Annotated in this window: 50 protein-coding genes (2 of these 50 running past the window's edge); 32 read left to right on the top strand and 18 right to left on the bottom strand. The window is 59.3% G+C overall.

Annotation, left to right across the window (positions count from 1 at the left end):
• The 13 genes from rnr to BK662_RS14785 form a co-directional block, all read left to right on the top strand.
• A protein-coding gene (rnr, locus tag BK662_RS14845) for a ribonuclease R (RefSeq protein WP_123358680.1) crosses the window boundary here: on the top strand, nt 1-1,280 show its 3' portion. The gene continues 1,360 nt to the left of window position 1, outside the view; 1,280 of the gene's 2,640 nt are visible here — the last part of the coding sequence; its start codon lies beyond the left edge, outside the window; its stop codon occupies nt 1,278-1,280.
• On the top strand, nt 1,277-2,044 hold the full coding sequence (gene rlmB / locus BK662_RS14840) for a 23S rRNA (guanosine(2251)-2'-O)-methyltransferase RlmB (RefSeq protein ID WP_123358679.1): 768 nt from the start codon (nt 1,277-1,279) through the stop codon (nt 2,042-2,044). Before rnr ends, rlmB begins: the two co-directional genes overlap by 4 nt.
• 305 nt (nt 2,045-2,349) lie before the next feature.
• Nucleotides 2,350-2,772 carry a 30S ribosomal protein S6 gene (gene rpsF, locus BK662_RS14835; protein ID WP_095052890.1) on the top strand — a complete coding sequence of 141 codons (423 nt, stop codon included), beginning with the start codon at nt 2,350-2,352 and terminating at the stop codon, nt 2,770-2,772.
• A 28-nt stretch (nt 2,773-2,800) separates the two neighbouring features.
• On the top strand, nt 2,801-3,031 hold the full coding sequence (rpsR, locus tag BK662_RS14830) for a 30S ribosomal protein S18 (RefSeq protein WP_002551829.1): 231 nt from the start codon (nt 2,801-2,803) through the stop codon (nt 3,029-3,031).
• A gap of 36 nt (nt 3,032-3,067) precedes the next feature.
• Nucleotides 3,068-3,961 (top strand): YybS family protein, encoded by an 894-nt coding sequence (locus BK662_RS14825; protein WP_007902692.1) that lies wholly within the window; start codon nt 3,068-3,070, stop codon nt 3,959-3,961.
• Between the two features lie 19 nt (nt 3,962-3,980).
• Nucleotides 3,981-4,427: a 50S ribosomal protein L9 gene (rplI, locus tag BK662_RS14820; RefSeq protein ID WP_003197251.1), complete on the top strand. Its 447-nt coding sequence runs from the start codon at nt 3,981-3,983 to the stop codon at nt 4,425-4,427.
• A 108-nt stretch (nt 4,428-4,535) separates the two neighbouring features.
• A complete protein-coding gene (gene dnaB, locus BK662_RS14815) occupies nt 4,536-5,930 on the top strand; it encodes a replicative DNA helicase (protein WP_007902695.1) in 1,395 nt (464 codons plus the stop codon).
• A 281-nt stretch (nt 5,931-6,211) separates the two neighbouring features.
• The gene (locus BK662_RS14810) at nt 6,212-8,515 is read left to right on the top strand and encodes a YgiQ family radical SAM protein (RefSeq protein ID WP_123358678.1); all 2,304 of its coding nucleotides are present in this window, start codon (nt 6,212-6,214) and stop codon (nt 8,513-8,515) included.
• A gap of 215 nt (nt 8,516-8,730) precedes the next feature.
• The gene (gene ssp4, locus BK662_RS14805) at nt 8,731-9,651 is read left to right on the top strand and encodes an Ssp4 family T6SS effector (RefSeq protein WP_123358677.1); all 921 of its coding nucleotides are present in this window, start codon (nt 8,731-8,733) and stop codon (nt 9,649-9,651) included.
• Nucleotides 9,651-10,109, top strand: coding sequence for a hypothetical protein (locus BK662_RS14800; protein ID WP_123358676.1), 459 nt, complete (start codon nt 9,651-9,653; stop codon nt 10,107-10,109). Before ssp4 ends, BK662_RS14800 begins: the two co-directional genes overlap by 1 nt.
• 175 nt (nt 10,110-10,284) lie before the next feature.
• On the top strand, nt 10,285-13,560 hold the full coding sequence (locus BK662_RS14795; protein WP_123358675.1) for a transglutaminase family protein: 3,276 nt from the start codon (nt 10,285-10,287) through the stop codon (nt 13,558-13,560).
• Nucleotides 13,561-13,648: 88 nt separating this feature from the next.
• Nucleotides 13,649-16,135, top strand: a complete 2,487-nt coding sequence (locus BK662_RS14790) for a circularly permuted type 2 ATP-grasp protein (RefSeq protein ID WP_123358674.1) — start codon at nt 13,649-13,651, stop codon at nt 16,133-16,135.
• Entirely contained in the window at nt 16,135-17,025 is an 891-nt protein-coding gene (locus BK662_RS14785) for a transglutaminase family protein (protein WP_123358673.1), read from the top strand. Before BK662_RS14790 ends, BK662_RS14785 begins: the two co-directional genes overlap by 1 nt.
• Nucleotides 17,026-17,249: 224 nt before the next feature.
• On the opposite strand, the gene BK662_RS14780 is transcribed toward BK662_RS14785, so the two are convergent.
• A complete protein-coding gene (locus BK662_RS14780; protein ID WP_007902706.1) occupies nt 17,250-17,438 on the bottom strand; it encodes a hypothetical protein in 189 nt (62 codons plus the stop codon).
• 68 nt (nt 17,439-17,506) lie between these two features.
• Entirely contained in the window at nt 17,507-18,094 is a 588-nt protein-coding gene (locus tag BK662_RS14775; protein ID WP_123358672.1) for a cytokinin riboside 5'-monophosphate phosphoribohydrolase, read from the bottom strand.
• A 344-nt stretch (nt 18,095-18,438) separates the two neighbouring features.
• Here BK662_RS14775 and azu point away from each other — a divergent pair, with 344 nt between their 5' ends.
• Complete coding sequence (gene azu / locus BK662_RS14770) at nt 18,439-18,885, top strand: azurin (protein ID WP_123358671.1); 447 nt, start codon at nt 18,439-18,441, stop codon at nt 18,883-18,885.
• Between the two features lie 164 nt (nt 18,886-19,049).
• Here azu and nadE read toward each other — a convergent pair whose 3' ends face one another.
• From nadE to BK662_RS14750, 3 genes are all read right to left on the bottom strand, one after another.
• Entirely contained in the window at nt 19,050-19,877 is an 828-nt protein-coding gene (gene nadE / locus BK662_RS14765; protein ID WP_123358670.1) for an NAD(+) synthase, read from the bottom strand.
• A gap of 4 nt (nt 19,878-19,881) precedes the next feature.
• Nucleotides 19,882-21,108, bottom strand: coding sequence for a nicotinate phosphoribosyltransferase (pncB, locus tag BK662_RS14760; RefSeq protein ID WP_123358669.1), 1,227 nt, complete (start codon nt 21,106-21,108; stop codon nt 19,882-19,884).
• Nucleotides 21,109-21,400: 292 nt separating this feature from the next.
• Complete coding sequence (locus BK662_RS14750) at nt 21,401-22,306, bottom strand: LysR family transcriptional regulator (RefSeq protein ID WP_123358667.1); 906 nt, start codon at nt 22,304-22,306, stop codon at nt 21,401-21,403.
• Nucleotides 22,307-22,490: 184 nt separating this feature from the next.
• Here BK662_RS14750 and amaB point away from each other — a divergent pair, with 184 nt between their 5' ends.
• The 8 genes from amaB (at nt 22,491) to BK662_RS14705 (ending at nt 32,494) form a co-directional block, all read left to right on the top strand.
• The gene (gene amaB / locus BK662_RS14745; RefSeq protein ID WP_123358666.1) at nt 22,491-23,981 is read left to right on the top strand and encodes an L-piperidine-6-carboxylate dehydrogenase; all 1,491 of its coding nucleotides are present in this window, start codon (nt 22,491-22,493) and stop codon (nt 23,979-23,981) included.
• A 166-nt stretch (nt 23,982-24,147) separates the two neighbouring features.
• The gene (gene amaA, locus BK662_RS14740) at nt 24,148-25,431 is read left to right on the top strand and encodes an L-pipecolate oxidase (protein WP_123358665.1); all 1,284 of its coding nucleotides are present in this window, start codon (nt 24,148-24,150) and stop codon (nt 25,429-25,431) included.
• 363 nt (nt 25,432-25,794) lie between these two features.
• Nucleotides 25,795-26,928: an ABC transporter substrate-binding protein gene (locus tag BK662_RS14735; protein WP_123358664.1), complete on the top strand. Its 1,134-nt coding sequence runs from the start codon at nt 25,795-25,797 to the stop codon at nt 26,926-26,928.
• Between the two features lie 170 nt (nt 26,929-27,098).
• Nucleotides 27,099-28,013: an ABC transporter permease subunit gene (locus BK662_RS14730; RefSeq protein ID WP_008009775.1), complete on the top strand. Its 915-nt coding sequence runs from the start codon at nt 27,099-27,101 to the stop codon at nt 28,011-28,013.
• A gap of 3 nt (nt 28,014-28,016) precedes the next feature.
• The gene (gene livM / locus BK662_RS14725; protein WP_123358663.1) at nt 28,017-29,300 is read left to right on the top strand and encodes a high-affinity branched-chain amino acid ABC transporter permease LivM; all 1,284 of its coding nucleotides are present in this window, start codon (nt 28,017-28,019) and stop codon (nt 29,298-29,300) included.
• Nucleotides 29,297-30,172, top strand: coding sequence for an ABC transporter ATP-binding protein (locus tag BK662_RS14720; protein ID WP_123358662.1), 876 nt, complete (start codon nt 29,297-29,299; stop codon nt 30,170-30,172). The genes livM and BK662_RS14720 overlap by 4 nt, the downstream gene beginning before the upstream one ends.
• A complete protein-coding gene (locus BK662_RS14715; protein ID WP_030128307.1) occupies nt 30,169-30,885 on the top strand; it encodes an ABC transporter ATP-binding protein in 717 nt (238 codons plus the stop codon). Before BK662_RS14720 ends, BK662_RS14715 begins: the two co-directional genes overlap by 4 nt.
• An 841-nt stretch (nt 30,886-31,726) precedes the next feature.
• Nucleotides 31,727-32,494: an SDR family oxidoreductase gene (locus tag BK662_RS14705; RefSeq protein ID WP_038978733.1), complete on the top strand. Its 768-nt coding sequence runs from the start codon at nt 31,727-31,729 to the stop codon at nt 32,492-32,494.
• 117 nt (nt 32,495-32,611) lie between these two features.
• Here the strand turns inward: BK662_RS14705 and BK662_RS14700 are convergent, their stop codons facing one another.
• From BK662_RS14700 to BK662_RS14670, 7 genes are all read right to left on the bottom strand, one after another.
• A complete protein-coding gene (locus BK662_RS14700) occupies nt 32,612-33,745 on the bottom strand; it encodes an AGE family epimerase/isomerase (RefSeq protein ID WP_123358661.1) in 1,134 nt (377 codons plus the stop codon).
• Nucleotides 33,746-33,939: 194 nt separating this feature from the next.
• Complete coding sequence (locus BK662_RS14695) at nt 33,940-34,512, bottom strand: HupE/UreJ family protein (RefSeq protein WP_123358660.1); 573 nt, start codon at nt 34,510-34,512, stop codon at nt 33,940-33,942.
• Nucleotides 34,513-34,540: 28 nt separating this feature from the next.
• Nucleotides 34,541-35,155, bottom strand: a complete 615-nt coding sequence (gene ureG / locus BK662_RS14690; protein ID WP_123358659.1) for an urease accessory protein UreG — start codon at nt 35,153-35,155, stop codon at nt 34,541-34,543.
• A 23-nt stretch (nt 35,156-35,178) separates the two neighbouring features.
• Entirely contained in the window at nt 35,179-35,853 is a 675-nt protein-coding gene (locus BK662_RS14685) for an urease accessory protein UreF (RefSeq protein ID WP_123358658.1), read from the bottom strand.
• Nucleotides 35,850-36,350, bottom strand: a complete 501-nt coding sequence (gene ureE, locus BK662_RS14680; RefSeq protein ID WP_123358657.1) for an urease accessory protein UreE — start codon at nt 36,348-36,350, stop codon at nt 35,850-35,852. The genes BK662_RS14685 and ureE overlap by 4 nt, the downstream gene beginning before the upstream one ends.
• A gap of 246 nt (nt 36,351-36,596) precedes the next feature.
• The gene (locus BK662_RS14675; RefSeq protein ID WP_123358656.1) at nt 36,597-37,229 is read right to left on the bottom strand and encodes a TetR family transcriptional regulator; all 633 of its coding nucleotides are present in this window, start codon (nt 37,227-37,229) and stop codon (nt 36,597-36,599) included.
• A 157-nt stretch (nt 37,230-37,386) separates the two neighbouring features.
• Nucleotides 37,387-37,857: a hypothetical protein gene (locus BK662_RS14670; RefSeq protein ID WP_123358655.1), complete on the bottom strand. Its 471-nt coding sequence runs from the start codon at nt 37,855-37,857 to the stop codon at nt 37,387-37,389.
• A gap of 386 nt (nt 37,858-38,243) precedes the next feature.
• On the opposite strand from BK662_RS14670, the gene BK662_RS14665 reads away from it, so the two are divergent.
• Nucleotides 38,244-40,313 carry an AsmA family protein gene (locus BK662_RS14665; RefSeq protein WP_123358654.1) on the top strand — a complete coding sequence of 690 codons (2,070 nt, stop codon included), beginning with the start codon at nt 38,244-38,246 and terminating at the stop codon, nt 40,311-40,313.
• A 54-nt stretch (nt 40,314-40,367) separates the two neighbouring features.
• Here BK662_RS14665 and BK662_RS14660 read toward each other — a convergent pair whose 3' ends face one another.
• The 3 genes from BK662_RS14660 to BK662_RS14650 all read right to left on the bottom strand — a co-directional run bounded on the left by BK662_RS14660 (nt 40,368) and on the right by BK662_RS14650 (nt 43,147).
• Nucleotides 40,368-41,057 carry a hypothetical protein gene (locus BK662_RS14660; protein WP_123358653.1) on the bottom strand — a complete coding sequence of 230 codons (690 nt, stop codon included), beginning with the start codon at nt 41,055-41,057 and terminating at the stop codon, nt 40,368-40,370.
• An 83-nt stretch (nt 41,058-41,140) separates the two neighbouring features.
• A complete protein-coding gene (locus tag BK662_RS14655; RefSeq protein ID WP_123358652.1) occupies nt 41,141-41,905 on the bottom strand; it encodes a hypothetical protein in 765 nt (254 codons plus the stop codon).
• A gap of 330 nt (nt 41,906-42,235) precedes the next feature.
• Nucleotides 42,236-43,147, bottom strand: coding sequence for a LysR substrate-binding domain-containing protein (locus BK662_RS14650; RefSeq protein WP_123358651.1), 912 nt, complete (start codon nt 43,145-43,147; stop codon nt 42,236-42,238).
• Nucleotides 43,148-43,269: 122 nt separating this feature from the next.
• On the opposite strand from BK662_RS14650, the gene BK662_RS14645 reads away from it, so the two are divergent.
• The 3 genes from BK662_RS14645 to BK662_RS14635 all read left to right on the top strand — a co-directional run bounded on the left by BK662_RS14645 (nt 43,270) and on the right by BK662_RS14635 (nt 45,213).
• Nucleotides 43,270-43,908, top strand: coding sequence for an FMN-dependent NADH-azoreductase (locus BK662_RS14645; protein ID WP_123358650.1), 639 nt, complete (start codon nt 43,270-43,272; stop codon nt 43,906-43,908).
• The gene (locus tag BK662_RS14640; RefSeq protein WP_123358649.1) at nt 43,909-44,214 is read left to right on the top strand and encodes a DMT family transporter; all 306 of its coding nucleotides are present in this window, start codon (nt 43,909-43,911) and stop codon (nt 44,212-44,214) included.
• Between the two features lie 108 nt (nt 44,215-44,322).
• On the top strand, nt 44,323-45,213 hold the full coding sequence (locus tag BK662_RS14635; RefSeq protein ID WP_123358648.1) for an esterase/lipase family protein: 891 nt from the start codon (nt 44,323-44,325) through the stop codon (nt 45,211-45,213).
• A 105-nt stretch (nt 45,214-45,318) separates the two neighbouring features.
• Here the strand turns inward: BK662_RS14635 and BK662_RS14630 are convergent, their stop codons facing one another.
• Nucleotides 45,319-46,206: a DMT family transporter gene (locus tag BK662_RS14630; RefSeq protein ID WP_123358647.1), complete on the bottom strand. Its 888-nt coding sequence runs from the start codon at nt 46,204-46,206 to the stop codon at nt 45,319-45,321.
• Nucleotides 46,207-46,303: 97 nt separating this feature from the next.
• Between BK662_RS14630 and BK662_RS14625 the strand changes: the two genes are divergently transcribed.
• The 3 genes from BK662_RS14625 to BK662_RS14615 all read left to right on the top strand — a co-directional run bounded on the left by BK662_RS14625 (nt 46,304) and on the right by BK662_RS14615 (nt 48,656).
• A complete protein-coding gene (locus tag BK662_RS14625) occupies nt 46,304-47,092 on the top strand; it encodes an AraC family transcriptional regulator (protein ID WP_123358812.1) in 789 nt (262 codons plus the stop codon).
• Nucleotides 47,093-47,164: 72 nt separating this feature from the next.
• A complete protein-coding gene (locus BK662_RS14620; protein WP_008068943.1) occupies nt 47,165-47,470 on the top strand; it encodes a PsiF family protein in 306 nt (101 codons plus the stop codon).
• A gap of 172 nt (nt 47,471-47,642) precedes the next feature.
• Nucleotides 47,643-48,656: an AI-2E family transporter gene (locus BK662_RS14615; RefSeq protein WP_123358646.1), complete on the top strand. Its 1,014-nt coding sequence runs from the start codon at nt 47,643-47,645 to the stop codon at nt 48,654-48,656.
• A gap of 122 nt (nt 48,657-48,778) precedes the next feature.
• On the opposite strand, the gene BK662_RS14610 is transcribed toward BK662_RS14615, so the two are convergent.
• A complete protein-coding gene (locus BK662_RS14610) occupies nt 48,779-50,053 on the bottom strand; it encodes an Hsp70 family protein (RefSeq protein WP_123358645.1) in 1,275 nt (424 codons plus the stop codon).
• A 297-nt stretch (nt 50,054-50,350) separates the two neighbouring features.
• On the opposite strand from BK662_RS14610, the gene BK662_RS14605 reads away from it, so the two are divergent.
• From BK662_RS14605 to BK662_RS14595, 3 genes are all read left to right on the top strand, one after another.
• A complete protein-coding gene (locus tag BK662_RS14605; RefSeq protein WP_095053018.1) occupies nt 50,351-51,298 on the top strand; it encodes a DnaJ C-terminal domain-containing protein in 948 nt (315 codons plus the stop codon).
• Nucleotides 51,299-51,322: 24 nt separating this feature from the next.
• Nucleotides 51,323-51,628, top strand: a complete 306-nt coding sequence (locus BK662_RS14600) for a chaperone modulator CbpM (protein ID WP_123358644.1) — start codon at nt 51,323-51,325, stop codon at nt 51,626-51,628.
• 183 nt (nt 51,629-51,811) lie between these two features.
• Entirely contained in the window at nt 51,812-56,899 is a 5,088-nt protein-coding gene (locus tag BK662_RS14595) for an NEL-type E3 ubiquitin ligase domain-containing protein (protein WP_123358643.1), read from the top strand.
• A 43-nt stretch (nt 56,900-56,942) separates the two neighbouring features.
• On the opposite strand, the gene ureC is transcribed toward BK662_RS14595, so the two are convergent.
• Nucleotides 56,943-57,671, bottom strand: the end of a protein-coding gene (ureC, locus tag BK662_RS14590; RefSeq protein WP_123358642.1) for an urease subunit alpha. It continues 972 nt past the right edge of the window; the window shows 729 of its 1,701 coding nt (coding positions 973-1,701); its start codon lies off the right edge, out of view; the stop codon is at nt 56,943-56,945.

The raw sequence follows: 57,671 nt of genomic DNA, 5'->3' as shown, positions 1-57,671 counted from the left end.
GTTCCGAGCGCAAGATTGCCGAAATCCGTCCAACCGTTCGCAACGACGCCCACAAGCTGATCGAGGAATGCATGCTGGCGGCCAACGTGGCCACTGCCGAATTCCTGAAAAAGCACGAAATCCCGGCGTTGTATCGCGTCCATGACGGCCCGCCACCGGAGCGTCTGGAAAAACTGCGCGCCTTCCTTGGCGAGCTCGGCCTGTCCCTGCACAAAGGCAAGGATGGTCCGTCGCCGAAGGATTACCAGGCTTTGCTGGCCAGCATCAAGGACCGTCCGGATTTCCACCTGATCCAGACCGTCATGCTGCGTTCGTTGAGCCAGGCGGTGTACAGCGCTGATAACCAGGGCCACTTCGGCCTGAATTACGAAGCCTATACCCACTTCACTTCGCCGATTCGCCGCTACCCGGACTTGCTCACGCACCGGGCGATTCGCAGCGTCATCCATTCGAAAATGGACACCCCGCACGTTCGCCGTGCCGGCGCGATGATCATTCCGAAAGCACGCATCTATCCGTATGACGAAGCGATCCTGGAGCAGCTCGGCGAGCAATGCTCGATGAGCGAACGTCGTGCCGACGAAGCGACCCGCGACGTAGTGAACTGGCTCAAGTGCGAGTTCATGAAAGACCGCGTGGGCGAATCGTTCCCGGGGGTGATCACCGCCGTGACCGGTTTCGGGCTGTTCGTCGAACTGACCGACATTTACGTCGAAGGCCTGGTGCATGTCACCGCGCTGCCGGGTGATTACTACCACTTCGATCCTGTACACCACCGCCTCGCCGGTGAGCGTACCGGTCGCAGCTTCCGCCTTGGCGACACGGTTGAAGTGCGCGTCATGCGCGTCGACCTCGACGAGCGCAAGATCGACTTCGAGATGGCTGAAAAAACCATCAGCGCGCCGATCGGCCGCAAGAAGCGTGGAGCTGAAACTGCTGCGCCTGCTGGCGCTACTACCAAATCGGCTGCAGAGCCTGCACCGGCGAAATCCGGCCGTCGTCCTGCCAAGGAAAAGGCTGTCGAAGCCTATCGTCCGAGCGATGCGGCGGCAAAAAATGCCGAGTTGCGCAAAAGCCGCGAACTGAAACAGGCGTTGTTGTCTGAAGCGAAAAGCGGCGGTAAAGCGGCGTCTGGGGGAAAGACCGGGCGGTCGGCGCCTGACAAGGCCTCCGGCGGCAAGCCAGCAAAACCGAGCAAACACCGTAAAGGCCCGCCAAAAGCGGGTTCCGCTCCAACCGCCAGAAGCGGCGGGGCGCGTAAACCTAAGGCCAAGTCATGAGTCAGTTGGAAAAGATCTATGGCGTGCATGCTGTAGAAGCGTTGCTGCGTCATCACCCAAAACGCGTCAAGCAGATCTGGCTGGCTGAAGGCCGCAGTGATCCGCGGGTACAGACGCTGATCGCACTCGCTGCCGAAAATCGCGTAGCGGTCGGTCAGGCTGAGCGTCGTGAGCTGGATGCGTGGGTAGAAGGCGTGCATCAAGGCGTGGTCGCGGACGTCAGTCCGAGTCAGGTCTGGGGCGAAGCGATGCTCGACGAATTGCTCGATCGCACTGAAGGCGCACCGCTGTTGCTGGTGCTCGACGGCGTGACCGATCCGCACAACCTCGGCGCTTGCCTGCGTTCGGCCGATGCGGCCGGCGCGCTGGCGGTGATCGTGCCAAAGGACAAGTCAGCCACCCTGACCCCGACGGTGCGTAAAGTCGCCTGCGGCGCGGCGGAAGTGATTCCGTTGGTGGCTGTGACCAACCTGGCGCGCACCCTGGAAAAACTCAAGCAGCGTGGCTTGTGGGTCGTCGGTACGGCGGGCGAGGCTGAGCAGGAGTTGTATCAGCAGGACCTGACCGGCCCGACCATCCTGATCATGGGTGCGGAAGGCAGCGGAATGCGCCGTCTGACTCGCGATCTTTGCGACTACCTGGTGCGTCTGCCGATGGCGGGCAGTGTCAGCAGTCTCAACGTTTCCGTGGCGACTGGCGTGTGCCTGTTCGAGGCCCTGCGCCAGCGCGGCGTCAAAGCTGCCGGGACCGCCAAAAAGTCCTGATCCGGTTGTAATCCCTGTGGGAGCGAGCCTGCTCGCGATAGCGGAGTTACATTCAGCACAAATGTTGAATGTTGCACCCCATCGCGAGCAGGCTCGCTCCCACAGTGGTTTTGTGTCTGGGCGAAGATTGGGGGTTGCTCAAATAATCACCAATTGCCTTGCGCCTCTCTTGTCCCTTCTCTACAATTGCGCCCCTTGCTGTGACGGCAGGCACGCATGTGTCTATCGCAAGCAAGTCCATAAGTGTCATTCACTCCTTGTCTGACCGCTTTTGAGCGGCAGGCTACAACCCGTAAGGAGCATTCATGCGTCATTACGAAATCATCTTTTTGGTCCACCCGGATCAAAGCGAGCAAGTCGGCGGCATGGTTGAGCGTTACACCAAGCTGATCGAAGAAGACGGCGGCAAAATCCACCGTCTGGAAGATTGGGGCCGTCGTCAACTGGCCTACGCAATCAACAATGTTCACAAGGCTCACTACGTGATGCTGAACGTTGAATGCACTGGCAAGGCCCTGGCCGAGCTGGAAGACAACTTCCGCTACAACGATGCAGTGATCCGTAACCTGGTCATCCGTCGCGAAGAAGCCGTTACCGGCCAATCCGAGATGCTCAAGGCTGAAGAAAACCGCAGTGAGCGCCGTGAGCGTCGCGACCGTCCTGAGCACTCCGACGCTGATAGCGTTGATGGTGATGACAGCGACGCCAGCGATAACGCTGACGAGTAATCCACGGACCTTTTGAGGAGCCTATTACATGGCACGTTTCTTCCGTCGTCGTAAATTCTGCCGCTTCACCGCTGAAGACGTGAAAGAGATCGATTACAAAGATCTCAACACTCTGAAAGCTTACGTATCCGAGACCGGCAAAATCGTTCCAAGCCGCATCACCGGTACCAAAGCACGTTATCAGCGTCAGCTGGCCACCGCTATCAAGCGCGCCCGCTTCCTGGCCCTGCTGGCCTACACCGACAGCCACGGCCGCTGAGACCGGGCAGTCGACACGTAGCAAAGGATTGAATGCATGCGCGCCTTAGCTGAGTTCATCATGCGCGGCCGTATGCAGGCCACTCTGGTAGTGGCCGGATGCGCAACATTGCCGTTGTTGTATTGGTTGGGTGCTGCCGCCGGATGCCTTGTGCTCCTGCGGCGCGGATTGAAGGACGCCTTGGGCGTTCTTGCCCTGGGACTGCTGCCGGCGTTGATCTGGTGGCTTTACTCCGACGACCCACGGGCACTTCTGGTGCTGCTGGGGTCTTCGAGCCTTGCGTTGGTTTTGCGCGCAAGCGAGTCCTGGAACCGAGTGCTGCTGGTCAGCATAGCGATGGGATTGGTGTTTTCAGTGGTGCTGGGGGCGGCTTTTGCGCCCCAGATCGAGATGCTGGCGCAGGCTTTGATAAAAGTCATGCCGTCGCTACTCGGTGATGTCTACCAGCAATTGTCGGTAGACGAGCAAGCGCGTTTCGCGTCCCTGATTGCACCGGTCCTGACCGGCCTGATTGCGGCCTTGTTGCAAATCGTCAGTGTGCTGAGCCTGATTGTCGGGCGCTACTGGCAGGCGTTGTTGTACAACCCGGGTGGTTTTGGTCGCGAGTTTCGCGCCATCCGAATCCCGCTTTTACCGGCGATGTTGCTGCTGGTGTTGATGCTTCTGGGGCCTAACTTAGGCTCGCAGATGGCCATGTTGACACCGTTGTGCAGCGTACCGCTGGTGTTCGCCGGGCTGGCCCTGATTCACGGGCTGGTGGCGCAGAAGCGACTGGCCAAATTCTGGCTGGTGGGGTTGTACGTCACGCTGTTGCTGTTCATGCAGCTGATCTATCCGTTGCTGGTGGTCTTGGCCATCGTCGACAGCCTGATTGATTTTCGCGGTCGTTCGGCACCGAAAGATGCCGATAACGCGAACGGTGAAGGTTAAAAGTTAAGAGGATTTTCACATGCAACTGATCCTTCTGGAAAAAGTCACCAACCTGGGCAACCTGGGTGACAAAGTGAACGTTAAGGCTGGTTACGGTCGTAACTACCTGCTGCCTTACGGCAAAGCTACCGCTGCGACCGCTGCCAACCTGGCTGCGTTCGAAGAGCGTCGCGCTGAGCTGGAAAAAGCCGCAGCAGACCGTAAAACTTCGGCTGAAAGCCGTGCCGCCCAACTGGCTGAGCTGGAAGTGACTATCACTGCCACCGCTGGTGACGAAGGCAAGCTGTTCGGTTCGATCGGCACCCACGACATCGCTGATGCACTGACCGCCTCTGGCGTTGAAGTTGCAAAAAGCGAAGTTCGTCTGCCGAACGGCACCATCCGCAACGTAGGCGAATTCGACGTAGCCGTGCATCTGCACGCCGAAGTTGAAGCCACCGTACGCGTTGTTGTGGTAGCAGCTTAAGCAGCACTTGTCGGCTGGCACCCTAGGGTGCTTGCCGGTAACATCGGGCACGATCCTGTTTACAGGTCGTGCCCTTTGTCTTTCTGTAATCCCTAACTCCAAGTGGCCATGAACGATATCTCCGCTCCCGAGCAATACGATCTGCAAACCGCTGCCCTGAAGGTGCCGCCGCATTCCATCGAGGCCGAACAGGCCGTGCTCGGTGGTTTGATGCTGGACAACAACGCCTGGGAACGCGTGCTCGATCAGGTCTCGGACGGCGATTTCTATCGTCATGACCACCGTTTGATCTTCCGTGCGATCGCCAAACTGGCCGATCAGAACTCCCCGATCGACGTCGTGACCCTTGCCGAGCAATTGGACAAGGAAGGTCAGACCTCGCAAGTCGGTGGCCTCGGTTACCTTGGCGAACTGGCAAAAAACACGCCGTCCGTCGCCAACATCAAGGCCTATGCGCAAATCGTTCGTGCGCGGGCGACGTTGCGGCAGTTGATCGGCATCGCCACCGAAATTGCTGACAGCGCTTTCAACCCGGAAGGCCGCACGGCTGAAGAAATTCTCGATGAAGCTGAGCGGCAGATCTTCCAGATCGCCGAGGCCCGGCCAAAAACCGGCGGCCCGGTGAGCGTGAATGACCTGCTGACCAAGGCTATCGACCGCATCGACACCTTGTTCAACACCGACAACGCCATCACCGGCCTGTCCACCGGTTACACCGACCTCGACGAGAAGACCAGCGGCTTGCAGCCTTCCGACCTGATCATCGTCGCCGGCCGTCCGTCCATGGGTAAAACCACCTTCGCGATGAACCTGGTGGAAAACGCCGTGTTGCGCAGCGACAAGTGCGTACTGGTTTACTCGCTGGAGATGCCAGGCGAATCGCTGATCATGCGTATGCTTTCGTCCCTTGGGCGTATCGACCAGACCAAGGTCCGGGCCGGTCGCCTGGACGACGACGATTGGCCGCGCCTGACCTCGGCGGTCAACCTGCTGAACGATCGCAAGCTGTTCATCGACGATACGGCCGGTATCAGCCCGTCGGAGATGCGCGCGCGGACCCGGCGTCTGGTGCGTGAACACGGCGACATCGCCCTGATCATGATCGACTACCTGCAGTTGATGCAGATCCCCGGTTCCGGCGGCGACAACCGGACCAACGAGATTTCCGAGATCTCCCGTTCCTTGAAAGCCCTCGCCAAGGAATTCAACTGCCCGGTGGTGGCGCTGTCCCAGCTCAATCGCTCCCTGGAACAACGACCGAACAAACGCCCGATCAACTCCGACTTGCGGGAATCCGGAGCGATCGAGCAGGATGCTGACGTGATCATGTTCGTGTACCGGGATGAGGTGTACCACCCGGAAACCGAGCATAAAGGCATCGCCGAGATCATCATCGGCAAACAGCGGAACGGCCCGATCGGCACGTCACGACTGGCGTTCATCGGTAAATACACCCGCTTCGAAAATCTGGCGCCGGGCAGCTACAACTTCGACGACGAGTAACCCAATAGAAACCTGTGGCGAGGGAGCTTGCTCCCGCTCGACTGCGCAGCAGTCGCAAAGTTGAGAAATGCGGTCCGTCTGGAAAAATTCGGTCGCAGGTTTTGGGGCCGCTTCGCTGCCCAGCGGGAGCAAGCTCCCTTGCCACAGGGGTTGCGCCTGATCTCAGGATCTTTGCGCGAAACGGTCGCTGCAATTTCCGACCATAGCCGTCGGAATTGATCAAATTTTGTGCTATATTCCGCGCCCGCGAAATTCAATGAAAGCCAACACCGGTTATCGACATGCAAGCAGCCAAGCCGTTATTTGACTATCCCAAGTACTGGGCCGAATGTTTCGGGCCAGCGCCATTCTTGCCGATGAGCAGGGAGGAGATGGATCAGCTTGGCTGGGATTCCTGCGACATCATCATCGTCACCGGTGATGCCTACGTCGACCACCCGTCGTTCGGCATGGCGATCATCGGCCGACTGCTGGAAGCCCAGGGCTTCCGCGTCGGGATCATTGCGCAGCCGAACTGGCAGTCCAAAGACGACTTCATGAAGCTCGGCGAGCCGAACCTGTTCTTCGGCGTCGCGGCCGGCAACATGGACTCGATGATCAACCGCTACACCGCCGACAAGAAAATCCGTTCCGACGACGCCTACACCCCTGGTGGCCTGGCGGGCAAACGTCCGGACCGCGCGAGCCTGGTTTACAGCCAGCGCTGCAAGGAAGCCTACAAGAATGTACCGATCGTGCTCGGTGGCATCGAAGCCTCCCTGCGCCGCATCGCCCACTACGATTACTGGCAGGACCGGGTGCGTAACTCGATCCTGATCGACGCTTGCGCCGACATCCTGCTCTACGGCAACGCCGAGCGCGCGATCGTCGAAGTCGCCCAGCGTCTGTCGTTCGGTCACAAGATCGAAGACATCACCGATGTGCGCGGCACCGCGTTCATTCGTCGTGACACGCCAAAAGACTGGTTCGAGATCGACTCCACGCGCATCGATCGTCCGGGCAAGGTCGACAAGATCATCAACCCGTACGTGAACACCCAGGACACGCAAGCCTGCGCCATCGAGCAGGAAAAGGGTCCGTCGGAAGACCCGAACGAAGCGAAGGTCGTGCAATTGCTGCCGAACCCGCGCCTCACCCGCGAGAAAACGGTCATCCGTCTGCCGTCGATGGAAAAAGTCCGTGGCGACTCGGTGCTCTACGCCCACGCCAACCGCGTGCTTCACCTGGAAACCAACCCGGGCAACGCCCGTGCGCTGGTGCAGAAGCATGGTGAAGTGGACGTCTGGTTCAACCCGCCTCCGATTCCGATGACCACCGAAGAAATGGACTATGTGTTCGGCATGCCTTACGCACGGGTTCCGCATCCGGCGTACGGCAAGGAAAAAATTCCCGCCTACGACATGATCCGCTTCTCGGTGAACATCATGCGCGGCTGCTTCGGTGGCTGTACGTTCTGCTCGATCACCGAGCACGAAGGCCGGATCATCCAGAACCGTTCCGAAGAATCGATCATTCGCGAAATTGAAGAGATCCGCGACAAGGTGCCAGGCTTCACCGGGGTGATCTCCGACCTTGGCGGCCCGACCGCAAACATGTACCGCATCGCTTGCAAGAGCCCGGTCATCGAATCCGCGTGCCGCAAGCCGTCCTGCGTGTTCCCGGGCATCTGTGAAAACCTCAATACCGATCACTCGTCGCTGATCCAGCTCTATCGCAGCGCCCGTGCCTTGCCGGGTGTGAAGAAGATCCTGATCGCGTCCGGCCTGCGTTACGACCTCGCGGTCGAGTCGCCGGAATACGTCAAGGAGCTGGTGACTCACCACGTCGGTGGTTACCTGAAGATCGCCCCGGAACACACCGAGGAAGGTCCGCTCAACCAGATGATGAAGCCGGGCATCGGCAGCTATGACAAGTTCAAGCGCATGTTCGAGAAGTACACCAAGGAAGCCGGGAAAGAGCAGTACCTGATTCCGTACTTCATCGCCGCTCACCCGGGCACCACAGACGAAGACATGATGAACCTGGCCCTGTGGCTCAAGGGCAACGGTTTCCGTGCCGACCAGGTGCAGGCGTTCTACCCGTCGCCGATGGCTACCGCCACCGCGATGTACCACTCGGGCAAGAACCCATTGCGCAAGGTCACTTACAAGAGTGACGGCGTGACCATCGTCAAGAGCGAAGAGCAGCGTCGCCTGCACAAGGCGTTCTTGCGTTATCACGACCCCAAAGGCTGGCCGATGCTGCGTGAAGCACTGACCCGCATGGGCCGCGCCGACCTGATCGGGCCGGGCAAGAACCAGTTGATCCCGCTGCATCAGCCGGCGACCGACAGCTACCAGAGCGCCCGTCGCAAGAACTCGACACCGGCCGGCAGCCACAAAGTGGCCGGGGAAAAGACCACCAAGATCCTGACCCAGCATACCGGTCTGCCACCACGTGCCAGCGATGGCGGCAACCCGTGGGACAAGCGTGAACAGGCCAAGGCTGCGGCGTTTGCCCGCAATCAGCAGGCGGCCAAGGAGCGCAAGGACGCGGCCAAAGGCAAGGGACCCAAACCGGCCCGCAAGCCAGTCGTGCCGCGTTAATCTGCGCGCCACATCGCAAAACGCCAGCCTCAGTGCTGGCGTTTTGTTTTATGGCGAGTGTGCGGCCTGTTTGCTAAGGTGACGCGCACTTCAATGGCTGCCCGGGAAAACCGATTTTCCCTGTACAACGCCAAACCCTGTGGGAGCCGGGCTCGTCTGCGTTGAAGGCGGCACAGGCAATAAAGATCTCACCCCGATTTTCAAGGACGATTCACATGAGCAACCCCTTACCGGGTATCGGCATGGACTACAGCCCCTCCCAGTTCATGGCCCGCCAACGCATCGAAAGCCAGATCAACCTGCCACGCCTGTTCGCCGCCATCGACGCCGATCCCGGAATCGTCGGCGCGGGCGTGGTGTACATCGACGCCGAATTCAACGTAGTGACCCTGCGCGAGTTCAAGCCGATTTGCAGTATCAGGCCCAAGCGAATCATTTTGCGCGAGGCGCAGAAGTACATTGCACCTGCGCAATTCGCCCAGCAGGTGCAGGACAATCCCAGAGAATCGCGACTGGTCGGAGAGGCAATCAATACCACTTTGTCTTGTGCCGGTGCGGTATTGGGCTGGATTGTCGTACTCAGTGGGTCGGTCGCGGTTCCCTTCAGTGCCGGGGCCAGCTCCGTGGTGGTGGCTCTGGGTTATACCGCTGCGGCCGCCAGTTCGGTGCAGTGTTTTGTCGGTAGCATCCGCACGGTGGCAGAAGTGAGCAACCCGCAGTTCAACGACAAGCTGGACAGTGAGGAGTGGTACCAATACGCCTCGATCGGTCTGGACGCGGCCTCTCTGCTGGGCGTGGGGGCTTCCACCTTGACCACTATAAAGCTGGTGAAAGTGGCCAAGGCCACCACCGGTAAAAGTCTGCGTGAAGTCTTGCGTGGTTTGACTCGCCAGGAAAGGTCGAAGTTGACCAAAGAGTTGCTGAGCATCAACGATCCCCGGCTGACGCCGAAGATGCTCAAGCTCAAGCAACTTGCCGGCGAGCTGCCCAAGCGCTTCACCCCGACCCAGCTGAAACACGCTACGGTTACCCAGATCAAGGATTCCCTGGGCGCGGCGATTGGCCTGACCGGCAGCAGCTTGTCGGGCAATGTCAAAACTATCGCCGTCGGCTTGTACGAAGAACTGGAGGAGTAATGGACGACCTGAGTCTGCCGCGTTTTCTGGCGCATTATTTCCCGACCTTTATTGGCGGCATTTTTGCGGCGCTGTTCTCATTGGCCTGTGCTATTCCCTTGATGGCGGCGTTCTATTTCGCCGGGGCCTCAGTCGGCGAACAAGCGACCTGGTCGGTGGTGGGGGGCGCGGCGGTCACATTGGTCGTGGTGCATTGCAATTTCATGGTGGTGCGCGGCAGGCCGCAGTGGGTATGGGGATTGGTCGGGGTGCTGGTTTTATGCCTGCTGGGCGTATTGCCGACCATTGTTGATCGTCCGCATAAAGTCATTTATGTATTGGCCGTGTTGTTTCCGCTATCAGGCCTACTGCTACTCAACAGTAAACGCCATCGCGAAATGCGCACCCAACTGGTTGAAATCCGTCGCCAGCGCGAGTTGATCAGGCAAGCTTCCAAGGCATCGCGCACGCAACGTTGATCCGACTTGCCCATCGATCCGCCACATTTATGTGCGCTCCTTCGCGCACGAAAGCGAGCAATGCGCGCTTTTAGTGCTCTACTGCCTTGAGTAACGGAAGAAAGGGTCCGACCTGCCTGCATGGCATAAGTCTTGCGCCGCTTTCGATAACGTCCAGGCTCGCAGGAGGCACGCCGTGTCGATTCATGTCGCATTGCACCACGTCACGCATTACCGCTACGACCGCGCCGTCGAGCTCGGTCCGCAGATCGTTCGCCTGCGCCCGGCTGCCCATAGCCGCACGCGGATACTGTCCTATGCGCTGAAAGTCTCGCCCGAGCAGCATTTCATCAACTGGCAGCAGGATCCCCAGGGCAATTACCTGGCGCGGTTGGTGTTCCCGGAGAAAACCGATGAGCTGCGGATCGAGGTCGACTTGCTGGCGGAGATGGCGGTCTTCAATCCGTTCGACTTCTTCCTCGAGCCCTACGCCGAAAAGATCCCTTTCGCCTATGCCGCGGATGAGCGCAAAGAGCTGGCGCCGTACCTGGAAACCTTGCCCCTGACGCCGAAATTCAAGGCCTATCTGGAGGGCATCGATCGCACGCCGCTACCGAGTGTGGATTTCCTGGTCGCGCTCAACCAGCGCCTCAGCGAAGACATCGGCTACCTGATTCGCATGGAGCCAGGCGTACAGACCCCGGAGCACACCCTCGAGCATGCTTCCGGCTCCTGCCGCGATTCGGCGTGGTTGCTGGTGCAATTGCTGCGCAACCTCGGCCTGGCGGCGCGTTTCGTGTCCGGTTACCTGATTCAGTTGACCGCCGATGTCAAAAGCCTCGACGGCCCCTCGGGTACCGAAGTGGACTTCACTGACCTGCACGCCTGGTGCGAAGTCTATTTGCCCGGTGCCGGCTGGATCGGCCTGGACGCGACTTCAGGGCTGTTCGCCGGTGAAGGACACATTCCGTTGGCGTGTAGTCCCGATCCGTCCTCTGCGGCACCGATCAGTGGCTTGGTGGAACCGTGCGAGTGCGAATTCACCCACGAGATGTCGGTCGAGCGGATTTGGGAAGCGCCGCGGGTCACGAAACCCTACACCGAAGACCAATGGCTGGCGATTCAGGCATTGGGCCGGCAGATCGATGCCGACCTGCTCGAAGGCGACGTGCGCCTGACCATGGGCGGTGAGCCGACGTTCGTTTCCATCGATGACCCGGATGGCGCGGAATGGAACACCGCAGCGCTAGGGCCCGACAAACGTCGACTGTCTGCCGAACTGTTCCAGCGCATGCGCAAGCATTACGCGCCCAAGGGGCTGGTGCATTTCGGTCAGGGCAAGTGGTACCCCGGTGAGCAACTGCCGCGCTGGTCGCTGAACTGCTACTGGCGCCGCGACGGCGTGCCGATCTGGCACAACAGCGCGCTGATCGCCGATGAGCAGGAAGACTACGGCGCCGATGGCGAGTTGGCCGGGCGTTTTCTGGCAAGTGTCGCCGAACGCCTGAAAATTCCGACACGCTTTGTGTTCCCGGCCTACGAAGACAATTTCTATTACCTCTGGCGCGAAGGCGCTTTGCCGCAGAACGTCAGCGCCGAAGACTCTCGTCTCGAAGAGCCTTTGGAGCGTGCGCGTCTGCGCAAAGTCTTCAGTCAGGGCCTGGACAAGGTGATTGGCCAGGTCCTGCCGCTGGCGCGCACCGCCAAGGGCGATCGATGGCAGAGCGGTCGCTGGTATCTGCGGGAAGAACATTGCCGATTGGTGCCGGGGGATTCGCCGCTGGGGTATCGCTTACCACTCGGTTCGCAGCCTTGGGTGAAAGCGGCGGAGTACCCGTTCATTCACCCTGTGGACCCGAATCAGGATTTCCCTGCACTGCCTGACACTGCACAACTTCAGAGCCAAGGCGAGCCTGCGGTTGCTGATGAACGCGTGCCAAAGATCGACGAGTCCGCCGACTGGCTGACCCGCACCGCCTTCTGCGCCGAAGCGCGAGAAGGCCGGTTGTACTTGTTCATGCCGCCATTGGAGCGGGTCGAGGACTATCTGGAACTGGTCGCCGCCATCGAAGCCACCGCCGAGGAACTGCATTGCCCGGTGTTGCTGGAAGGCTATGAACCGCCGAGTGACCCGCGCCTGAGCAACTTCCGCATTACTCCGGATCCGGGGGTGATCGAGGTCAACGTCCAGCCGTCCGCCACCTGGGATGAGTTGGTGGAGCGCACCGAGTTTCTTTACGAAGAGGCGCGCCAGACTCGACTCACCACCGAGAAGTTCATGATCGACGGCCGGCACACCGGGACCGGCGGCGGCAACCATTTCGTATTGGGTGGCGCGACCCCGGCTGACTCACCGTTTCTGCGCCGTCCCGATCTGCTGCGCAGCCTGATCAGCTACTGGCATAACCATCCATCCTTGTCCTACCTGTTTTCCGGATTGTTCATCGGCCCGACGTCCCAGGCGCCACGGGTGGATGAGGCGCGCAACGATTCGTTGTATGAACTGGAAATCGCCTTCGCACAGATGCCGAAGCCGGGCGAGGAGTGCCCACCTTGGCTGGTGGATCGACTGCTGCGCAATCTGCTGATCGACGTGACCGGCAACACCCACCGCGCCGAGTTTTGCATCGACAAACTGTATTCGCCGGACGGCGCCACCGGGCGCCTCGGGTTACTGGAATTGCGGGCCTTTGAAATGCCGCCCCACGCGCGAATGAGCCTGGCTCAGCAATTGTTGCTGCGGGCGTTGGTGGCGCGGTTCTGGCGCGAGCCTTATGCACCGCCGAAACTGGCACGCTGGGGCACAGAGCTACACGACCGGTTCCTGTTGCCGCACTTCATTGAGCAGGATTTCGCTGATGTGATCGTCGACCTCAATGCCGCCGGTTACCCCGTGCGGGCCGAGTGGTTCGCGGCGCATCTGGAATTCCGTTTTCCCAAGGTCGGCGACTACGCCGTCAGCGGCATCCAACTGGAATTGCGTCAGGCGCTGGAGCCTTGGCATGTACTCGGCGAGGAAGGTGCGGCGGGTGGCACAGTGCGTTATGTGGATTCGTCGCTGGAGCGTTTGCAGGTCAAGCTCAGCGGCCTGCCGCCCCAGCGTTATCTGCTGACGTGCAACGGCATCCCGGTGCCGTTGCAACCCACAGGGCGGGTCGGTGAGTTCGTCGCCGGCGTACGCTTTCGCGCCTGGCAACCGGCCAACTGCCTGCAACCGACCATCCCGGTCCACGCGCCGCTGGTGTTCGACGTGCTCGACACCTGGATGGGGCGTTCGCTGGGCGGTTGTCAGTACCACGTCGCCCACCCGGGCGGGCGCAACTACGACAGCCTGCCGGTGAACGCCAATGAGGCCGAAAGCCGGCGGATGGCGCGTTTCTTCCGTCTCGGACACACGCCAGGGAAACTTCCTATACCGAATCTGGAAATTAACGACGAGCTACCGATGACTCTCGATTTGCGACGTTTCTAAACCGTACGCGACGCTCGGATTTTTCGTATATCCGGGCGTCATGAGCCTGCGTTAGTCTGACCGTTCTTTGCTGTCTGCCGAGCTTTCCATGCCTGACCTGCTTGACCGCTACCCGCTGACCGCGGGCACTTATCACGAACTGCTCGACGACAGCGGTGCCGTGCGCCCGCACTGGCAGCGACTGTTCGATCAATTGCAACGCAGCACGCCAGCGCAACTGGTGCAGCGTCAGGCGCTGTTGACCCGGCAGATCCAGGAAAACGGCGTGACCTATAACGTCTACGCCGACCCCAAGGGCGCTGACCGGCCATGGGAGCTGGACCTGCTGCCCCATGTGATTGCCGCCGATGAGTGGGAACAGTTATCGGCCGGGATTGCTCAACGGGCGCGCTTGCTCAATGCTGTGCTGGCGGATTTGTACGGTCCTCAGCGCCTGATCGCCGAAGGCCTGCTGCCGGCTGAGCTGGTGTTCGGTCACAACAATTTCCTCTGGCCGTGTCAGGGCATTTCGCCGCCCGACGGGGCCTTTTTGCATCTGTACGCCGTGGATCTGGCGCGCACGCCTGACGGTCGCTGGTGGGTGACGGCGGACCGGACGCAAGCACCATCCGGTGCCGGTTACGCGCTGGAAAACCGCACCATTGTGTCCCGGGCCTTTCCCGAGCTGTACCGCGATTTGAAGGTGCAGCACCTGGCCGGGTTCTTCCGCACCCTTCAGGAAACGCTCGCCCGTCAGGCGCCGAGCGATGACGAAGCGCCCCTGGTGGTGCTGCTGACGCCGGGGCGTTTCAACGAAAGCTATTTTGAACACCTGTATCTGGCTCGCCAGCTCGGTTATCCGTTGGTGGAGGGCGGCGACCTGACCGTCCGGGATGCCACGGTCTACCTGAAAACCTTGAGCGGCCTGCGTCGGGTTCACGCGATCATGCGTCGGCTCGACGATGATTTCTGCGACCCTCTGGAGCTGCGCACCGACTCGGCCCTCGGCGTGCCGGGGCTGCTCGAAGCGGTGCGTCAGGGCCGGGTGCTGGTGGCCAACGCCCTCGGCAGCGGCGTGCTGGAGTCGCCGGGATTGCTGGGTTTCCTGCCGAAGATTAATCAGTATCTGTTCGGCGAAGAGCTGATTTTGCCGTCGATAGCGACCTGGTGGTGCGGTGAAGCGCCGGTGCTGGCCCAGGCCCTGGAAAAACTGCCGGAGCTGTTGATTAAACCGGCATTTCCGTCGCAGAGCTTCGCGCCGGTGTTTGGTCGTGATTTGAGTGAAAAACAGCGCCAGGTCCTGGCCGAGCGCATGCAGGCACGGCCTTACGCTTATGTTGCGCAAGAATTGGCGCAGCTGTCCCAAGCGCCGATCTGGCAGGCCGAAGGTGGCCAGTTGCAGCCGCGAGCCATTGGCATGCGCGTGTATGCGGTGGCCAGTCGGGACGGCTATCGAGTACTGCCCGGCGGGCTGACCCGGGTTGCCGCCGAAGCCGACGCCGAAGTGGTGTCGATGCAGCGCGGCGGCGCCAGCAAGGACACTTGGGTGTTGGGCGATCGCCCGCCCAGCGGCGAACAATGGAGAGCCCAGCGCAATATTGGCGTTCACGATCTGGTGCGACGCGATCCGTATCTGCCATCGCGGGTGGTCGAGAACCTGTTCTGGTTCGGCCGTTACTGTGAGCGCTGCGATGACAGCGCGCGGCTGCTGCGCATCATGCTCGCGCGCTATGTCGATGGCGATGACCCGCAAGCCCTGGAGGCGGCAGTCGATCTCGGTGAACGCCTGAATCTGTTGCCGGAGGAGGGCGAGTTGCCGGAGCGATTGCTGGCGGCGCTGCTCGGCGATGATTGGCCGTTCAGCCTGCGCTCCAATCTGCAACGCTTGCAGTGGGCGGCGTCGCAAGTACGCGGCAAGCTCTCGCGAGAGAACTGGCAAGCGCTGGTGGAATTGCAGCGCGAGGCCATGGAGCTGGAAACCGAAGAACCGGATTTCGGCGAGTTGCTGGATTTCCTCAACCGATTGGTGATGTCGCTGGCGGCGCTGTCCGGTTTTGCCCTCGACGACATGACTCGGGACGAAGGCTGGCGTTTCCTGATGATCGGACGACGGATCGAGCGGCTGCAGTTTCTCAGCGGCAGCCTGGCGGCGTTTCTGCGTGGCGCCGGGGCTTTCGATCAGGCCGGGCTGGAATGGCTGCTGGAGCTGGGCAACAGCAGCATCACCTACCGCTCGCGGTATCTGGCGGTGGCGCAATTGATCCCGGTACTGGACCTGTTGTTGCTCGACGAGCAGAACCCTCACGCGGTGTTGTTCCAGTTGAAACTGGTGACCCGCACGCTGAAGCGCTTGAACGACGACTTTGGTGCGCCGCGTGAAACAGGTCTGCCGCAGTTGGTGGAGCGGCTGGCGCGCTTCGATCTGGGTTGCCTGGAAAACTCACTGTTTGGCGAGGCCAGTGTTCGCGCCGCCATAGAGGGGCTGGCCGATCTGTTGCAGGAGATCGCCGATACCAGCGGCCAAGTATCGGATCGCCTGGCCTTGCGCCATTTCGCCCATGTCGATGATGTCAGCCAGCGCACGGTGTCCGTCTGATGAATGCCCATTACCAGATTTTCCACGACACCCATTATCACTATGACAGCCCGGTATCCCTGGCCCAGCAATTGGCGCATCTGTGGCCGCGGGCCTGCGTTTGGCAGCGCTGCATCGATCAGCAATTGCAGATCAGCCCCGATCCGACCTCGCGCCGGGATGAGCTGGACGTGTTCGGTAATCCGCTGACCCGATTGGCATTCGAGCGACCGCATGATGAGTTGCTGGTCAACGCCAGCCTGACGGTCGAAGTGCTGGCCCGACCATCGTTTGACTTCAATCAATCGCCGGCCTGGGAAGAGACCTGTAACGCACTGACCTACAGCAGTCAGCCACTGTCATCCGAGATACTTGAAGCGTGCCGTTATCGGTTCGAATCGCCTTACGTGCATTTGAAGCGCAACTTCGTCGAGTTCTCCGAAAGTTGCTTTCCTCCTGGCCGGCCATTGCTGCTGGGGGTTCAGGCGTTGATGGAGAAGATCTTCAGCGAATTCACCTTCGACGCCGAAGCGACCCAAGTGGCAACGCCGCTGGTGGAAGTGCTGGAGAGGCGGCGCGGGGTTTGCCAGGACTTTGCGCACTTGATGCTCGCTTGTGTGCGCTCCCGTGGATTAGCGGCGCGGTATATCAGCGGCTACCTGCTAACCCAACCCCCGCCGGGCCAGCCACGGCTGATCGGCGCCGATGCGTCTCATGCCTGGGTGTCAGTGTTTTGTCCGGTGCTGGGCTGGGTGGATTTCGACCCGACCAACAATGTGCAACCGGCGCTGGAGCACATCACCCTGGCCTGGGGCCGGGATTTTTCCGATGTGTCGCCGTTGCGTGGAGTGATCCTGGGCGGTGGCAGCCACGACCCCGAGGTTCGGGTCACAGTAATGCCATTGGAGTAACTGAGATCAAATTGTGGGAGCGAGCCTGCTCGCGATAGCGGTGTATCAGTCAAATAATTGCTAAGTGTGCCGCCGTCATCGCGAGCAGGCTCGCTCCCACATGGGGATGTGCAAGTCAGTTCTGGAGGGGGCTTTTCAGATTGGCCTGTGAGGGTCAGCAACATCGTTGCTGACCCTGGACACAGATCCGGTGGGCCTGATCAGATCATCGGGCCCTGAGGGTCTCAGGCGTCGGGCGCCTGATCTTTCGGTGCTTCAGTTTCGTCTGTAGCCACTTCGCCTTCGGTATCCGGGTTCAGTGCTGCTGCTTCTTCTTCAGCTGTAGCTTTCTTGCGCTGAAGCTTTTCCTCTTTCTTCTGCTCCTTGGCCAAGTCTCTCTGACGTTTGGCGAAGGAATAATTAGGTTTAGCCATGGGCGATCCTCTGGGGTCGAAGGTGAGGTTGAGCGGCGCATATTCTGCCCTGTATCGATGCCGAGCCGTTAGCTGGGTTTTTGCTCGGTCCATTTTGGCGGTACCGAGGGTTGCCAGGCGTCCAGTGCATCGAGCAGGGTTTGCGGCGATTCGCTCATTTGCAGCATGTCACGGTGCGCTTCGCGAACGAAGCCTTCGCCGACGATATGATCAAGAAAAGACGTCAACTTGCTGTAGAAACCGTTTACTTCCAGCAAACCCAGCGGTTTTCCGTGATAGCCGAGCTGGCCCCAGGTCCAGACTTCGAATAGCTCTTCCAGTGTGCCCAGGCCGCCGGGCAGAGCGATGAAGGCATCGCTGAGCTCGGCCATTCGTGCCTTGCGCGCATGCATGCCGTCGACCACTTCCAGGCGGGTCAGGCCGCTGTGGCCGATTTCCTTGTCTTTGAGGCTCTGCGGGATGATCCCGATCACTTCACCGCCGGCCGCCAGCGCGGCATCGGCAACGATCCCCATCAGCCCGACGGCGCCGCCGCCATAGACAAGAGTCAGCTTGCGCTCGGCCAATGCTCGCCCCAGGGCGACAGCCGCTTCACGATAAGCCGGGTCAGTGCCAGCGCTGGCACCGCAAAATACACAAACGGACGCTAAAGACATGCCTTACTCCATGGTCATCAGGGCCACAGAGTAAAGGCAGGCTTGCCTCGTTCCAAGGGTTAAACCTCGTGTTCAGGTGTTTCGTAGGTACCGCTGGCGCCACAGGCATAAGCGGCGAGCAAACTGCTCAATAAACTGTTGAAGGACATGACAGACGCTCCGGATGAGAGATGACGGCCCTGATGATAGGGCCGTGCCAGACGTCTGGCTGGTAGATTGTTTCGATGAGTGTCATAGCCCGAAAGTTGTATACAATTTTTGATTCAGGTCATAGGAACTTGCGAAGATTTCAGGCAGTCTTCTGTCCATAAGCACTTTTGTTAACCCTGCCTTGGAGATTCACCATGTTTGCCAAACTTGTTGCGGTATCCCTGCTGACACTGGCCAGCAGCCAATTGATGGCTGCCGAGTGCAAGACGACCATCGACTCCACCGATCAGATGTCCTTCAGCACCAAGGCCATAGAAATCGACAAAAGCTGCAAGACCTTCACCGTTGAGTTGACCCACTCCGGCAGCCTGCCAAAAAACGTCATGGGTCATAACTGGGTGCTGAGCAAAGAAGCCGACATGCAACCGATCGCCACCGACGGCCTGGCGGCAGGTATCGACAAGAACTACCTGAAAGAAGGTGATGCCCGCATCATCGCTCACACCAAAGTCATCGGCGCGAAGGAAACCGACTCGGTGACTTTCGACGTGTCGAAGCTCAATGCTGCTGAAAAGTACGGTTTCTTCTGCTCGTTCCCGGGCCACATCTCGATGATGAAAGGTACGGTTACTCTGAAGTAATCGAATCAAGCGCATAAAAAAAGCGTCCGCTCGGGACGCTTTTTTTGTGCCTGACGATAGACCGAGTCATCGTTCATCGCGAGCAGGCTCGCTCCCACAAGTATTGCGCTGTCCTTGTGGGAGCGAGCCTGCTCGCGATGGCGTCAGTTCAAGCGCCGCCTTCCTCACGGCGCGAACGGCATCACACGCTTGTGATGGGTCTTTTTGTACGTGTCGCAGATGATCTTGAACGCTTCCTCGCGCACCGGTTCGCCGTGCAGGAAGGCGTCGATCTCGGCGTAGGTCACGCCGTGGGACGCTTCGTCCGGTTTGCCCGGCGACAGGTCTTCGAGGTCGGCGGTCGGGATTTTTTCCACCAGCGACTCCGGCGCGCCGAAGCTGCGGGCAATCGCCCGGACCTGATTTTTCACCAGGCCGCTCAGCGGTGCGAGGTCGCAGGCGCCGTCACCGAATTTGGTGAAGAAGCCCATCACCGCTTCTGCCGCGTGGTCGGTGCCGATCACCAGGCCGTGAGCCGCGCCAGCGATGGTGTATTGCGCGACCATGCGCATCCGCGCCTTGGTGTTGCCCAGCACGAAATCCTTCTGCACCGCCTCCTTACCCTCGAAGGCCGCCACTTCGCTGGCCAGGGATTTGACTGCCGGGCCGATGTTTACGGTGTGGCGCTCATCGGGGGCAATGAAGTCCACTGAGGCTTGGGCATCATGTTCGTCAAACTGAACGCCATAAGGCAGGCGCACGGCGATGAACTTGTAGTTTGCATCACCCGTGCGCTCGCGCAGTTCACGCATGGCGCGCTGGGCCAGCAGGCCGGCGGTCAGGGAGTCGACGCCGCCGCTGATGCCCAGCACCAGCGTCTTGAGCCCGGCATTGACCAGGCAGTCCTGAATGAAGGTAATCCGCCGGGCAACTTCAGCCTCGAGGGCGAGTTGGTCCGCGAAGGGCGGTTGGACCTTGAGCTGTTCAGCAATCTCACGCTGTACGGCTTGCATGAATTCACTCCTTGCTAGATGGGCTGGAAATGGCGGCAGGTACTTGGAAAACATGTCGCAAATAGGCGACGAAATTCGGGTCTTTGCAGTGAGTCTTGCCAGGCTCATCAGAAATCTTGGCCACTGGCTGGCCGTTGCAGGCCGTCATTTTAAGCACGATGCTCATCGGTTCGACACCCGGAATATCGCAGGTCAGGTTAGTGCCGATACCGAAGCTGACATTGATCCGACCGCGCAATGCCCGAAAAATCTCCAGAGACTTGGGCAGCGTCAGACTGTCGGAAAACACCAGGGTCTTGCTCATCGGGTCGATGCCAAGCTTGTGATAGTGGGCGATGGCTTTTTCCGCCCACTGCACCGGGTCACCGGAATCGTGGCGCAAGCCGTCGAAGAGCTTGGCAAAGAACAGGTCGAAATCGTTGAGGAAGGCATCGGAGGTGATGCAGTCGGTCAGGGCGATTCCCAGCAAACCCCGGTATTCGCGGACCCAGCAGTCGAGGGCGGCAATCTGGCTGTCGATCAGCCGCGGGCCGAGTTGCTGGTGGGCCATGATCCATTCGTGGGCCATGGTGCCCAGCGGCTTCATGTCCAGCTCCCGGGACAGATGCACGTTGCTGGTACCGACAAAGCGACCGGGGAAATCATGCTTGAGCACGTTCACCACTTCTTCCTGTACACGGTACGAGAAGCGACGGCGGGTACCGAAATCGGCTACTTGCAACTCGGACAATTCGTCCGTGCTGGCGTTGGCGGTCAGCCAGTCGAACTTGCGATAGAGCTGCTCGCGGGCCTGTTCCAGAACGATTTCCCGGTACCGATAACGGTTGCGTACTTCGCTGACCATGGCCAGCAGCGGCACTTCGAACAGAATCACGTGCAGCCACGGCCCGCGCAGACGGATGAACAACTCGCCGTTTTCAATGCCGGTGTGGATATAGCGCAGGTTGAAGCGGAACAGCCCGAGAAAGCGCAGGAAATCCGGTTTCAGAAAGCTGATGCGCTCCAGGAAACTCAACTGATCGGCACTCAGGCTCAACTCGGCTAGGCGCTCGATCTGGAAACGGATCTCCGCCAGGTACGGGCGCAGATCCTCACTGTTACGGCAACGAAACTCCCATTCGACTTCCACGTTCGGGTAGTTGTGCAGCACCGCCTGCATCATCGTCAGTTTGTAGAAGTCGGTGTCGAGCAGGTTCTGCACGATGCGATCGGCAAACACACTCTCGCTCATAAGGGATCTCCAGGCTGGCCGCGGCCCGTGGCAGCGACGTTGCAGCTGTTTCAATGAATGGGGCTAGTGGCGCATATCAATGGTGAGGATTGCCAGCAATATTTAGATGATAGAGATCCCTGTGGCGAGGGAGCTTGCTCCCGCTGGGGTGCGAAGCGCCCCCGATGAAAGCCGATGCGTTCTCTCTGGAAGAATGCATTGACCGTTTTGCGGCTGCTGCGCAGCCGAGCGGGAGCAAGCTCCCTCGCCACAAAAAATGGGCTTGACCATAGATTTTTGTGAATCCTCACATCTATTGCGCATCCGGACTATCAATCTGCTCCAGCATCCACTTCACAAAATCCCGCACCTTGGGTACTTCCGCCGAATGCTCCGGATACGCCAGGTAATAGGCGTCGGTGCTGGGCATCGCATGCTTCCAGGGAATGACCAGTTTGCCGTCGGCCAATTCCTCCTCCACCAGAAACTTCGGCAGCAGCGCCACGCCGCAGCCGACCTGGGCGGCGCGGATGCACATGTAGAAGGTTTCGAAACGCGGGCCGTGGTAGCTGTGTTCGGTGTGGTAGCCCTGGCTGTCGAACCAGTCGTGCCAGGCCTGAGGCCGGGAAGCATTTTGCAGCAGGACCAGGTCGGCGAGTTGCGTAGGGTCGGTGAACGGCGTGTCCGGCAGGCTGCCCGGTGCGCAGACCGGCACCAGCTCCTCGCCAAACAGCTTCAGGCATTCGGTGCCGGGCCGAGAGCCCTGGCCGAAGTAGAACGCCAGATCGCTGCGACCTTGCAGCAGATCATCGGCTTCTTGCTCGCTGCAAAGGTCCAGATGAATCGACGGATGTCGCAGACGCCAGCCTTTCAAGCGAGGCACCAGCCAGCGCGCACCGAAGGTCGGAGGCGTCGAGACTCGCAAAACTTCGGTATCACCGCCGTAGGAGCGCAGGTAATGGGTCGACATTTCGACTTGGGTGAGTATTTTTCGCACTTCCACCAGGTACAAATCGCCGGCAGGAGTCATTTGCAGGCGTCGACGCACCCGGCGGAACAGCAGGTGCTGCAGCAATTCTTCGAGTTGCGCGACCTGTTTGCTCACGGCGCTCTGCGTCAGGTTCAGCTCTTCGGCGGCACGGGTGAAGCTCAAATGCCGGGTCACCGCCTCGAAGCACTGCAACGCGGTGATCGACGGCAAGTAGCGTTTATTCAGCATGGGTGGTCCTTTTTCTTGTGTCTCTATGCTCTTTTTTACCGGCAGATTCGCAGCATGAATAAACGGAATGATATCTCTCTTAAAGGTCGTTTGTTGGGTAACCTCCGGAGAGCTAAAACTACAGGTCTGATCAGCCGGGTTAATCCGGCTGAACGTTTTCTGTATTTTGCTTGAGGAGTGACCCATGGTTGCCGCATTGCTTGATCGTCTTGGTGTGAACCCGGCCCTGTATCAGAACGGCAAAGTGCCGGTGCATTCGCCTATCGATGGCAGCCGTATCGCTGCCGTGAACTGGGAAGGCGCCGCTGAAGTCGAGCAGCACATCAGTCGCGCAGATCATGCGTTCGAACTGTGGCGCAAGGTTCCGGCGCCGCGCCGTGGCGAATTGGTGCGCCAATTGGGCGACATCTTGCGCGAGTACAAGGCCGATCTCGGTGAGCTGGTGTCCTGGGAGGCCGGCAAGATCACTCAGGAAGGTTTGGGTGAAGTTCAGGAAATGATCGACATCTGCGACTTCGCGGTCGGTCTGTCCCGTCAGCTGTACGGTTTGACCATCGCCTCCGAGCGTCCTGGCCACCACATGCGCGAAACCTGGCACCCGCTGGGCGTCGTCGGCGTGATCAGTGCGTTCAACTTCCCGGTCGCCGTTTGGGCCTGGAACGCGACGCTGGCGCTGGTTTGCGGTAACCCGGTGATCTGGAAACCGTCGGAGAAAACCCCGCTGACCGCGTTGGCCTGCCAAGCGCTGTTCGACCGCGTCCTGAAAAATTTCAGTGACGCACCGCCGCATTTGAGCCAAGTAATTATCGGCGGCCGCGATGCCGGCGAAGCGCTGGTCGATGACCCGCGTGTCGCGCTGGTCAGCGCCACCGGCAGCACCCGCATGGGCCGCGAAGTCGCGCCGAAAATCGCTGCACGTTTTGCCCGCAGCATTCTCGAATTGGGCGGCAACAACGCAATGATCCTCGGCCCAAGCGCCGATCTGGACATGGCCGTACGGGCAATTCTGTTCAGCGCCGTCGGCACCGCCGGTCAGCGTTGCACCACTTTGCGTCGCCTGATCGCCCATGAGTCGGTGAAGGAAGAAATCATCACCCGCCTCAAAGCCGCTTACTCCAAGGTGCGCATTGGCCATCCGCTGGAAGGCAATCTGGTGGGTCCGCTGATCGACAAACACAGCTTCGAAAACATGCAGGACGCGCTGGAGCAGGCCTTGAGCGAAGGCGGCCGGGTGTTCGGCGGCAAACGTCAGCTGGAAGACAAATTCCCCAACGCTTACTACGTTTCGCCAGCCATCGTCGAAATGCCGGAGCAGAGCGATGTGGTGTGCAGCGAAACCTTCGCGCCGATTCTGTACGTGATCGGTTACAACGATTTCGAAGAGGCGCTGCGCCTGAACAATGCCGTGCCACAAGGCCTGTCATCGTGCATCTTCACCACCGACGTGCGTGAAGCCGAGCGGTTCATGTCGGCGGTGGGCAGTGATTGCGGCATCGCCAACGTCAACATCGGCCCGAGCGGCGCAGAAATCGGCGGCGCGTTTGGCGGCGAGAAAGAGACGGGCGGTGGTCGTGAGTCCGGTTCGGATGCATGGCGCGGGTACATGCGTCGTCAGACCAATACCGTGAACTATTCGCTGGAGTTGCCGTTGGCTCAGGGGATTACGTTTGACTGAGATGAGTTCAGATCTTTGATCCAATGAAAATCCAATGTGGGAGCGGGCTTGCTCGCGAAAGCGTAATGCCAGTCAACATTGATGTTGAATGTGCCGGCCCCTTCGCGAGCAAGCCCGCTCCCACAGGGGAATGGTGTGTTGGTTAGGTTTCTGTTGGAGTCTGGCAATGCCGTTACGCGAAGAGTGTCTGTGGGAAAAACTGACGCCGCAAAGGCCCGACAACGTGGCGCTCAAGGGCGAGGTGACGGTGGATGTCTGCGTCATCGGTGCCGGTTTCACCGGTTTGTCGGCGGCGGTGCATCTGCTGGAACAAGGTAAAAGTGTTTGTGTGCTGGAAGCGCATCGTGCCGGGCATGGCGGTTCGGGGCGTAACGTCGGGCTGGTCAACGCCGGGATGTGGATTCCACCGGATGAAATCGAAGCCGGTTTCGGCGAGGCGGTCGGCAGTCAGCTCAACCGCATGCTGGGTGCGGCGCCGTCACTGGTGTTCAGCCTGGTCGACAAATACAACATCGATTGCCAGTTACGCCGCGAAGGCACGCTGCACATGGCGCACAACGCGCGTGGCGAGGCGGATCTGCGCAGTCGCGAAGCACAATGGAAACGTCGCGGCGCTCCGGTGGAATTGTTAACCGGTCAAGCCTGCGAACAAGCCACGGGTACAAAAAAGATCGCCGCCGCCTTGCTCGATCGGCGTGCCGGCACGATCAACCCGATGGCCTACACCACGGGGCTGGCCAACGCGGCCATCAGCCTCGGCGGTCAGCTGTTCGATCATTCACCGGTGACCCGACTTGAACGTCAGGGCCAGCGCTGGTCGGTACAGGCCGCCCAGGGTTCGGTGCTGGCCGAGCAGGTGGTCATCGCCTCCAACGCCTATACCGAAGGTGACTGGACGGAACTGCGGCGCAATTTCTTCCCTGGTTATTACTATCAAGTGGCCTCGGTGCCGCTGACCGAAGACGCCGCACAACAGATTCTGCCTGGTGGTCAGGGTTCCTGGGACACCCGGCAGGTGCTCAGTAGTATTCGGCGAGACAAGGACGGGCGACTGTTACTCGGCAGTCTCGGCAATGGCAACCAGAAACCGACCTGGTTCCTGAAAGCCTGGGCCGACCGGGTTCAGCAGCATTACTTTCCGTACCTGAAGCCGGTGGAGTGGGAATGCACCTGGACCGGTTGCATCGCCTTCACTCCCGATCATTTGATGCGCCTGTTCGAGCCGGCACCGGGTCTGGTGGCCGTCACCGGCTACAACGGTCGAGGCGTGACCACCGGTACAGTGGTCGGCAAAGCCTTTGCCGATTATTTGTGTAATGGAAATCCGCAGGCCTTGCCGATTCCCTTCGCGCCCATGCAGCCATTGGCGGGTGTGGGGCTGCGAAGCTGCCTGTATGAGGCTGGATTTTCGTTGTATCACGCGGGCCAGTGCCTGCGGATCGTCATCTGATTGTTGAAATATGTTGCTGGAAGCGGCGCTTTTCAGCGAAGCGGCTAGCCTGTAATGGTGCGGGTTGTAGCAGTCCCGCACCAGCAGTGTGCAGTTCGGTGACGCGGGCTGTTACAGGCTGGTTGCACATCGTTTGGCGCTGCGGTTGCAATGATGGCGCATACGGGTTGCGCCTTTAAATATAAAAGGTTTCACCTTCCGCGGTTTAGACGGTTGCACGCCCAATGAAAATGGGCCCGAAACAGTCGAAATAACAATAAGGCAGCGACTTTTTTCAGAATAAAAAACCGATGGCACGGCCCTTGCTCTGAGCATTCAGTGAAGTCGCAGTGCCAACTAAAAAAAACCTTGGAGCACCACCTCATGTCCCAGACGTTTTACAAGAAAGGCTTTCTGGCCCTCGCAGTGGCAACTGCGTTGGGTGTTTCTGCGTTTGCTCAGGCTGACATCAAGATCGGCGTAGCGGGTCCAATGACGGGCGCCAACGCGGCATTTGGCGAGCAGTACATGAAGGGTGCGCAGGCAGCGGCTGATGCAGTCAACGCCGCTGGCGGTGTAAACGGGGAAAAAATCGTACTGGTCAAAGGCGATGACGCCTGCGAACCGAAACAGGCTGTGACGGTCGCCAAGGACCTGACCAACCAGAAAGTCGCTGGCGTAGTCGGTCACTTCTGCTCCTCGTCGACCATCCCGGCCTCCGAGATCTACGACGAAGCGGGCATCATCGCGATCACTCCAGGCTCCACCAACCCGGCTGTTACCGAGCGCGGGCTGAGTGCCATGTTCCGTATGTGCGGGCGTGACGACCAGCAAGGCATCGTGGCCGGCGACTACATCGTCGACATACTCAAGGGCAAGAAAGTGGTGGTCCTGCACGACAAGGACACCTACGGTCAAGGTCTGGCGGACGCCACCAAGGCCCAGTTGGAGAAACGCGGCGTGAAGCCGGTGCTGTATGAAGGCCTGACCCGTGGCGAAAAAGATTTCAGCACCATCGTCACCAAAATCCGCGGCGCTGGCGCCGACGTCGTTTACTTCGGTGGTCTGCACCCGGAAGCCGGTCCTCTGGTTCGTCAACTGCGTGAGCAAGGCCTTAAAGACGTCAAGTTCATGTCCGACGACGGCATCGTAACCGACGAACTGGTGACCACCGCTGGCGGTCCGCAATTCGTTGACGGCGTACTGATGACCTTTGGTGCCGACCCACGCCTGCTGCCAGACAGCAAGACCGTAGTGGACGAGTTCCGCAAGAAAGGCACCGAGCCTGAAGGCTACACCCTGTACGCCTATGCTTCGGTCCAGACCCTGGCCGCAGCCTTCAATGGCTCCAAATCCAACAATGGCGAGAAAGCCGCCGAGTGGCTGAAGAAAAATCCGGTCAAAACCGTGATGGGCGAGAAGACCTGGGACGCCAAGGGCGACCTGAAAGTCTCCGACTACGTGGTTTACCAGTGGGACAAGGATGGCAAATACCACCAGCTGGAAAAACAGAAGTGATATGACTGGCTGATGGCCCGGCGCCTTGTGCGCCGGGCCATCAAAGAACATGTCCGTGCAGTACCTGTCTTTTCTCGTAGAGCTGCATATAACCGTGTTGCGTCGGCGGCTGAACCCCGATCCGGCGCACCCGGTTTTTGTGCAGTCTCTCAAATGCGTGAGATTGCGTTATGGATGGTATTTTCCTGCAGCAACTGGTCAACGGCCTGACCCTCGGGTCGGTCTACGGCCTGATCGCCATCGGCTACACAATGGTCTACGGCATCATCGGCATGATCAACTTCGCCCACGGCGAGGTTTACATGATTTCCGCTTACCTCGCGGCAATCAGTCTGGCTCTGCTGGCATACTTCGGTATTGAATCCTTCCCCCTGCTGATGCTTGGCACACTGGTCTTCACCATCATCGTTACGGCGGTGTATGGCTGGGTCATCGAGCGCGTCGCCTACAAACCGCTGCGCAACTCCACCCGACTGGCACCGCTGATCAGCGCCATCGGTATTTCGCTGATCCTGCAAAACTATGCACAGATCGCCCAAGGCGCCCGTCAACAGGGGGTACCGACACTGCTGACCGGTGCATGGCGAGTTGAGGTCGGGTCCGGCTTCGTCCAGCTGACCTACACCAAGATCTTCATTCTGGTCGCAGCGTTTGTCGGGATGGGCCTGCTGACCTACGTCATCAAGTACACCAAGCTCGGCCGTATGTGCCGCGCCACCCAGCAAGACCGCAAGATGGCCTCGATCCTGGGGATCAACACCGATCGCGTCATTTCCTACGTGTTCATCATCGGTGCCGCGATGGCGGCCCTGGCCGGCGTGCTGATCACCATGAACTACGGCACATTCGACTTCTACGCGGGCTTCATCATTGGCATCAAGGCGTTCACCGCCGCGGTGCTCGGTGGGATCGGCTCGCTGCCTGGCGCGATGCTCGGCGGGATCATCCTCGGGATCTCCGAGTCGCTGTTCTCGGGTCTGGTGAATTCGGACTACAAAGACGTTTTCAGCTTTTCGCTGCTCGTTCTCGTTCTGGTCTTTCGGCCCCAAGGCCTGCTCGGCCGTCCTCTTGTGTCGAAGGTGTAAGCGATGTCTTCAACCACTAAAAAAACCATTGATCTCAAAAGAAGCCTGGTTGACGCGATTCTTGCCGGCCTGGTAGCCCTGATTGTGTTCGGCCCGATTGTCGGCGTAGTCCTTGACGGCTACGGCTTCAACCTGGAAGCGACCCGGGTGGCATGGATTGTCGCCATCGTCATGGCCGGCCGCTTTGCCTTGAGTCTGTTCCTGCAAACCCCCAAGGGCCTGAGAATTCTTGAAGGCTTTGAAAGTACCGGCTCCGGGGTTCATGTACTGCCGCCTGATTACAAATCCCGCTTGCGCTGGATCATCCCCCTGATGATCGTCATCGCCGTGGTGTTCCCGTTTTTCTCCAACTCTTACCTGCTGGGCGTGGTCATCCTCGGGCTGATCTACGTACTGCTGGGCCTGGGGCTGAACATTGTGGTCGGCCTGGCCGGCCTGCTCGACCTGGGTTACGTGGCGTTCTACGCCATCGGTGCCTACGGGCTGGCGCTCGGTTATCAATACCTGGGGCTGGGTTTCTGGACGGTGCTGCCGCTGGCGGCAATCACGGCAGGGCTGGCCGGTTGCATCCTCGGTTTCCCGGTGCTGCGCCTGCACGGTGACTACCTGGCGATCGTGACCCTGGGGTTCGGTGAAATCATCCGGTTGATCCTCAATAACTGGCTGTCTCTGACCGGCGGCCCGAACGGTATGGCGGCTCCGTTGCCGACCTTCTTCGGCCTGGAGTTCGGCAAAAGAGCGAAGGAGGGGGGCGTCCCGTTCCATGAGTTCTTCGGCATCGCCTATAACCCGGATGTGAAGTACTACTTCATTTACGCGGTGTTGTTCCTGGTGGTTCTGTCCGTGCTGTACATCAAGCACCGCTTGACCCGCATGCCGGTCGGTCGCGCGTGGGAAGCCTTGCGTGAAGACGAAATCGCCTGCCGTTCCATGGGCCTGAATCACGTACTGGTCAAGCTATCGGCGTTCACCATCGGTGCATCGACTGCCGGTCTGGCGGGTGTGTTCTTCGCCACCTATCAGGGTTTCGTCAACCCGACCTCGTTCACCTTCTTCGAATCGGCACTGATCCTCGCCATCGTGGTACTCGGCGGCATGGGCTCGACCATCGGCGTGGTGATTGCGGCGTTCGTGCTGACCGTTGCCCCGGAACTGCTGCGCGGCTTCGCTGAATATCGCGTGCTGCTGTTCGGCATCCTGATGGTGTTGATGATGATCTGGCGACCGCGCGGCCTGATCCGGATCAGCCGCACCGGTGTGACCCCACGTAAAGGAGTGGCGCCATGAGCGAAGAAATCGTTCTCTCAGTCGAAAATCTGATGATGCACTTCGGCGGCATCAAGGCCCTGAGTAACGTCAGCCTGCAAGTCAAACGCAACTCGATCTTCGCGTTGATCGGCCCCAACGGCGCGGGCAAGACTACGGTGTTCAACTGCCTGACCGGGTTCTATAAAGCGTCCGGCGGGCATATCGAACTCAATGCCCGCGGGGTGAAAACCGACGTCATCAAAATGCTCGGGGAACCGTTCAAGGCCATCGATTTCGTTTCGCCGAAAAGCTTCATCAGCCGGCTCCGCTACAAAATGTTTGGTGGCACGCACCTGATCAACCGTGCCGGTCTGGCGCGGACTTTCCAGAACATTCGCCTGTTCAAGGAGATGTCGGTGCTGGAAAACCTGCTGGTGGCTCAGCACATGTGGGTCAACCGCAACATGCTGGCCGGCATCCTCAACACCAAGGGGTACCGCAAGGCTGAAAGCGATGCGCTGGACCACGCGTTCTATTGGCTGGAAGTGGTGAACCTGGTGGACTGCGCCAACCGCCTGGCCGGTGAGCTGTCCTATGGTCAGCAACGCCGTCTGGAGATCGCCCGGGCCATGTGTACCCGGCCGCAGATCATCTGCCTCGACGAACCGGCCGCCGGCCTCAACCCTCAGGAAACCGAAGCGCTGAGCGCGATGATCCGGCTGCTGCGCGATGAGCACGATCTGACCGTGGTGCTGATCGAACACGACATGGGCATGGTAATGAGCATTTCCGACCACATCGTTGTACTGGACCATGGCGTTGTCATCGCCGAGGGCGGACCTGAAGCGATTCGACACGATCCGAAAGTGATTGCCGCCTACCTGGGCGCCGAAGAAGAGGAAGTGGTATGAGCGCACCCATCCTCGAGCTCAAGGATCTGGACGTGTTCTACGGGCCTATTCAGGCCCTGAAGAAAGTCTCGTTGCACATCAATGAAGGTGAAACCGTCAGCCTGATCGGCTCCAACGGCGCCGGCAAATCGACCCTGCTGATGTCGATCTTCGGCCAGCCGCGGGCCGCTGACGGGCAAATCATCTATCAGGGTGTGGATATCACGCACAAGTCGTCCCACTACATTGCGTCCAACGGTATCGCTCAATCGCCGGAAGGTCGGCGGGTGTTCCCTGACATGACCGTCGAGGAAAACCTGTTGATGGGTACCATTCCAATCGGTGACAAGTACGCCAAGGAAGACATGCAGCGCATGTTCGAGTTGTTTCCACGGCTCGAAGAGCGGCGTACCCAGCGTGCCATGACCATGTCGGGCGGCGAACAGCAAATGCTCGCCATCGCCCGGGCGCTCATGAGCCGGCCAAAACTGTTGTTGCTCGATGAGCCGAGCCTGGGGCTGGCGCCGATTGTGGTGAAACAGATCTTCGCCACCCTGCGGGAACTGGCCAGCACCGGCATGACCATCTTCCTGGTGGAGCAGAACGCCAACCACGCCCTCAAGCTGTCGGACCGGGCGTACGTGATGGTCAACGGCGAGATCCGCCTTAGCGGCACTGGTAAGGAGCTGCTGGTGAACGATGAGGTGCGTAACGCCTATCTCGGCGGGCACTGAGTTCGCCGTTGCAACAAACAAGCCCCGACGAGCAATCGCCGGGGCTTTTTTACATCCCTAAAACGCCACAATCCCTTGTGGGAGCGAGCCCTGCTCGCGATAGCGGAGTGTCAGTCGACATGCTTTTCATTGACCTACCGTTATCGCGAGCAGGCTCGCTCCCACACCGGCGGCATGTGCTTTTTGGAAATTGTGGAAAACAATATTCATGACCTCTCAAAGCGCGACATAAAGCCGCTGCAAATTGCTGTTTTATCACGGTTTTGACTTGTCCCCGTTTGCTGTGGAGCTGGCTGTGAATAACGTGGGAGTAGCTGGCTGCAAGCCTTTGAATCCGTGGCTTGCAGCGATGTGGTTGTTTTTTGATCAGGCGTTTTTACTGGACCTCGAGCCGGCTTTGTCAACCTTTTTGTTAGGGGCAAATATGGTATGAATCTAGGTGGGCAAGCCTGTGGATAAGTCTGTGGTTAAACTCTGGAAAGAGTCAGCTGAGGGCCGTAGTTGCTGGCTTGGCGCCATCGTCGGTTTGATCGCTCGGTCGTGCAAATTGCCCGGGGTTACACAGCAGGCACCTGAGGGTCAAGCAAAAAACTTTCTAATCTGCCCGCAAAGCCTTGTGGACAGCGGCTTGCAGCTTTTGCACTTGCCCCCGGAAACTGTGGACCGGCCTGTGGATAACGTGCGCGTACATGGCTGCAAGCCACAGCGCATATGGCGTTGCCGGTGTTGATTGTTTTTTGTACGGTTTTTGCGATGGTTGCCGCTGTGGGCAAGGCCGGGCATGCTGGCAACTGATTTTCTATTCCAAGGGCTGTCGATCAGCCGAAGCAAGGAGAACACGATGTCCAACACCCTGTTTATTACCGGCGCGACCTCCGGTTTTGGTGAAGCCTGTGCCCGTCGTTTTGCCGAAGCCGGCTGGAAACTGGTGCTGACAGGTCGTCGTGAAGAGCGCCTCAACGCCCTGTGCGCCGAGTTGTCGAAGCAGACGGAGGTTCATGGGCTGGTGCTCGACGTACGGGATCGCAAGGCCATGGAGGAGGCGATTGCCAACCTGCCGCCGTCCTTCGCCAAGCTGCGCGGGCTGATCAACAACGCCGGCCTGGCCTTGGGCGTGGACCCGGCCCCCAAGTGCGATCTTGATGATTGGGATACCATGGTCGACACCAACATCAAAGGCCTGATGTACAGCACTCGCCTGTTGTTGCCGCGTTTGATCGCTCACGGTCGTGGCGCCGGCATCGTCAACCTCGGTTCCATCGCCGGCAACTACCCGTACCCGGGCAGCCACGTGTATGGCGCGAGCAAGGCGTTCGTCAAACAGTTCTCCCTGAACCTGCGTTGCGACCTGCAAGGTACGGGCGTGCGGGTCAGCAACATCGAGCCGGGCCTGTGTGAGAGCGAGTTCTCGCTGGTGCGTTTCGCCGGTGACCAGGAGCGTTACAACGCCACTTACGCCGGCGCCGAGCCGATCCAGCCGCAAGACATCGCCGAGACCATTTTCTGGGTGCTCAACGCACCGGCCCACATCAACATCAACAGCCTCGAGCTGATGCCGGTGAGCCAGACCTGGAGCGGGTTTGCCATTGAGCGTAATGCCAAGGCGTAATTGTGGCGAGGGGGCTTGCCCCCGTTGGGCTGCGCAGCAGCCCTCATGTTTTTTCAGTTGTATCGCAGGCGGCTGCTTCGCACCCGAACGGGGGCAAGCCCCCTCGCCACAAAAAACTCAACCGAGGTAGTCAGCCAACCCGCGATAGCAGGTTGCCAAGTGATAAGGCGTGGTCGAAGGCATGTCCTTGCGGCTCACTTCGCCCTGTTCATCGCGACACTCATACCAGCCACCCGCATGCAAAAAGCGTTGTTGCAGCGCCTGCAATTGGTGCTGCACAGAGGCTTCGCTACCCGGGCGCAAGGTCAGGGCGCGCAGGTATTCGGCCTGGGCCCAGATGCGTTGGGTCGCGTCGCGAGGGCGCCCGTCCAGTTCGAGGTCAAGCATCGCTCGCACCGCCCCAGTCTGCTGATCCACGCCCCGTTGCTCGGTGAACGCAAAGGCGCGCTCCAGCGAGGCGTGCAGTTTCGAGCCGCGCAGCAATGGCGAGGACTCCAGCAGGAAATACCATTCGAACTGATGGCCCGGCTCGAACCAGTTATCCACAGCACCCAGCGGCTTTTCCATCAACACCGCGTGTTGCGGATCGATGAAGCGCTTCTGCATGGCTGTGCATAACTCGACAAGCGCGCTCTGCACAGCAGCGTCCTCGCGCACCGAAAGAATGGCGAGGAAAGCTTCGGCCAAATGCATCAATGGATTTTGCAGCGGCCCGGAATTGAGCGAAGACCAATCACGGTCCAGGCTGGCTTCGTACAGGCCGTCGCCTGTGGCGAAGCGCTGCGCCAACACTTCCAGCGTGGCGTTAAGCACCGACTCCACCAGCGGCTCGCGAACCTTGTCCCAGTAATGGGCGCAGGCGAACAGGATGAAAGCGTGGGTGTAGAGGTCTTTGCGTTGATCCAGCGGCGCACCTTGCGGGTCGATGCTGTAGAACCAGCCGCCATGCTCGGCATCGTGGAAATGCTGTTGCAAGGATCGGAACAGTGCCGCCGCACGTTCTTCGGCCTCAGGTACTTGGCCGATCAGGCTTGAAAACAGGTACAGCTGCCGCGCGCAAGCCATGGCCCGGTAGCGCTGCGGTGGCAGCGGCTGATGCTCGGCGTCCAGCGCTTCATACGGCAATGCCATGTCGGCGTTCCAGCCGGGGCCTTGCCAGAGCGGCACGATCACGTCCTGGAAGTGCTGTTGCACTGAGGCGAACAGGGCGGTCAATTCAGGCTGGGAAGCAGAGCGGGAAACAGAGGGCATTGGCTGGCGTCGTCACGGCAGGGTTAATTGCGCGACATGTTAGCAGGCCTGAGAGACGCGGTGTCCGTCAGGCCGCTATCGCGAGCAGGCTCACTCCCACAGTTAATCTTTGATGTTCACAAGTAGTGAGTTCACAGCCGAACCAGTGTGGGAGCGAGCCTGCTCGCGATGAGGCCCTGTCAGACGATGAAGAATCAACCCGCCAGCAACCACACCCCGGTCGCCGCCGAAGCCGCACCCGCCAGCCGAACCAGTGGTGCGGCGGCCTGAGGCAAAACGCGAACCAACACATAACCCGCTGCATGCAAAGCTGCCGTCGCCACCCCAAACCCCGCCGCATACGCCCACGGGCTCGACATGTCCGGCAGTTCCAGACCATGCGCCACGCCATGAAACAGCGCAAACAACGCGGTCGCACCCACCGCCAGGCTCAACGGCGGACGCACCGCCAAAGCCACCGCCAGGCCCAACGCCAATACCGAGGCAGCAATCCCGCTTTCCAGTGCCGGCAGGCTCAGCCCTTCAAAACCCAGCAGGCCGCCGATCAGCATAGTGCCCACGAACGTGCATGGTAGCGCCCAACGCGCAGCACCTTTCTGCTGCGCAGCCCACAACCCTACGGCAACCATTGCCAGCAAGTGATCGATGCCGCCGATCGGGTGGCTGAGGCCGGCCATCAAGCCATTGTCGCCGTGGCCCGGGTGAGCGAACGCGATGGCCGGGGTCAGCAGCAGGGCCATGGCCCCCAGAATGCGTTTCAGTGTCATGGATAAGCTTCCTTGTTGATAAGTGTGATCAGGCCGCAATCAGCAAGCCCTGGCGTTCGATGAAGGCGATGATTGCCTCCAGGCCCTGGCCGGTTTTCTGGTTGCTGAAAACAAACGGTTTGCCGTTGCGCATGCGTTGGGTGTCGCTGTCCATCATCTCCAGCGAGGCGCCTACCAGTGGCGCCAGATCGATCTTGTTGATCACCAGCAAATCGGATTTGCAGATTCCCGGCCCGCCCTTGCGCGGCAGTTTGTCGCCGGCCGAAACGTCGATCACGTAGATAGTCAGGTCGGACAGTTCCGGGCTGAAGGTCGCCGAGAGATTGTCGCCACCGGACTCCACCAGGATCAGGTCCAGCCCCGGGAAGCGCCGGTTCAGTTGATCCACGGCTTCGAGGTTGATCGAGGCGTCTTCGCGGATCGCCGTGTGCGGGCAGCCGCCGGTTTCCACACCGATGATCCGCTCGGGCGCCAGCGCTTCGTTGCGCACCAGAAAGTCGGCGTCTTCGCGGGTGTAGATGTCGTTGGTCACCACGGCCAGGTTGTAGCGGTCGCGCAGGGCCAGGCACAGGGCCAGGGTCAGGGCGGTTTTGCCGGAGCCGACCGGGCCGCCGATGCCGACGCGCAGAGGTTGGGCGTTCATGTGATTCTCCAAAGTAAAAGGCCCTAGGAACGGAACAGACGGCTGTACTGGCGCTCATGGGCCATGCACGCCAGGGACAGGCCGAAAGCGGCGCTGCCAATGTGTTCGGGGTTGATTCGGGTGGCGTCTTGCTGGGCCTGTTGCAGCAATGGCAGCAGTTCGCTGGTCAGGCGTTGGGCGGCTTGCTGGCCCAAGGGCAGGGTTTTCATCAGCACCGCCAGTTGGTTTTCCAGCCAGCTCCAGAGCCAGGCGGCCAGCGCATCTTGCGGGCTGATCTGCCAGGCGCGTGCCGCCAGCGCCCAGCCAAGGGCCAGGTGTGGTTCAGGGCATTGGTCGAGAAAGATGCGGGCTGGCGCATCCAGTTCCGGCAAACCGTTGAGCAGTTGCTTCAACGAATAACCCATCTGCCGACTTTCCTGATGCAGCTCGCGGGTTTCGCGGCTGGCGCGATGCTCTTCGCAGCGTTGCAGCAATTGGCCCCAGTTTTCTTCGGCCGCGGCGATGCAATGGGCGAGCAGCAGCGGTGCTTCGAAACGGGCGAGATTGAGCAGCAACTGATCGCTGATCCAGCGCCGGGCGCTATCGGAATCGTTTACGCGGCCGTTATCCACCGCCATCTCCAAACCCTGGGAATAGCTGTAGCCGCCAATCGGCAGCTGAGGACTGGCCAGACGCAGCAGCGCCCAGGCTGGGTTCATAAGCGAACACCGAACTGGTGCAGTTTCGGCGGATAGTTGAAATCCTCGTCGCCATGCCGCGAATGGTGATGGCCGCCGCCATAGGCGCCATGTTCCGGCTGGAACGGCGCTTCGATGTTCTCGGTCCTGGCACCAAGCTGTTCGAGCATGGCCTTGAGTACGTAATCGTCGAGCAGGCGCAACCAGCCATTGCCAACTTGCAGGGCCACATGACGGTTGCCCAAATGATAGGCGGCGCGGGTCAGTTCGAAGGCGTTGGCGCAGGTGACGTGCAGCAGTTGTTCGGGGCGAGCGCAGACGCGAACAACGCGCCCGTCTTCGGCTTGCAGGCATTCGCCGTCATACAGCGGCGGCTGACCGCGCTCCAAAAACAAACCGACGTCTTCACCCTCGGCACTGAAACAACGCAAACGGCTTTTGCTCCGGGCTTCGAAAGTCAGATGCAACTCGGCGGCCCAGACGGGTTGAGGGTCGATTCTGCGATGAATCACCAGCATCGGAAGGCTTCCAGCAATGGACAATGCTCAGTAATAGAGCAAGGGGCTTGCCAATCGGGTGAGTGGTAGGAAATGCCTGTCGGAGCGTGAAGGGTGGTTCAGAATTTTGGATCATGTTGGTGCGTGTGGAGTTTTCGCGCACCAATGTGGGAGCGAGCCTGCTCGCGATGGCGGAGTATCAGTCACATCAAGTGTTGACTGTGGCGACGCTATCGCGAGCAGGCTCGCTCCCACAGGGGGATGTATTTACTCAGTGCTGCCGAGGCCTTGCCAGTGTTTTAGACCTATGAAGATGAAGCGCAACTGCTGCGTGATCTTCGCCTGCGGCGTCAAATGCTCGGGTAGTGCCTCGGCCGGGGGATCAATAATGTCAGGCAGTGTCGCGAATACGCTTTTGACGATCAGATCAGCCATGACACTCAAACCTGCGAGGTCCAGATGCTGCAGTTTCGGCATCAGCGACAAGTCCGCTGCCAGGTCCGAGCTGATGTCTTCGCGCAAGCGGCCAATGGCCTGGCGCACCGGCAGTGAGCCGCCGTACTGTTCGCGGGCAAGAAACAGGAACTGCGAGCGATTGGCGGTGACCACGTCGAGAAAGATCCGCACCGAGGCGTCGATGATGCCACCCATGACGAACTCGTTATGGCGCACCAGGCGAATGGTCTCACGGAAGGTCTGACCGACTTCGCTCACGAGCACCAGGCCCAGTTCATCCATGTCGGCGAAATGCCGGTAGAAACCGGTGGGTACGATCCCGGCGGTTCTGGTCACTTCGCGCAGGCTCAGGCTGCCGAATCCTCTGCCGCTTTCCATCAAGTGGCGGGCAGCGTCCATCAGGGCGTTGCGGGTCTGTTGTTTCTGTTCGGCGCGGGGCAGCATCGCAAGGGTGTTTTCTGGACAGGGACAGCGGCGCACTCTAGCAAATCGGCTTCGCTGGCGTCGAACGACTATCGGGAGATCACGCGGGGAAATGCAGCTTTTATAAAGTCAAAAGCCCAATCCGGGGATTGGGCTTTTTTTCGGGGCCGCCATGGGCTCAGCTCACAGCGCTGTTACGTTCGATTACACGGTCACCACCACCTTCAGCCAGGGTTTGACCTTGTGGAGTGCGCTCGGTGCCGTCGGCAGCCAGGGTCTGGCCTTGTGGAGTGCGCTCGGTGCCGTCGGCAGCCAGGGTCTGGCCTTGAGGAGTGCGCTCGGTGCCGTCGGCAGCCAGGGTTTGACCTTGTGGGGTGCGCCCGGAACCGTCAGCCGCCAGGGTTTGACCTTGTGGAGTGCGATCCGAGCCATCTTGAGTGATCAGGCCTTTTTCTTTCAGGCGATCATTACCACCTTCGGCCAGGGTCTGACCTTGTGGAGTGCGGCCGGAACCATCAGCGGCAACGGTTTGGCTGAACACCGAACGGCTGTCTTTGACTTGTGGAGTGGCTTGATCAGCGGCCGGCAAAGCAAAAGCGGTGCTGGCTAACATGGAGAGGGTCAGGCTAAGCAGTAATTGGCGTTTCATGATGGGTTGCTCCTTGGGAGGGCGATAAAGTGGGTACGAGGGCAATGCTACTCTCGATAAGTCGATACAAAAGTTCATAAACGCAATGGTAATAATCAACAGAATTGATTGTTCGGCCGCAGCGCTCTAGAACGGGCGTTTCCGGCGAGCTTTTTTGCACTGAGGTGGGTATTTTCGACCCACTCTCGCCTCGCAAAAGTGCGGGTGCGGTAACGCCGGATGAGGGAGCAGGGTGTCCCCGGCCGATTATTTGAGTGTTAAGTGCCTATTCGGTTAAACCTGCGCGCCATTTCCCAGTCCTAAATGTCATGGCAGGCCGGTTCTGGCCTAACGTTTCATACGTGCGTCGCAGTCAGGACGCTCAGTCGTATCAGGAGCTCTGTGCAATGACGCGCACTCGTAAAATTTTCGCCTGGACCTTCGCCAGCCTGATTGTCTTGCTGGCGGTATTGGTTCTGGTCATCGCGTTCTTCGATTGGAATCGGATCAAACCGCCCCTGAACGCCAAAGTGTCCGAAGAACTGCATCGTCCGTTCGCCATCAATGGCAACCTTGCAGTGATCTGGCAGCGCGAGCCTGATGAGGGTGGCTGGCGGGCCTGGGTGCCGTGGCCGCATGTGGTGGCTGAGGATTTGAGCCTGGGCAACCCGGACTGGTCGAAACAACCGCAGATGGCCACCCTCAAACGCGTTGAGCTGCGCATTTCGCCGCTGGCCTTGCTGGCGCAGCGGGTGGTGATCCCGCGCATCGACCTGAGCGAACCCGATGCCGACCTGCAGCGTCTGGCCGACGGCCGTGCCAACTGGACGTTCAAGTTCGACCCGAAAGACCCGAACGCCGAGCCTTCGAACTGGGTGCTGGACATCGGTGCCATCGGCTTCGACAAGGGCCACGTCACGCTCGACGACCAGAACCTGAAGACTCAGCTTGATCTGCTTGTCGATCCGTTGGGCAAACCGATTCCGTTCAGCGACATTGTCGGAGACAAAGCGGCAAAAAAAGCGGTTGAAAAGGGTGGTTCGCCGCAGGATTACGCATTTGCGTTGAAGGTCAAAGGCCAATACCACGGTCAGAATCTGGCGGGCCAGGGCAAAACTGGCGGCTTGCTGGCCTTGCAGGACGCCACCAAGCCGTTCCCGCTTCAGGCGCAAGTGAAGATCGCCGACACCAGCGTCGAGCTAGCCGGCACGCTCACCGATCCATTGAACCTCGGCGCCCTGGATTTGCGCCTGAAACTGGCCGGTGCCAGCCTGGGTAATCTCTATCCACTGATCGGCGTGACGCTGCCGGATACTCCGCCTTATGCCACCGACGGGCACCTGATCGCCAAGCTGCATGAGCCGGGTGGGGCGGTGTACCGCTATGAGGAGTTCAACGGCAAGATCGGCGAGAGTGACATTCATGGCAACCTGACCTACGTCGCGAGCCAGCCGAGGCCCAAACTCAGCGGAGCGCTGGAGTCCGATCAACTGCTGTTTGCCGACCTGGCCCCGCTGATTGGCGCCGACTCCAATGCCAGGCAAAAGGACCGCGGCGGTGAAAGCAAGCAGCCGGCGGATAAGGTGCTGCCGGTCGAGGAGTTCAAGACCGAGCGCTGGCGCGCGATGGACGCCGACGTTGAATTCACCGGCAAACGCATCGTCCACAGCGAAAAGCTGCCGTTCAATGATCTCTACACTCATTTGGTGCTGACCGATGGTGTGCTCAGCCTCGAGCCCCTGCGTTTCGGCGTGGCTGGCGGCAATCTGGATGCGCAGATTCGTCTGAACGGGCGCACCGAGCCTTTGGAAGGCCGGGCCAAACTGACGGCACGCAAGTTCAAGCTCAAGCAGCTGTTTCCCACCTTTGAACTCATGAAAACCAGTTTCGGTGAACTCAACGGCGATGCCGACCTTACCGGTCGTGGCAACTCGGTGGCCAAACTGCTGGGTACTGCCGACGGCAATTTGAAGATGCTGATGAATGATGGCGCGATCAGTCGCGAGTTGATGGAGTTGGCGGGGCTCAACGTCGGCAACTATGTGGTCGGCAAAATCTTTGGCGACAGGGAAGTGAAGATCAACTGCGCGGCGGCCGATTTCGACATCAAGAGCGGTCTGGCGACCACGCGGCTGTTCGTTTTCGATACCGAGAACGCGATCGTCTACATCGATGGCACCGCGAATATGGCGACCGAGCAACTGGACCTGACCATCTCCCCTGAATCCAAGGGCTGGCGCTTGATTTCGCTGCGTTCGCCGCTGTATGTGCGGGGCAAGTTCATCAAGCCGGATGCGGGTGTGAAACCGGTGCCGTTGATGCTGCGTGGGGCCGGGATGGTTGCGCTGGGTGTGATTGCCGCGCCGGCGGCGGGCTTGCTGGCGCTGATAGCGCCCAGCGCTGGAGAGCCGAATCAGTGTGCGCCATTGCTGGAGCAGATGAAGGCGGGCAAGGCGCCGAAGACCGTCAAAGATTGACGGATGCTGAACACGCTATCGGCCGGAAAAGGTTCGATAGCGTGGCGTCAGAGGTCATACATTCCGAATGTCCGCATCTTCGGGAGGCGTAAGGTGATGCAAGTTGGTTTTGATTTTGCTTCCCAGCTTTTCGATTATCTTATCGCGCACGGAGGCGTATTTTTCTTCTGCCAGATAGGCTGACCATTGGGTGGTCTGAGGCCCATCGAGTACTACTTTTTGAGAGAGTTCTTCGTCAAGAATGGCAAGGTCAACCGGGTGGCTCGTATCGAACACCAGGCGAAATGAAATCACTGTCTTGTTTGCACTGATGACAGTCAGTAGGGGGCATACCGTGGTGATGGATGGCTGACGGTCGTTGTCGATTTGAATTCTGTTCAATAGGGCGGCGATAGCGTCGGAGTCTTTTGGCAAGTTTTTTATAATGCCAAGGACGTCGCTCAGTTCCTTTAGTTCCGCAGTCGATAGATGACCGGATAAAGCAGGCTTGGCGAATTTCAAGATGCTCATTGATTGTTTTTTCATTAGTTGTTGTGCGGTGCTTCTAGTAATCCAGGATAGAGATTCCAAGGTTTTCTTGTATGAACTCATCCAGGCGTCGGAAGCTATGCTGTGGGAATTCGAAATCAAGTGTCCCAGCAAGCTGGAGTGCAGAATGTCCTGTTTGAAGATTTCCGAGTGCGAGCCGAGGAAAATGGTGATGTTTCCATCAACGATATAAGTATCCGGTGTGCTGTAAGGCATCAGTATTCTCAAGTGTTCTGGTTTTGTTTTTCAAAGGACTCGTGAAGTGTCACGAGCCCTTCATGGCTAAAAGAGTTTTTGGATTACTGGAAGCCTGGAATACTGTCGAGGTAGTCATCGGCAGCCTGTCCGAGCTTGTCCAGAACCGAATGACGAATACGGTCATAGACCGCCAGATTCAAGTAGGAAGCCTGTGCCGCCGTTCTGATAGTTGTCGATTGAGTTGTCGATTTCCAGAAAAGAATACCTCGAGTGCTCTCACGGACATCCAACGTATTGCAGTTGAGGACCATCATCGGTGAGCCCTGTTGTGTCTGCCATACCGGGGACATATCATACTTGGCACCGGACCCGACGTTAGCTTTGCGGTTGTAGATATTAATCAGGCCTTGATTGCTCTTGACACCTTCTACAGCCTTTAAAGCCAACGCTGCAAGTTTTGGAGCGTTGGCGCCCACCAACCCTTGCAGCACATGGACGGCCAATACATCCATTGTCAACCCGCTGTTCCTTATCGTCTGGTTTTTGACCTGAAAGGCTTGAGTTACCCATCCGAGTTTTGCCAGGCTGTTGACATAGTAGGTGTACCATTGGTGAAGTTCTTTGATCGGGTCGTACAGTTGGCTGGCGGCGTTCTGTACCAGTAACTTGCAATTGTCGACATCTTCCCGGTTTTGCTCTGAAACGCCCGGCATGTAAATGTTCATCATTTCCGGGCCGACAGTGCCGCTTTCTTTGTTTGGGTCAATTGGGGTGTCGAGGGTGTTCAGGGAAAATGCTCGGGGTTTAGTTGCTGCTGGAAGGGCGGGTAAAGAGTCCACGAACTCAAGGCGTTCTTCGATATGCATAAATATAGTCCTTTATTGGTTTGATCAGACTTTCTGTCTGAGTGCTAAATATAAAGAACTGACGTGTGGCGTCTAGCGAGGGATTGTAACTAAGTGCGCATTTTGAACGTTGGTTAAATTGGTGTTAGGGGTGCTCTGAAATAGTCGGATATTTTCCAGTTGTCGAGCTGTCACACTTTTAAATAAAACGACGTAAGTCGAAATTTAATCCATTCTCTTCATCTTTCAGCTCTTTTGGCCGTTGAAAAACGCTGCGCAGCGGCACAGTCAGCATTGATGTCGCCTGACACTCCGCCTTCGCGAGCAAGCCCGCTCCCACAGGGATTGCGCTCAACTGACTGGTATCAGCGCATGCCCGGACACCAATGCTTCCTCCTGCAACCACGCAAAAAACGCCCGCACCGGCGGATGCCGTTCCCGGCCTGGTACGCACAGCGCACTGTATCCGGCCCCGTCGACCTGAATGTCCCCCCGATATGGCAGCAGCAAGCCGCAGCCCACACTTTCCGACACCAGAATATTGCTCGCCAGCACCAGGCCTTGCCCGGCGATGGCGGCTTGCAGGGCGTAATGCTCTTCGTCGTATTCACGCACCGCTGGTTGTTCGGTCAGCCAGGTTTCGCCGGACTGCGCGCACCAGGCCTCCCAGCCGTGGGCGTACAGCTTGGAGTTGTGCCAGCGCACGCTGATCAGGGTCGGTACCCGACTGGATGCCAGGGCCACTTGCTCAGGCGAGCCATAGACCCCGAAGGATTCATCGAACAGGCACAAACCATACAGGTTCGGGTAATCGTCGAGGCTGTAACGCACCACCAGATCGACGCTGGCGTCCTGATGTAGATCGATGACCTCGCAGTGAGTATCCAGGCGCAGGCTGATGTTCGGATGGCGGGCGTAAAACCGGCCCAGCCTTGGCACCAGCCAGAGGGCGGCGAAAGCGGCCGTGGTGGAAATTGTCAGGCTCGTGCCGCTGCGTTGCGGGCGCAAGGTATCGACGCTTTGCGCCACTTCCAGCAGGGCGCCGTGCAGGCTGTGGAATAGCCGTTCGCCGCATTCGGTCAGGCGCACCTGCCGTGGCAGTCGTTCGAACAACGGCACGCCGAGCCAGTTTTCCAGGGAGCGGATCTGGTGCGAGACCGCCGTCGGTGTCACGGAGAGCTCTTCGGCGGCGGCCTTGAAACTCAACAGGCGCGAGGCGGATTCGAAGGCGCGCAGGGCGGTCAGCGGCAACGAAGCAAACATTTAAAGCTCCATGGATGAAATAGATTCATCCAGACTGATTTTTGTTCATTTGAAGAGAGGCAGCTACGCGCTTCAAGCTGCAAGCACAAGCCGTTTAAGTTTAGCCCTTCAAGGAGATTCAGATGAGCAGAATTCTTGCCATTCACGCCAGCCCCCGTGGCGACCGTTCACATTCGCGGCGTTTGGCCGAGGTGTTTCTTTGCGCCTGGCAGGGTCGCAACCCGCAGTCGCAACTGACCCGCCGTGAAGTCGGTCGGGCGTTGATTCCGGCCGTCAACGAAGCGTTTGTGGCGGCGGCTTTTCATCCCGAACCTGAAGCGCGACCGCTGTCGATGCAGGCCGACCTGGCACTCAGCGATGAATTGGTGGGGGAGTTGCTCGGCCATGATCTGTTGGTGATTTCCACGCCGATGTACAACTTCAGTGTGCCCAGCGGCCTCAAGGCCTGGATCGACCAGATTGTGCGGCTCGGGCTGACGTTCAATCACACCCTGGACAACGGCGTCGCTCAGTACGAGCCGCTGCTGCAGGGCAAGAAGGCGTTGATCGTCACCAGTCGCGGCGGGTTTGGTTTCGGCCCCGGTGGTGAACTTGAGGCCATGAACCATGCCGATCCGTTGCTGCGTACCGCTTTGGGTTTCATCGGCATCACCGACGTCACCGTTGTCGCCGCCGAGGGTGAGGAGTCCGCCGAGCGCACCTTCCAGGTGTCCGTGGCCGAGGCCGAGCAGCGTTTGCTGGCGCTGGCCAGGGAGTTCTAGATGGCCTGGTTGTTCTTGCTGATCGCCGCCGGGTTCGAAGTCACCTTCGCCATGGGCATGAAGTACGCCGAAGGCTTCACCCGGCTCTGGCCGTCAGTAATTACAGTGGTGGCCGCGGTGGGCGGGATTTACTTCCTCACACTGGCCATGCGCGATTTGCCGGTGAGCATCGCCTACCCGATCTGGACCGCCATGGGTTCGCTGGGCACGGTGTTTCTCGGCTTTGCGCTGCTGGGCGAAAGCCTGACCGCGCTCAAGCTGGTGTCGGTCGGGCTGATTGTGGCGGGCGTGGTGGGATTGAAGTAAGGCGGATGACATAGACTGGTTATCGAATTGTCATCTTGGGTGGCGATGCTTGGCTGATGCCTTGCATCCGGCCTTGCTTCATCTCACCGATCACAAGGATGTTCATCCATGTCGCAAGGTTCCGCCACGCGTTACCCCTTGGTGCTGGTCCCGGGGATGCTCGGTTTTATACGTCTGTTGCTCTATCCCTATTGGTACGGAATCATTTCGGCGCTGCGCCGGGATGGGGCGACGGTGATTGCGGTGCAGGTCTCGCCGCTCAATTCCACTGAGGTGCGCGGCGAGCAATTGCTGGCGCGGATCGAGGAGATTCTGCGCGAAACCGGGGCCGAGAAAGTCAATCTGATCGGCCACAGCCAGGGCTCGCTGACCGCCCGTTATGCCGCAGCAAACCGCCCGGACCAGGTGGCGTCGGTGACCTCGGTGGCCGGCCCCAATCACGGCTCGGAGCTGGCGGACTATCTACATGAAAATTATCCGGCTGACAGCGCCAAGGGGCGGCTGCTCAGCTTTTTACTGTGGCTGATCAGCGCGTTGATGTGCCTGCTGGAAACCGGCTATCGCGGGCCGAGACTGCCAGTGGATATCCCGGCTTCGCACCAATCCCTGACCTCGGCAGGCGTGGCGCTGTTCAATCAGCGTTATCCACAGGGCCTGCCTGACACGTGGGGCGGGCACGGCCCGGAAGTGGTCAATGGCGTGCGTTATTACTCTTGGTCCGGAACCTTGCAGCCGGGCAAGACCGATCGCGGGTGCAATCTGTTCGATGGGACCAATCGCAGTTGCCGGTTGTTTGCCAGAACCTTTGTGCGTGAAGCGGGCCATTGCGACGGGATGGTCGGGCGTTACAGCTCGCATTTGGGGAAGGTGATCGGCGATGAATACCCGATGGATCACTTCGATATCGTCAATCAATCGCTGGGGCTGGTGGGCAAGGGCGCAGAGCCGGTGCGGTTGTTTGTCGAGCATGCTGCGCGGTTGAAAGCTGCGGGGGTTTAGCAGTCAGACCGTGTCATCGTTCATCGCGAGCAGGCGCTCGCTCCCACATTTACCCTGCGAATACTGGCCCATTGTGGGAGCGAGCCTGCTCGCGATGGCGCCAGATCAGGCAGCGCTGATCTTACGGCCCAGCACCGTGGTCCAGCGCTCCGACAAAATCACCCCACCCAACGTCAACACCCCACCCACCAAGTGATACAGCGCCAACTGCTCATGCAGCACCACCGCTGCAATCAGCGCCGTGATCAACGGCAGCAAATTGAAAAACAGCGTGGTCCGGCTCGGCCCCAGGCGCACCACGGCCTGCATCCACGCCAGCGGCGCAAGCATCGAGGCCAGCAGGCAGGCGTAGAGCACCAGCGGAATATTCTGCAGGGTCGGGCCGATTTTCGGTGAGGCGAGGAACAGCGGAAACAGCACTACCACTGCGACCAATACCTGCAAATACAACAACACCAGCGGCGGCAAACGCAGCTGCCATTTTTTCAGCAAGGTGCTGTAAATTGCATATGCCAGCGTGGCGATCAGCATCATCGCGTCACCCAGGTTCACCCCGTGTTCCAGCAACGCGCCAAGGCTGCCGGACGACACCACAACCAAAACACCCGCAAACGACAACACCGCACCGGCCAGGGCTCCGGCGGTCAGGCGTTGGCCGAGGCTGACAATCGCCATGGCCAGCGACATCAACGGCATCAGCGACAAAATGATCCCCATGTTGGTGGCCGAAGTCAGCGTCGCAGCGAAGTAAGCCAGGCTTTGATAAACCGCCATACCGAGTACGCCGAGGATGAAAATCCTGCCCAGATTCGGGCGGATCAACGGCCAGTGGGCGATCACCGGTTTAAGCATGAAAGGCGTGAACAGCAGTGCGGCCAGCAGCCAACGGTAGAAACCGATTTCGGCAGGAAAGATCGCGCCGACCGCGAGTTTGTTGATCACGGTGTTGCCGGCCCAAATGAAAATGGCCAGCAAGGGATAAGCGTATTGCATCGGGGAAAACCAGAACGTTAATGAAGGGTGATTATCCGCTTGTCTGGATCAATGCCTATACTGCGATTCAGACAACTTGCCTCTGATTCCGGACAGCATGAACAGCAAACACATCGACCTGCTGGATTTCAGCGAACTGCCGGCCCCGGTCTATTTCCGTTATGCCGACTTCAACACCCACGAATATGCCTCGGCCCACCATCACCCTTGGGGCACCCTCGAGTATTCGGCCAATGGGGTCTTGCACATGGAAATCGGTAGCCGCCGCTTCATGTCGCCGCCGCAATACGCGGTGTGGGTGCCGCCCGGGACCGAGCACAGTTTCTATAGCAATCAGCCGATCAACTACCGCGCGGTCTGCCTCGCGCCGGCGCTGTGCCGTGATCTACCGCAGCAGGCCTGCACCCTGGCGATCAGCGACATTCTCAAGGCGATCCTGAAAGACTTCGCCGCCCGGGATGTGAAAATTCCCGAGCACGACGCAGACCAGCGACTGGCTCAAGTGCTGGTGGACCAACTGCAACAGGCGCCGATGCATGAGTGTTACTTGCCCTACGCCAGCAGCCCCGGTCTGCTCGCAATCCTTGAAGCCTTGCAGACCGAGCCCGGGGACAACCGGCCATTGGCGCACTGGGCCGCGCAAATTCACGTCAGCGAACGCACGTTGGCCCGGCAGTTTGTTCGCGAGTTGGGCATGAGCTTCGGGGAGTGGCGGCAACGGTTGCGGTTTCTGGCGGCGATCGAAGCGCTGGATAGCCAGCGCAGCATTCAGGAAATCGCCTTCGACATGGGCTACAGCACCGGCTCGGCATTCATCGCGATGTTTCAGCGTCAGGCCGGATGCACGCCTGAGCAATATCGACGCAGCCACCTCGATTACGGATGAACGTGTAACAGGCTTTGTCTACACTCCGAAATGAGGCCGCACCCATCGGTGCGGTAACAAGGAGAACACTCCATGAAGATGTTGCGTGCCCCGTTGTTGATGGTCGGTTTGTTGCTCTGCTCCCAGGGTTTCGCCGCCACTGCCCAACAGAACAAAATGACCACCTGCAATGCCGACGCTACCGCAAAAAGCCTCAAGGGCGACGAGCGCAAAGCCTTCATGAGCACCTGCCTCAAAGCCGCGCCGGCCGCCGATGCCGCCAAGCCCATGACCCCTCAACAAGAAAAGATGAAAACCTGCAACGCTACCGCTACCACCCAAGCCCTCACGGGTGATGCGCGCAAAACCTTCATGAGCGATTGTCTGAAGAAAAAATAAAGATCAAAAGATCGCAGCCTTCGGCAGCTCCTACAGGGAACGCGATCTTATGTAGGAGCTGCCGCAGGCTGCGATCTTTTCGGAGCGACGCCGCTTGAAGGTCATCCGCTCGCTTCGGCGCCGGAACGCTGGCAGACTGCCAATCCTTTTACGTCGTTCGTTTTGAGGCTGTATGTCAGCGTTTTCTCAGCGTCAGGTCTTGTTGTTCATCAGCTGGGTCATCATTTTTGGTGGTTTGCTGCTGGTGCTCCCTCTGCGATTGCTGCCCAGCCTGCTGGCCGGTTTATTGGTGTTCGAACTGGTCAACATGCTCACGCCGCAATTGCAGCGGCTGATCGAAGGCCGCCGTGCGCGCTGGCTGTCGGTGGCGTTGCTGGGGACGTTGGTGGTCAGCGTGCTGGCGCTGATCTTTGCCGGTGCGATCAGTTTTCTGCTGCACGAGGCGGAAAACCCCGGCGCTTCTCTCGACAAATTCATGGTCGTGGTCGACCGCGCGCGCGGGCAGTTGCCGCCGTTCATCGATGCTTATTTACCGGCCAGTGCCGCCGAGTTCCGGGTGGCCATCGGCGAGTGGATGAGCAAGCACCTCAGCGATTTGCAACTGGTGGGCAAGGACGCGGCGCACATGTTCGTGACGCTGCTGATCGGCATGGTGCTGGGGGCGATCATCGCCTTGCAGCGAGCGCCGGATGTGACCAAACGCAAGCCCTTGGCCGCGGCGCTGTTCGACCGCTTGCACCTGTTGGTCCAGGCGTTTCGCAACATTGTTTTCGCCCAGATCAAGATTTCCTTGCTCAACACTTTCTTCACCGGGATTTTCCTCGTGGTGGTCCTGCCGATGTTCGGGATCAAGCTGCCGCTGACCAAAACCCTGATCGTGCTGACCTTCCTGCTCGGCCTGCTGCCGGTGATCGGCAACCTGATGTCGAACACCTTGATCACCATCGTCGGCTTGTCGCTGTCGATCTGGGTGGCGGTGGCGGCGCTGGGTTACCTGATTGTTATCCACAAGCTCGAATACTTCCTCAACGCACGCATCGTCGGCGGGCAGATCAGTGCCAAGTCGTGGGAGTTGCTGCTGGCAATGCTGGTGTTCGAAGCCGCGTTCGGCCTGCCGGGGGTGGTGGCAGGGCCGATTTATTACGCGTATCTGAAGAGTGAGTTGAAGCAGGTGGGGATGGTTTGATCTGGCAGATGTATCGCCTGTACTGACCCCATCGCGAGCAGGCTCGCTCCCACAATGGACCTGTGTTCGCAGGACAAGTGTGGGAGCGAGCCTGCTCGCGATGGGGGCGCCTCGGTGTCGGATCAGGCCAAAGTGCCGTAACGCTTCATCGCCTCGATCGCCAACCCGCTGCCGATGCTGCCGAAGATGTTCCCTTCCACATGTCGAGCATTCGGCAACATCGCCGAGACGCTGTTGCGCAGCGCCGGGATTCCGCTCGAACCGCCGGTGAAGAACACCGTGTCCACCTGATCGACCCGCACATTGGCGTCGTTCAACAACTGGGTCACGCTGTTGCGCACTCGCTCCAGCAGGTTGTCGATGGCCGATTCGAACAGTGCCCGGCTCAGTTCCACGCTCAAACCCGGCTCGATCCGATCCAGTGGCACATGGCGGCTGTCGGCGTGGGTCAGCTGGATCTTGGTTTCTTCTACTTCCATGGCCAGCCAATGCCCGGCGCGCTGGTCGATCAGCTTGAACAGGCGATCGATGCCGCCGGTGTCTTCGATGTCGTAACGCATGCTGCCCAGGGCCAGGGTCGACTTCTGCGAGTACACCGAGTTTATGGTGTGCCAGGTCGCCAGGTTCATGTGGTGGCTGGTCGGCATATAGGCGCCGCTCTTCATCCGGCTGCCGTAGCCGAACAGTGGCATCAGGCCTTGCAGGCTCAGCTGCTTGTCGAAATCGGTCCCGCCGATGTGTACGCCGCCAGTGGCGAGAATATCGTCGTGACGGTTGTCGTGGTTGCGGCGCTCAGGCGACAGGCGCACCAGCGAGAAGTCCGACGTACCACCGCCGATGTCGACGATCAGTACCAGCTCTTCTTTTTCGATGGTCGACTCGTAGTCGAACGCCGCTGCTATCGGCTCGTACTGGAACGAGACGTCCTTGAAGCCGATGGCGCGGGCTACGTCCACCAGGGTGTTTTCCGCTTCCTGGTCGGCCAGTTCATCGTCATCGACGAAAAACACCGGACGGCCCAGCACCACTTCCTCGAATTCGCGGCCGGCAGCGGCTTCGGCACGCTTTTTCAACTGGCCGATGAACAGGCCGAGCAGGTCCTTGAACGGCATCGCCGTACCGAGGACGCTGGTGTCGTGCTTGATCAGTTTGGAGCCCAGCAAGCTCTTGAGCGAGCGCATCAGCCGGCCTTCGTAGCCTTCCAGGTACTCGTGCAGCGCCAGCCGGCCGTACACCGGGCGGCGTTCTTCCATGTTGAAGAAGACCACCGAGGGCAGGGTGATCTTGTCGTCCTCCAGCGCGATCAGCGTTTCCATGCCGGGGCGCAGCCAGCCGACGGTGGAGTTGGATGTGCCGAAGTCGATACCACAGGCACGGGCTGGAGATGCGTTTTTCATGTCTTTCAAGTTCCGGTTAAAAAACGGCCGCGCAGTGTATGTCAGTGCGGCGAAGATTCGAAGGCCGACTATCCGTTAAATCGCAGCGTTCAGCGCTTGAAAGATGCCCAATCACCCCCAAACTCCCCTGCATAAACTTGGCAACCCTTGGGGCGACTGCAAGAACCGCGCCCTGCTGCCGATAAACTTCTGATGCGCTGCCCGGTCACAACTTTGAGATCGGTCAATCCAAACGCTGCAAACAAGAGCATGCTGTGCCTGGCTGCGCGATTTCGATAATGGATGGTGATTCCCTCGATGGACTTCAAAGACTATTACAAGATTCTCGGTGTGGAGCCGACCGCGGACGATAAGGCGATCAAGGCCGCCTATCGAAAGCTGGCGCGCAAATACCACCCCGATGTCAGCAAGGAAAAGGACGCCGAGGCCAAATTCAAGGACGCTTCGGAAGCCTATGAAGCGCTGAAAAGCGCCGACAAGCGCGCCGAATACGACGACTTGCGCAAATACGGCCACCACGGTCAGCCCTTTCAGGGCCCACCGGGTTGGCAGAGCCGCGGTGGTTTCGGTGGTGGTGGTCAGGACACGGGCGATTTCTCGGACTTCTTCAGTTCGATTTTCGGCAACCGTGGTCCGGGTTTCGATGGTGGTGGGCGGTCGGGCCGAAGTGCCGGGCGTCGAGGGCAAGACGTGGAAATGGAATTACCGGTTTTTCTGGAAGAAACCCTCTCGACCGAATCGAAGAAGGTCAGCTTCCAGGTGCCGCATTACAACGCTGCCGGCCAGCATGTCAGCAACACCAGCAAAAGCCTGAACGTGAAGATCCCCGCCGGCGTGACCGACGGCGAGCGCATCCGCCTCAAGGGCCAGGGCGCTCCGGGCATCGGTGGCGGGGCCAATGGCGACCTGTACCTGACCATCCGTTTTGCACCGCACCCCAAATTCGACGTCGAAGGCGAGAACCTGATCATCACCTTGCCGCTGGCACCGTGGGAGCTGGCGCTGGGGACCGAAGTCGCGGTGCCGACCCTGACCGGCAAGATCAACCTCAAGGTCCCGGCCGGCAGCCAGAATGGCCAGCGCATGCGCGCCAAGGGCCACGGCTTGCTGCACAAGGCCGGTCACCGTGGCTACCTGTTCGTGCAGCTCAAGGCAGTAATGCCGAAAAAACTCGACCATGACGTCAAAGAACTGTGGGAGGAGCTGGCAAAAAAAGCCGCTTTCGATCCGCGAGAGAATTTTTGATTTTGAGATAAGGAGTAGCCAATCATGAGCGACCCCGTGATCGTTCTATTGGACCTGGCAGAATTCTGCGAGGCGACCGAACTGTCGGACGTGCACGTGATCGAGATCGTCGAACACGGCATCCTTGAACCGCAGGGGACACTGCCCAAGGAATGGCGCTTCACCGATTATGAACTGGTGCTGGCCAAGCGCGCCGCCAAGCTGCGGCGCGATCTGGAACTGGAATGGGAAGGCGTCGCCCTGGCGCTGGACCTGCTGGAAGAAGTCCAGCAACTGCGGGCCGAAAACCGCATGCTCAAACAGCGGTTGGGACGGTTGGTGGTCGAATAATTGTCTGATGTTGCAAGGCACATTCGTGGCCGTGTGGTGCGGTAAATAGATATTTTCGGCGCCTGGATTTTCGAATGCACAGGGCTGTTTTTGCACATTCAACCAACAATTATTTACGCTTTTGTTCACAGGGCAAGCGCATGACCATAGGACCCCAATCAATGGTTTAAAGGTGTTCAAGACATGCCTGAATTGCAAGGAAGCAATCCAGCAGGGCCATCAAGTCCGGCAACAAAGGAAGACAATGGGGTTCACCACCAACGGATAAAACAGTTGATCCCCAAGGTGATTACCGAAGCACCACGGGCCAGACTCCTGACGGCGGTGGATGTACAGCCGACGTTCCCCGCCTGGTATCTGAAAGCCCGACCGATGGATCGCGACTATCTCAAGCAACTCTTCGACGAGCGCTGGCGCCTGCAAGGGCCGCTGGACGAGTTGCTCGGCAATTTGCAGCACGACATCAAGGCCTTTGCCGAGCCGTTGCTCAAAACCATGTTGCTCTCGAACTTCAACGAGCATGGCAATCCGAATGACCTGCAATTGCGCCTGTATGTACCGAACAAAGTCGCCAGTGTGATCGATACCCAGGCCAGTACCATCCGTCACTCCACGCTGCTCGAAGCGGCGCTGCACAACTTCGAAGAGGATGAAACCCGCGAGGGGGCGTTTCGCAGCGGCTCAGCCGTGTTGCGCAAGGATTTTCGTGGCGACCTGCACGAGATCAAGGTCATCACCCCGCAAAAAATTGCGGCGCTGTGCCGCCGCCTCGACATTGGCGGGCAATATCAGGCGCACATCAAGTCATTGCTTACCCCCGCAGATGCCAATGCCGCTCGCCTGCTCAAGGACAGTTCGATCGCCCATGACAAAGCGGTCCTCAAGCTGGCGTCGATGACGGCGTATCTCAAGGGCGATATCGGCCTGCACGGTTACGCAACGATCGGCGGACTGATCGACGGAAAATCTGACATCCAGTGGTATGGCCGTCCGCTGCAAAGTCATCGTTTATCGCTAATGGGCTGCCGGATGACCGGCGTTGTGCTGTTCAGTGCAGTGGCCGAACCAACTGCGGTCAAAAAGGCCATTGATGGCCTGACGCCCGATGCACGCAAGCAATGGCTGGATTTCTCCCGACGGGCAACGTCCTCGCTGCCCGATGGCTTCGATACCTTTCGCATGCTCAAGGCTTTTTTCGCCAACGGCCCGAAAGGTGTGGTGGAAGAGATGCTGCGCAAGGACGAAATCTACAGTCAGAATCGGCTGGGCGGGCATTTGATCGCCTGGGTACCGGATGACCCGGATCATCCGCTGAAGGAATATGCCTCGCTCACCGACTTCATGAAAACGCTGATCGGCCAACTGCGTGAAAATGACTATCAGCGTTTTTTCAGTCGTTTTGTCGCACAGAAAGACAAGGCGATTTTTTTCAGCCGGGTCAATGAACGGCTCAAGACCATCACCTGGCAACAGCGCGAACCGCTCGACATGGGGCCATGGTGGCGAGAAACGCCGGTGGAAAACCCTGATGCGGAACCTGTTACTCATCTGATCAGCGACGACCTGTGGGATCGTCTGTTTCGTGAGCGTCGCGACAAAGCCATCGCCGATGCCCGATTGATCGCGGTGCCGACCGATGACGAAGACGCCAACGCACGCTGGAAACGCCTGAGCGGCTATCTGGATATCGCCTGGAATGTGTTCAACTTTGGCGCAATGTTGGTGCCTGTGTTGGGGCCGGCCATGCTGGGCCTGATGGCCGCGCAATTGCTGGCGGAGCTGGTCGAGGGTATCGAAGACTGGAGCAAGGGTGACGTCGAAGAGGGCGCGGCGCACATCAACAGCGTGCTGATCAACAGTGCGCAACTGGCCCTGATGTCTATGGGGCATGTGCTGCCCAAAAGCCCCACGCCGATCAGGCCATCACCCCTGATAGACAACCTTAAACCGGTGGAACTGCCCAGTGGAAAAACGCGTCTGATCAAACCCGATCATGCGCCTTACGAGCACCGCCTGACGCTGCCCGAAACCATAACACCCGATGACCTCGGCGTCATCGAGCATGACGGGCGCAAAGTGCTGCCGCTCGAGGACAAGCAATTCGTGCTCAAGGAGGATCCGCTCACTGGGCAGCCTCGACTGCAACATCCCAAGCGGCCAGATGCCTATCAGCTGAACATCGAACACAACGGTGCTGGCGCCTGGCACACGGAGTTCGAACAACCGATCGAATGGGACAAGGGCAAGCTGTTGCGGCGCCTCGGTCCATCAGTGGATGGGCTCAGTGACGAAGTGCTGGATCAGGTCCGACAGGTCAGCGGTGTCGACGAAGGCGTGCTACGTCGCATGCACGTCGAAAATGATCCACCGGCTCCCTTGCTCATGGACACGCTGAAGCGGTTCAAGGCCTGCGCGGACGCCGACAAGCTGAGTACGCAGATCCTCAATGGCCAGGTGCCGCAGGAGCTGTCGGAGAAAGTGACGGGGTTTGTGACTGCATTACATGGCTGGCCGGAATCCAGGGCCCTGGTGCTGGAAGCTGATGCCGCTTCGGGCCGACCGTCACTGAGTTTCGGTGCGGCCGAGGCTGCGCCAGAAAATACCCTCAACGTGTCCCGGGCTGATGTTTGCGAAGGCCGCCTGCCTGCACGGGTGGTTGACGCGCTCAGCGAGGCGCAGTTGCAGGACTGGTTCGGCAGTGAAGTCCCCAAAGAACGCCTGGCACGTATTGCCGAACTGCAAAAACGCATCGCCCACCAGGCGCGAGGCAGCAAAAAAAAGCTGTTCGATACGTTGTACGAGGCCCGGGAAATCACTGGCGATGCGCGGATAAACCTGCTGCAACGGGATTTTCCGGACCTGTCGAACGCCACCGCGCAAGCCCTGCTGAACGATGCCGCTGAAGCCGAGTTGTTGAAATTGACCCAGGACCGACGGATCCCGTTGCGTTTGCGCGAAATGGCGCGATCGTCGGTGTTCGGCTTGCGTTTGAGTCGCGCCTATGAAGGGCTTTATCTAGACGAATTGAGTAATGCCGATACCCCTCGGCTGGCGCTGCATACCCTGGAAAACTGGCCGAAATGGCCAAAGGATATGCGCATTGAAGTCCGCCAGTTCTCCTTCACCGGTGCGCTGCATGACAGCGTTGGTCCGCTCGATGCCTCGGTGCGCAAGGTGTTGGTATTGCGCGAGGACGGGCGCTATGACGCTTACGACAATGAGGGTACACATCTACATGGAGCTGACGATCTGTACGGAGCATTGCTGCATGCCTTGCCCGATGCCGGCCGCAAAACGCTGGGGTACGAAATCAATCAGGGAGCCCAGCTGCATCAGGCGGTCAAGCAAACGCCGCTGGCACACGACACATTCTCGAAAACTTTGCTGGATCACCCGATACGCAAGCCCGCTTACGACCCGCAGATTATGCGTTTACGTGGCGGAATGCGCACTTACAGGGTGCGCTCGCCAGATCCGGATCTTTTGCGAATTCGCACAAGATCACTCTATCCAGGCCTGGATGACAGCCAGGTACAAGCGCTGCTGAACGATTTTGGTGAGTGGGCCGACGAGCGACTGACTGCGCTGGAAACCGAGTTCGACCGCTTCAATGAATCCATGAGCCGATGGCTCAACCGGCCCACCCAGGCTTGGCGTCTTACGCCCGAAGGCGTCTCGGAATGGAACTCCAGAAACGCCATCTACGCGAAGCTCTGCCGCTGCTGGCAGCGCACCGGCCCCGCGGGCGTCGAGGCACCAGGCATCGTGGCGCCGCAGGCACTGAATCTGGATGGTTTCCCTCTGGACAGGCATTTGCCGACGATGCCTGAATTGTCGGGCAGTTTTGATCACGTCACCGAACTCCACCTGAACAATACAGGGCTGAGTAATGCGCAGGTCGGATTCCTGCGGCCATTCCGGCAATTGCGGCACTTGAACATGCCGCAAAACAGTTTGACCTCATTTCCCCAAGAGATCGGCAACATGCGCTGGCTGACTCATCTGGTGCTCAGCGACAACAACATCTCCCTGGACAGCGAGGGGATCGCCCACCTCAGAGGACTGACCCGCTTGCGCCTGTTACGTCTGAATAACAACCCGTTGCGCTTGCCGCCTGATGTCAGTCGTATGCCCAGGTTGCAGGCGGTTACCCTTGACCATGGCCAGCTTGATACCTGGCCCACGGGCTATCTTGGCCGTAATCGCCCGCGCAACATTTATCTGAACCTTGAGTTCAACGTGCTTACGCAAATTCCCGAAGTGGCGCCCGGTTCCTTCCGCGCGGAATTGCTGGCGCGCACATTCTTTACCCGTGAGGAGAGCTGGATTTCGCCCGAGAACCTTGAGCAGGTGCGCACGTACATCGAATCGCTCGGCCTGGACCCTGATCGCGCCTATCCCCCACGCGGCGTACTCGACAGCTCCGAATGGGGAGAAGGACTGAGCAACGCAGAGTGGAATGCCAAACAGGAAATCTGGGACAACGTTGAAGACGAGCATGGCTCGGTGCCGTTTTTCAATGAAATCCGGCGGTTGACCGAGTCCTATGATTTCAGGGCCGACAACAAAAGCTATCGTACCGAACTCACCGCCAAAGTGTGGCGCATGCTCGAGGCCATGGCTGAGAACACGGAACTGCGTGAGAAGCTTTTTGCCGAGGCGACCAGCACCACCAACTGTGCTGATGGCGGTACTCAGTTGTTCAATGCGATGGGCGTCGAAGTATTAGTGCACGAGGCCCATGGATTGGCCAATCCGGGGCTGGTGGAAGCCGAGTTGCTGCAACTGGCGAGGGGCAAGGCGCGTCTGGACGAACTGGGCAGGATTGCCCGCGAGCGTGTCGCTGAACGCTTGCGGGCCGGAGAAACCTTTTATCGCCCCGGCACTGAAGGTGGAACCATCGATGAAGTCGAGGTGCATCTGGCCTACATGACGGATCTGGCGGAACGCCTGGATCTGCCATGGCAGGCGCGAGGCATGCAGTTTCGAGCTATTTCCAGGGTGAGCAAGGAGATGATCGAGGCGGCCTGTCAACGTGTGTTGGCTCTGGAAGAAGGCGACTTGCTGACCGAGCGGATTCTGGAGCAACCGATCTGGCAAACCTTCATGGAAACAACCTATCGCCAGGAATTCGATGCCCTCAAGCTGAGGCTGGAAAACGCTGAAGATGAAGAGGTGTTCCAGGCCATCAAGGATCTTGAAAAAACCTTGACCCGGCAGGCTCTGGACCGAGCCAGACTGGACAAGGTGAACACCAGCATCGGTAGCTGATCCGCAAGCCCCGAACGCCTGGCGTCCGGGGCTTCTTTCATTCTCAGAACAGGAAATAGCGCTGGGCCATTGGCAAGGTTTCCGCTGGCTCACACCACAGCAATTCACCGTCAGCCTTGACCTGATAGGTTTGCGGATCGACATCGATGTTTGGCAGGTAATCGTTGTGGATCAGGTCGGTTTTCTGCACGTCGCGACAGCCTTTGACCACGGCGATTTTCTTTTTCAGGCCCAAAGCTTCGGGCAACCCGGCCTCCTGCGCCGCCCGGCTGATGAATGTCAGGCTGGTGGCGTGCAACGAGCCGCCATAACTGGCGAACATCGGGCGGTAGTGCACCGGTTGCGGCGTCGGGATCGAAGCGTTGGCATCACCCATCAGGCTGGCCGCAATGGCGCCACCCTTGAGGATCAGCGTCGGTTTGACACCGAAAAACGCCGGGCGCCAGAGCACCAGATCGGCCCATTTACCCACTTCCACCGAGCCCACTTCATGGCTGATGCCGTGGGTGATCGCCGGGTTGATGGTGTATTTGGCGATATAGCGTTTGGCGCGGAAGTTGTCGTTACCTTCGCCATCAGCGGGTAGCGGGCCGCGCTGCTTTTTCATTTTGTCGGCGGTCTGCCACGTGCGCGTGATGACTTCGCCGACGCGGCCCATGGCCTGACTGTCGGAGCTGATCATCGAGAAGGCGCCCAGGTCGTGGAGGATGTCTTCGGCGGCGATGGTTTCGCGGCGAATGCGGCTTTCGGCGAAGGCCACGTCTTCGGCAAT

The organism is Pseudomonas frederiksbergensis (genome assembly GCF_003732275.1).
In the GTDB taxonomy this organism is placed as follows: domain Bacteria; phylum Pseudomonadota; class Gammaproteobacteria; order Pseudomonadales; family Pseudomonadaceae; genus Aquipseudomonas; species Aquipseudomonas frederiksbergensis_H.
The sequence above is the reverse complement of the archived record's forward strand: the minus strand, read 5'-3'. Positions and strand labels throughout refer to the sequence as shown.

Bases quoted from the DNA above. Each gene is read 5' to 3' on its own strand.
- rlmB (WP_123358679.1), top strand. From the start codon at position 1,277: ATGAGTCAGTTGGAAAAGATCTATGGCGTGCATGCTGTAGAAGCGTTG.
- rpsF (WP_095052890.1), top strand. From the start codon at position 2,350: ATGCGTCATTACGAAATCATCTTTTTGGTCCACCCGGATCAAAGCGAG.
- rpsR (WP_002551829.1), top strand. From the start codon at position 2,801: ATGGCACGTTTCTTCCGTCGTCGTAAATTCTGCCGCTTCACCGCTGAA.
- BK662_RS14825 (WP_007902692.1), top strand. From the start codon at position 3,068: ATGCGCGCCTTAGCTGAGTTCATCATGCGCGGCCGTATGCAGGCCACT.
- rplI (WP_003197251.1), top strand. From the start codon at position 3,981: ATGCAACTGATCCTTCTGGAAAAAGTCACCAACCTGGGCAACCTGGGT.
- dnaB (WP_007902695.1), top strand. From the start codon at position 4,536: ATGAACGATATCTCCGCTCCCGAGCAATACGATCTGCAAACCGCTGCC.
- BK662_RS14810 (WP_123358678.1), top strand. From the start codon at position 6,212: ATGCAAGCAGCCAAGCCGTTATTTGACTATCCCAAGTACTGGGCCGAA.
- ssp4 (WP_123358677.1), top strand. From the start codon at position 8,731: ATGAGCAACCCCTTACCGGGTATCGGCATGGACTACAGCCCCTCCCAG.
- BK662_RS14800 (WP_123358676.1), top strand. From the start codon at position 9,651: ATGGACGACCTGAGTCTGCCGCGTTTTCTGGCGCATTATTTCCCGACC.
- BK662_RS14790 (WP_123358674.1), top strand. From the start codon at position 13,649: ATGCCTGACCTGCTTGACCGCTACCCGCTGACCGCGGGCACTTATCAC.
- BK662_RS14785 (WP_123358673.1), top strand. From the start codon at position 16,135: ATGAATGCCCATTACCAGATTTTCCACGACACCCATTATCACTATGAC.
- BK662_RS14780 (WP_007902706.1), bottom strand. From the start codon at position 17,438: ATGGCTAAACCTAATTATTCCTTCGCCAAACGTCAGAGAGACTTGGCC.
- BK662_RS14775 (WP_123358672.1), bottom strand. From the start codon at position 18,094: ATGTCTTTAGCGTCCGTTTGTGTATTTTGCGGTGCCAGCGCTGGCACT.
- azu (WP_123358671.1), top strand. From the start codon at position 18,439: ATGTTTGCCAAACTTGTTGCGGTATCCCTGCTGACACTGGCCAGCAGC.
- nadE (WP_123358670.1), bottom strand. From the start codon at position 19,877: ATGCAAGCCGTACAGCGTGAGATTGCTGAACAGCTCAAGGTCCAACCG.
- pncB (WP_123358669.1), bottom strand. From the start codon at position 21,108: ATGAGCGAGAGTGTGTTTGCCGATCGCATCGTGCAGAACCTGCTCGAC.
- BK662_RS14750 (WP_123358667.1), bottom strand. From the start codon at position 22,306: ATGCTGAATAAACGCTACTTGCCGTCGATCACCGCGTTGCAGTGCTTC.
- amaB (WP_123358666.1), top strand. From the start codon at position 22,491: ATGGTTGCCGCATTGCTTGATCGTCTTGGTGTGAACCCGGCCCTGTAT.
- amaA (WP_123358665.1), top strand. From the start codon at position 24,148: ATGCCGTTACGCGAAGAGTGTCTGTGGGAAAAACTGACGCCGCAAAGG.
- BK662_RS14735 (WP_123358664.1), top strand. From the start codon at position 25,795: ATGTCCCAGACGTTTTACAAGAAAGGCTTTCTGGCCCTCGCAGTGGCA.
- BK662_RS14730 (WP_008009775.1), top strand. From the start codon at position 27,099: ATGGATGGTATTTTCCTGCAGCAACTGGTCAACGGCCTGACCCTCGGG.
- livM (WP_123358663.1), top strand. From the start codon at position 28,017: ATGTCTTCAACCACTAAAAAAACCATTGATCTCAAAAGAAGCCTGGTT.
- BK662_RS14720 (WP_123358662.1), top strand. From the start codon at position 29,297: ATGAGCGAAGAAATCGTTCTCTCAGTCGAAAATCTGATGATGCACTTC.
- BK662_RS14715 (WP_030128307.1), top strand. From the start codon at position 30,169: ATGAGCGCACCCATCCTCGAGCTCAAGGATCTGGACGTGTTCTACGGG.
- BK662_RS14705 (WP_038978733.1), top strand. From the start codon at position 31,727: ATGTCCAACACCCTGTTTATTACCGGCGCGACCTCCGGTTTTGGTGAA.
- BK662_RS14700 (WP_123358661.1), bottom strand. From the start codon at position 33,745: ATGCCCTCTGTTTCCCGCTCTGCTTCCCAGCCTGAATTGACCGCCCTG.
- BK662_RS14695 (WP_123358660.1), bottom strand. From the start codon at position 34,512: ATGACACTGAAACGCATTCTGGGGGCCATGGCCCTGCTGCTGACCCCG.
- ureG (WP_123358659.1), bottom strand. From the start codon at position 35,155: ATGAACGCCCAACCTCTGCGCGTCGGCATCGGCGGCCCGGTCGGCTCC.
- BK662_RS14685 (WP_123358658.1), bottom strand. From the start codon at position 35,853: ATGAACCCAGCCTGGGCGCTGCTGCGTCTGGCCAGTCCTCAGCTGCCG.
- ureE (WP_123358657.1), bottom strand. From the start codon at position 36,350: ATGCTGGTGATTCATCGCAGAATCGACCCTCAACCCGTCTGGGCCGCC.
- BK662_RS14675 (WP_123358656.1), bottom strand. From the start codon at position 37,229: ATGCTGCCCCGCGCCGAACAGAAACAACAGACCCGCAACGCCCTGATG.
- BK662_RS14670 (WP_123358655.1), bottom strand. From the start codon at position 37,857: ATGAAACGCCAATTACTGCTTAGCCTGACCCTCTCCATGTTAGCCAGC.
- BK662_RS14665 (WP_123358654.1), top strand. From the start codon at position 38,244: ATGACGCGCACTCGTAAAATTTTCGCCTGGACCTTCGCCAGCCTGATT.
- BK662_RS14660 (WP_123358653.1), bottom strand. From the start codon at position 41,057: ATGCCTTACAGCACACCGGATACTTATATCGTTGATGGAAACATCACC.
- BK662_RS14655 (WP_123358652.1), bottom strand. From the start codon at position 41,905: ATGCATATCGAAGAACGCCTTGAGTTCGTGGACTCTTTACCCGCCCTT.
- BK662_RS14650 (WP_123358651.1), bottom strand. From the start codon at position 43,147: ATGTTTGCTTCGTTGCCGCTGACCGCCCTGCGCGCCTTCGAATCCGCC.
- BK662_RS14645 (WP_123358650.1), top strand. From the start codon at position 43,270: ATGAGCAGAATTCTTGCCATTCACGCCAGCCCCCGTGGCGACCGTTCA.
- BK662_RS14640 (WP_123358649.1), top strand. From the start codon at position 43,909: ATGGCCTGGTTGTTCTTGCTGATCGCCGCCGGGTTCGAAGTCACCTTC.
- BK662_RS14635 (WP_123358648.1), top strand. From the start codon at position 44,323: ATGTCGCAAGGTTCCGCCACGCGTTACCCCTTGGTGCTGGTCCCGGGG.
- BK662_RS14630 (WP_123358647.1), bottom strand. From the start codon at position 46,206: ATGCAATACGCTTATCCCTTGCTGGCCATTTTCATTTGGGCCGGCAAC.
- BK662_RS14625 (WP_123358812.1), top strand. From the start codon at position 46,304: ATGAACAGCAAACACATCGACCTGCTGGATTTCAGCGAACTGCCGGCC.
- BK662_RS14620 (WP_008068943.1), top strand. From the start codon at position 47,165: ATGAAGATGTTGCGTGCCCCGTTGTTGATGGTCGGTTTGTTGCTCTGC.
- BK662_RS14615 (WP_123358646.1), top strand. From the start codon at position 47,643: ATGTCAGCGTTTTCTCAGCGTCAGGTCTTGTTGTTCATCAGCTGGGTC.
- BK662_RS14610 (WP_123358645.1), bottom strand. From the start codon at position 50,053: ATGAAAAACGCATCTCCAGCCCGTGCCTGTGGTATCGACTTCGGCACA.
- BK662_RS14605 (WP_095053018.1), top strand. From the start codon at position 50,351: ATGGACTTCAAAGACTATTACAAGATTCTCGGTGTGGAGCCGACCGCG.
- BK662_RS14600 (WP_123358644.1), top strand. From the start codon at position 51,323: ATGAGCGACCCCGTGATCGTTCTATTGGACCTGGCAGAATTCTGCGAG.
- BK662_RS14595 (WP_123358643.1), top strand. From the start codon at position 51,812: ATGCCTGAATTGCAAGGAAGCAATCCAGCAGGGCCATCAAGTCCGGCA.